Below are 54,961 nucleotides of genomic sequence, written 5' to 3' on the forward strand. Positions count from 1 at the left end.
ATGGTACTGCACTCGACAGGGTGTGGGAGAGTAGGACACCGCCGGAACATCATTGCGAAAGGCCCTCCAGCATTGCTGGAGGGCCTTTTTGCGTTCCCGGACCCGTCACCTACAGTGCTGTGGTGCGCCTTGTCATTGCTCGTTGCCAGGTCGACTACGTCGGCCGACTGACCGCCCACCTTCCGATGGCTCGCCGGTTGCTGCTGATCAAGGCCGACGGCTCGGTGCTCGTGCACTCCGATGGCGGCTCGTACAAGCCGCTGAACTGGATGAGCCCGCCGTGCTGGCTGGAGGAACGCGATATCGCGACCCTGGTCCCCGCGGAGGTGCCCGACGGCGTGACGCCGCTGCGGGAGGGCAAGACGGCGGTGCCGGACAACATCAAGGCGCTGTGGGTGGTGACCAACAAGGCCGGCGAGGAACTGCGCATCTCCATCGAGGACATCGAGCACGATTCCTCGCACGAGCTCGGCGTCGACCCCGGTCTGGTCAAGGACGGCGTGGAAGCGCATCTGCAGGAGCTGCTGGCGGAACACGTGACGAAGCTCGGCGAGGGGTACACCCTCATCCGGCGCGAGTACATGACCGCCATCGGCCCGGTGGACCTGCTGTGCCGCGACGCCGACGGCGCGACGGTGGCCGTGGAGATCAAGCGGCGCGGCGAGATCGACGGCGTCGAACAGCTCACCCGGTACCTGGAACTGCTCAATCGCGACCCGCTGCTGGCGCCGGTCGCCGGCGTGTTCGCGGCGCAGCAGATCAAGCCGCAGGCGCGGACGTTGGCCGAGGACCGGGGAATCCGCTGCCTCACGCTCGATTACGACGAGCTGCGTGGCACGGAGAGCAACGTTTTCCGCCTCTTCTAGGCTGGGAGCCATGCCGCGACGTAAACCACGCTCAGGGCGACGTAGCGAGCCGGCGCCGATCGGTGACGTCTACGGGCGCACCGAGGACGGGCCGGGCGAGGAGACCTACATCGTCCGCACCGTTCCCGGTGCCAGGGCGGTCAAGACGTACCGGTGTCCCGGCTGCGACCACGAGATCGCGCCAGGGGTCGCCCATATCGTCGCCTGGGCCGCCGACGGCGGTGAGGACGACCGCAGGCACTGGCATCAGGGCTGCTGGAACGGCAGGCGCACCCGCGGCATCACCCGTCGCTGGTCCTGAGTCCCGAGACCACGAAAACCGAAGGCCGCCTCGAACATTCGAGGCGGCCTTCGGTTCTTCGGTTATGAGGGTGGAGCAATGTCGTCGTTGGTCCGACGTCAGTTGCTGATGTCGGCGCTCTCGCGGTCCTCGTCGACGATGTCCTCGTCGGCGTCGGCGACCTCGGGGATGGCCTTGGTCTGGCGGGAGCCCGAGACGGACTTGTTGTTGCCGTTGTTGCCGATCGACTTGCGCTCGGGGGCGCCGTCGAGCAGCTCGCTCTCGCGGTTGACCGCGGCGAGCATGGCGGGCACCGAGTCGAGCTGACCACGGATGCCGAGCAGCTGGGCCAGGACCCGACCGCGCAGCACGCGCATCTCCTCGGCCAGTTCCTTCGCGTGCGCGATCTTGCGCTCGGAGGTCTGGGTGGCGGAGCTGATGAGACGGTTCGACTCGTCGGTCGCGTCCTTGATCCGCTGGGCGGCCTCGGCGCGGCTGGTGGCCTCGAGCTCCTCCATGGCACGAGTCAGCTTGGTGCGCCGATCGTTCATGGTGGCCTCGAAGTCCTGCTGGGTGGCCTTGCGCTTGGCCTCGGCCTCCTTGCCGAGACGTTCCACATCGGCCTGCGCGGCCTCGATGATCTTGGCGGACTCGGTGCGCGCGTTCGCGAGGGTCTGCTCGAACTCGATCTCGAGCGCCTCGCGCTTCTCCTTGGTCTCCGCGAGCAGCGACTCGTACTTGCCACGCATCTCGGTGGCCTGCTGCTCGGCGATCGACACCATCTCGGCGGCTTCGGCCTGCGCCAGCGCACGGACCTCGGACGCTTCGTCCGAGGCCAGGCGCAGCATGCGCGAGATACGGTCGGACATTCCTTCGGCGGTGGTCGGCGGCACGGACAGCCGGTCGACCTCCTTGCGGAGCTCGTCGATCTCGTCCCGCGCGTCTTCCAGCTGGCTGGCGAGATTCCGGGCCTGCGCGGCGGCAGCATCCCGGTCGGTGGCGGTGACGCGGAGCTCGGCGTCGAAGCGGTCGAAGTAGTTGCGCACCTCGTCTTGCGCATAACCCTTGCGCACAACGGTGAAGGGCAGTGCAACGAAGCGATTGCGATCGGACTCAGGTGACGACATGGCACACAAAATACAGCCTCGAGCGAGCCTATGGAGACTCGACCGTGATTGTGATCTCGCCGAGATTTACCGACCGTATCCGCCTACTAGTGCGTAACATTCGGGTTCGGCTCGACGAGCTCCACCAGCACACCGCCAGCATCCTTCGGATGGATGAAATTGATGCGGGAATCGGCGGTGCCGTGACGAGGCGCTTCGTACAGCAAACGCAGGCCACGGTCACGCAGGAAGGCCGAAACCGCCTCGATGTCGGTGACCCGGTAGGCCAGCTGCTGCAGGCCCGGCCCGCTGCGGTCGATGAACTTGGCGATCGTGGACTCCGGGGTCAGCGGGGCCAGCAACTGCAGGGCGGTCGCCCGGTCGGCCGCGGCGGGGCACGACAGCATCGCCTCGACGACGCCCTGGGCCTCGTTGACCTCGCGGTGGGTCTCGACCATGCCGAGATTGTCGGTGTACCAGGCGACGGCCGCGTCGAGGTCGGGCACGGCGATGCCCACGTGGTCGACGGCGATGACGTAGTCGGCGGGGATGATGTTCTCGTTGCTCACCCCTCGAAGCTAGCGCGTACCTGGGTGCCAGGTGTCGTCCGATACCGGTTACCGTTGAGTGCAACCCTTGACGTGCGCGGCTGACCGCCGTGTGCGTCGCGGCGAGGTTCGACTCAATGAATGCGAGGCTTTCGTGACGACTTCTGTCATCGTGTCCGGTGCGCGTACCCCGGTCGGCAGGCTCCTGGGCGGTCTGAAGGACTTCAAGGCCTCGGATCTGGCCGGTGTGGCGATCAAGGCGGCGCTGGAGAAGGGTGGTGTGGCGCCCGAGCAGGTCGACTACGTCATCCTCGGTCAGGTGCTGTCGGCCGGTGCCGGGCAGCTGCCCGCCCGCCAGGCGGCGATCGCCGCGGGCATCCCGATGGATGTGCCCTCGCTGCTGATCAACAAGGTCTGCCTGTCGGGCATCAACGCGATCGCGCTGGCCGATCAGCTGATCCGCGCCGGTGAGCACGAGATCGTCGTGGCCGGTGGCATGGAGTCGATGAGCCAGACCCCGCACCTGCTGCCCAAGAGCCGTGAGGGCCACAAGTACGGCGACACCACCCTGGTCGACCACATGGCCTACGACGGCCTGCACGACGTGATCACCGACCAAGCGATGGGTCTGCTGACCGAGGAGCGCAACGACCTGGACAAGGTCAGCCGCGAGGAGCAGGACGCGCTGGCCGCGGCCTCGCACCAGCGTGCCGCCGCCGCGTGGAAGAACGGCCTGTTCACCGACGAGGTCGTGCCGGTGGCCGTGCCGCAGCGCAAGGGTGATCCGGTCTATGTCAGCGAGGATGAGGGCATCCGCGCCGACACGACCGTCGAGTCGCTGGGCAAGCTGCGTCCGGCGTTCCGTAAGGACGGCACCGTGACCGCGGGCACCGCCTCGCAGATCTCCGATGGCGCGGCCGCGGTGATCGTGATGAGCAAGGCCAAGGCGCAGGAGCTGGGGCTGGAGTGGATCGCCGAGATCGGTGCCGCCGGTCAGGTCGCCGGTCCGGACTCGACCCTGCAGGACCAGCCGGCCAACGCCATCCTCGCCGCGTGCGCGAAGGAGGGCATCACCCCGGCCGAGCTGGATCTGATCGAGATCAACGAGGCCTTCGCGGCGGTCGGGGTGTCCTCGACCAAGAAGCTGGGTTTCGACCCGGAGAAGGTCAACGTCAACGGTGGCGCCATCTCGATCGGCCACCCGCTGGGTATGTCGGGTGCGCGTATCCTGCTGCACTTGGCGCTGGAGCTGAAGCGTCGCGGTGGCGGCGTGGGCGCGGCCGCGCTGTGTGGTGGTGGCGGTCAGGGCGACGCGCTCATCATCCGCGTCCCCGCCTGATTCGTTCCGACACGACGGGCCCTCGCGCTACCGAGCGTGGGGGCCCGTTTGTGTGAGCGGTCCAACTACGTGGTGTCGTAGATCATGCTGCACAATGGCTGGTATGGGTTTCTTCGATCTGCGGTCCACCGCCAGTCGTTTCCGGTTCTTCGCGGTGCTCGAGGCGCTGTCGTGGATCGGTCTGCTGACCGGCATGGCGTTCAAGTACCTGCCCGCCGAGGGCAACGAGATCGGCGTGAAGATCTTCGGGCCGGTGCACGGCGCGATCTTCATCCTGTTCGTGATCACCGCGCTGCTGGCCGCGCGCGAACTGAACTGGGGCTGGAAGACCACCGTGCTGGCGCTGGCGTCGAGCATTCCGCCGCTGTTCACCGTGGCCTTCGAGATCTGGGCCGTGCGCACCGGTCAGCTGGGCGAACTGAGCGCGGGCGCGACCAAGGGCTCCCCGGCAGCCGCGCCGACGGCTTCGTGACAAACTGGAAAGCGTGACTCGACCCGCTGCCCGTCGTCCTTCGCCCGCCGTCGCCGCCGCCATGTCCGGCGCGGTGGATCTGTCCGCGCTGAAGCAGCCGCCCGCCGCTCCCGGCGGCGCGCCTGCGGCCCCGGGGAACCATACGGTCACCGAGGCGGATTTCGAAGCCAAGGTCATCCGCCGCTCGATGCAGGTGCCCGTCGTGGTCGCGCTGTACTCACAGCGCAGCCCGGGCAGCGTCGAGCTGGTCCGCACGCTGGAGCGGCTCAACGCCGACGATCGCGGCGGCTGGGACCTGGCCGCGATCGAGGCCGAAGCGAACATGAACATCGTGCAGGCGCTGCGCGTGCAGGGCATCCCCACGGTGATCGCGGTCGCGGGCGGGCAGCCGCTGGCCGATTTCGAGGGCGCCCAGCCCGAGGCGCAGGTACGCCAGTGGCTCGACGCGGTGATGGACGCGACCGCGGGCAAGCTCGAGGGTGACCCGAACGCCGCGGGCGCGGCGCCCGAGGTCGAGGACCCGCGCTTCACCGCCGCCGAGGACGCACTCGCCGAGGGCGACATCGCCGGCGCCGAGGCGGCCTACGAGGCGATCCTGGTCGAGGAGCCCGGCAACGAGGAGGCCAAGGCCGCGCTGCGTCAGCTGCGCTTCCTGACCAGGGCCCAGCAGCTCGACCCGGCCGTGCTCGCCACCGCCGACGCCGATCCGGCGAACCTGGACGCCGCCCTCGACGCCGCCGACGTGGAACTGCTCGAGCAGCGCCCCGAGGCCGCCTTCGAGCGCATCATCGCGGCCATCAAGCGCACCGCGGGCGACGACCGCACCAGGGCGCGCACCCGGCTGCTCGAACTCTTCGAGCTGTTCGACCCGGCCGAGCCCTTCGTCGTCGCGGCCCGCCGCAAGCTCGCGACCGCGCTGTACTGACCTTCGTCCACGGGGCCGTCCCGGCTGAACTGCCGGGGCGGCCCCGTCGTATCTCCTGGTAGACCCGCGGCACCGGGCCGCGAGCTGACTCGAGGAGATACACCATGACCTCACTCGACCACTCGGGCGCGGTAGATCAGGCCGAGGTGGAAGCCTTCGCGGGAAAGATGGTCGAGGTGCTCGATCACGCGAGCACCGCGCTGATGATCAGCATGGGCCACCAGGTCGGCCTGTTCGACACGATGGCCGCCAACCCGGCCGCGACCAGCCCGGACCTCGCCGCGGCCGCGGGCCTGGACGAACGCTACGTGCGCGAATGGCTCGGCGCCGTCACCACCGCCGGGATCGTGCGCTACGACCCGCCGACGGCCACCTACACGCTCCCGCCCGCGCACGCGGCCAGTCTGACCAGGGCCGCGGGACCGGACAATCTCGCCAGGGTCATGCAGTTCATCGGGCAGCTCGGTGAGGTGGAACCCAAGATCGTCGAGCGGTTCCGGATCGGTGGCGGCCTGTCCTACGACGACTACGCCCGCTTCCACGCGCTGATGGCCGAGGAGAGCGCCGAGGTGTTCGACGCCGCGCTGCTCGACGTCATCCTGCCGATGGCGCCCGGGCTGACCGATCGGCTGCTGATGGGGATCGACGTCGCCGACATCGCCTGCGGCAGCGGACACGCGGTGAACCTGATGGCGCGGGCCTTCCCGGCCAGCCGGTTCCGCGGCTACGACTTCTCCGCCGACGCGATCGCGGCGGGGCGGGCCGAGGCGGCGGCGATGGGCCTGACCAACGTCGAGTTCGTCGAGCAGGACGTGGCGGCACTGCACGCGCCCGAGTCCTGCGATCTGATCACCGTGTTCGACGCCATCCACGATCAGGCGCACCCGGCGCTGGTGCTGGCCAATATCGCGACGGCGTTGCGCGCCGACGGTGTGTTCCTGATGGTCGACGTGCACGCGTCGAGCGTGCTCGAGGAGAACCTGGACCTGCCGCTGGGCCCGTTCCTCTACGCGGTGTCGACGATGCACTGCATGTCGGTGTCGCTGGGGCAGGGCGGCGACGGGCTCGGCACGGTGTGGGGCGAACAGCGCGCGCTGGCGATGCTCGCCGACGCCGGTTTCACCGAGGTCAGCACCAGCCACGTCGACGGTGATCCGCTCAATACCTACTACCTCGCGAGCAAGGGCTGAGCCGCCGCCGCTGCTACGGTCGGAACATGGGCTCCAAGAACGACATTCAGCACCGGATCGTCACCACGTTCCAGCGGCCGCTCAATGTGGTCGCGCGGCGGCTGCCCGGCCAGCAGCTGCTCGAGACCACCGGCCGGGTGAGCGGGCAGCCGCGGACGACGCCGATCGGCGGGCGCCGGGTCGGTGACCAGTTCTGGCTGGTCTCCGAATTCGGCGAGCGCTCGCAGTATGTCCGCAACATCCTCGCCGACAACCGGGTCCGGGTGCGGCTGCGCGGGCACTGGCACAACGGCGTCGCCCACCTGGTGCCCGACGACGACCCGCACGCCCGGCTGCGCGAGCTGCCGCGCTACAACAGCGCCGCTGTGCGCACGGTCGGGACCGACCTGCTCACGATCCGGATCGAGCTGACCGACTAGCGTTCGGCGGCCAGCCAGACCGCGCTGTTGGCGGCCATGGTGACGGTGGCCGAGGCGGGCCTGCCGTGCCAGGGGGTGTCCTCGGCGCGGACTCCGCCGAGGTTGCCGACGCCGGACCCGCCGTACTCCTGGGCGTCGGTATTGAGGACTTCGCGCCAGAACCCGGTGTGCGGCAGGCCGATCCGGTAGTTCTCCCTGGTCGACCCGGAGAAGTTGAAGACGCAGGCGACGGCGCTGCCGTCGGCACCCCAGCGCAGGAACGCGAAGACGTTGGCGGCGCTGTCGTCGGCCTCGATCCAGGAGTGCCCGCCGGGTGTGGTGTCCTGACTCCACAGCGCCGGGTGCGCGGTGTAGGTGCGGTTGAGATCGCCGACCATCGTCGAGATGCCCTGGTGCAGTGGGTTGTCCAGTTCCTGCCAGTCCAGGCCGCGATCGTTGTCCCACTCGCGGAACTGGCCGAACTCCTGGCCCATGAACAGCAGTTGCTTGCCGGGGTGTGCCCACATGTAGGCCAGCAGGGCGCGCACGCCGCTCGCCTTGGCGAAGTCGTCGCCGGGCATCCTGGTCCACAGGGTGCCCTTGCCGTGCACGACCTCGTCGTGGCTGATCGGCAGCACGTAGTTCTCGCTCCACGCGTAGACCAGGGAGAACGTCATCTCGTTGTGGTGCCAGGACCGGTGGATCGGGTCGCGGCCCAGGTAGCCGAGGGTGTCGTGCATCCAGCCCATGTTCCACTTCATGGTGAAACCGAGACCGCCGACATCGGTGCCGCGGGTGACGCCGGGCCAGGTGGTCGACTCCTCGGCGACGGTGACGACGCCGGGATACGCGCGATGCACGGTGTCGTTGAGCTCCTGGAGGAAGTCGACGGCTTCCAGATTCTCCCTGCCGCCGTAGACATTCGGCTCCCAGCCGCCGTCGGGCCGCGAGTAGTCCAGGTAGAGCATGGAGGCCACCGCGTCCACGCGCAGGCCGTCGATGTGGAACTCCTCGATCCAGAAGGCAGCGTTGGCGACCAGGAAGTTGCGCACCTCGTTGCGACCGAAGTCGAAAACGTAGGTGCCCCAGTCGAGTTGCTCGCCGCGGCGCGGGTCGGGGTGCTCGTAGAGCGGGGTGCCGTCGAAGCGGGCCAGCGCCCATTCGTCGCGCGGGAAGTGCGCGGGCACCCAGTCGAGCAGCACGCCGATGCCCGCGTTGTGCAGGTGGTCGACGAAGTAGCGGAAGTCGTCGGGGCCGCCGAAGCGGGAGGTGGGGGCGTAGTAGGAGGTGACCTGGTAGCCCCAGGACCCGCCGAACGGGTGCTCGGCGACCGGCAGCAGTTCGACGTGGGTGAACCCGGTCGCGCGCGCGTACTCGGCCAGCTGTTCGGCCAGGGCGCGATAGCCGAGGCCGGGCCGCCACGAGCCGAGGTGCACCTCGTAGACGCTCATGGGGGAGCGGACGGCGTCGGCGGCGGCCCGGCGGTCCAGCCACGCGCTGTCGGTCCACACGTGGTCGGCCCGGCTGACCACCGAGGCGGTCGCGGGCGGGACCTCGGTCGCGAAGGCCAGCGGGTCGGCGTGATCGACGACGCGGCCGTCGGCGCCGTGCACCCGGTACTTGTAGCGCGTGCCCGGCCCGACACCGGGCACGAACACCTCCCACACCCCGGACGACCCGAGCGCGCGCATCGGCGCGGAGTTGCCGCTCCAGTGGTCGAAATCGCCGAAGACGGTGACGCCGCGCGCATTCGGCGCCCACACCGCGAACGAGGTGCCGTCGACATCGCCGTCGAGGGTGGTGTAGTGCCGTGGGTGCGCGCCGAGCACCTCCCACAGCCGGGTGTGCCGACCCTCGCCGATGAGGTGCAGGTCGAACTCGCCGACGGTGGGCAGGAAGCGGTAGCCGTCGGCGGTGATCACCGTCTGGCCGCCGGGATAGGCGGTGCGCACGCGGTAGTCGTCGACCTGTGGATACGGCAGGACGGCGGCGAACACGCCATGCCCCAGCGACTTCAGCGGATGCTCGGTGGTGCCGACCAGCACGGTCACCGACTCGGCGTGCGGGCGCAGCACCCGGATCGCGGTGCCGTCCGGTTGCGGGTGCGCGCCGAGGACGGTGTGCGGGTCGGGGTGGGTGCCCGCCGCCAGCAGCATCAGGTCGCGGCGTTTCATCAGAACGTCCGGCGGTAGGCCAGGGGGGCGCGCGCGGCGGCGGGCACGGCGGGCAGCGCGAGGATGTGGGCGGGGGCCCGCGCCGGGTCCAGGCGCACGAAATTGCGCTGGCCCCAGTGGTATTCCTCGCCGGTGACCTCGTCGAACACCACCGGGTGGTCGTGCCACTCGCGGCCGATCGCGGGCAGGTCGAGCGAGATGTGGCCCTGCTCGGCGCCGTAGGGGTTGAGGTTGACGATCACCAGCACCGCGTCGCCGGAGGCCGGATCGATCTTGGAGTAGGCCAGCAGCGCGTCGTTGTCGATCTCGTGGAAGTGGATGCAGCGCAGCTGCTGCAACGCGGGATGGGCGCGGCGGATCTCGTTGAGCCTGGTCAACCACGGTTCCAGGGACTCGCCGCGGGCCAGCGCGCCGGTGAAGTCGCGCGGGCGCAGCTCGTACTTCTCCGAGTCCAGGTACTCCTCGCTGCCCGCGCGCACGGCCTCGTGCTCGAACAGCTCGTAGCCGGAGTACACGCCCCAGGTGGGTGCGAGGGTCGCGGCGAGGACCGCGCGCAGGGCGAACATGCCGGGACCGCCGTGCTGCAGGCTCTCGTGCAGGATGTCGGGGGTGTTCACGAACAGGTTCGGCCTGGCCTCGTCGGCCTTGGCCGCGAGCTCGGTGCCGAATTCGGCCAGCTCCCACTTGAAGACGCGCCAGGTGAAATAGGTGTAGGACTGGCTGAATCCGCGCCGCGCCAGACCGTAGAGCCGGGCCGGGCGGGTGAACGCCTCGGACAGGAAGATCACGTCGGGGTCGGTGCGGCGCACCTGCGCGATCAGCCACTCCCAGAAGTCGGCGGGCTTGGTGTGCGGGTTGTCCACGCGGAAGATGATGACGCCGAGGGCGATCCAGTGCCGGACCACCCGCAGCACCTCGGCGTAGAGGCCGTCGGGGTCGTTGTCGAAGTTGACCGGATAGATGTCCTGGTACTTCTTCGGCGGGTTCTCCGCGAAGGCGATGGTGCCGTCGGGCAGGGTGGTGAACCACTCCGGATGCGCCTGGACCCACGGGTGGTCGGGGGCGCACTGCAGGGCCAGGTCGATCGCGACCTCGAGGCCGAGACCTGTTGCGGTGGCGACGAAGTCGACGAAATCGGCCTCGGTGCCGAGCAGTGGGTTGGTGGCGTCGTGGCCGCCGTCGGCCGAACCGATCGCCCACGGTGATCCGACGTCACCCGGCTCGGTGGTGAGCGCGTTGTTGCGGCCCTTGCGGTTGATCTCGCCGACCGGGTGGATCGGCGGCAGGTAGACGACGTCGAAGCCCATGCCCGCGATGCGGGGGAGTTCGCGCGCTGCGGTCGCGAAGGTGCCGTGCACGGGATGGCCGTCGGCGTCGCGGCCGCCGGTCGAGCGCGGGAAGAACTCGTACCAGGACCCGACCAGCGCGCGCCTGCGTTCGACCAGCACCGAATGCTGGGCGCCGCGGGTGACCATCTCGCGCAGCGGGGTCGCGCGCAGGATCTCGGCGACCTCCTCGCTGAACGCCGGGGCGACCCTGGCCGGCAGTTGCTCGTCGCCGCGCAGCGCGGTGGCGGCGGCGCGCAACCGTTCGAACTGCTTCTTGGGCACCGCCTGGGCGGCCCGCTCGAACAGGGTGGCGCCGATCTCGAGATCGTTGGCCAGGTCGAGGGCGGTCTGGCCGACCGCGAGTTTGGCCTCCACGGCCGAGCGCCAGGTCGCGATCGGATCGCTCCAGCCCTCGACCCGGAAGGTCCACACGCCGGGGGTGTGCGGGGTGAACAGGCCGTTGAAGACGTCGGGCTCGTAGTCGGGGGTCATCCGCAGGCGGGTGATCCGGGACGAGCCGGGCGCGCGCACCGCCAGCGTCGCCGCCACGGCGTCGTGCCCCTCGCGCCACACCACGGCGCGGACGGGAAACACCTCGCCGACGGCGGCCTTGGCCGGGCGGCCGCCGGGGATGGACGGGGCGATGTCATCTATGGCAATCCGGCCGGTCACCGCACAAACCTACTGCATTTCCGCCGACCGGGCGCTGAGCGCCGCAACCCGCGGACCAGCCGAGAACGCGGGCCGCCTCCGCTCAGCGGGCGTCCGCGGCCAGGCCGAGGCCGAGGGCGACCAAGATCGCGGCCAGGGTCCGTTCCACGCGTTGGCGGATGGCGGCGCGGCGCAGCCAGGCACCCGCCCGATCGGCGGCCAGGACGACCGCGACGCACCAGGCCCCGTCCAGGATCACCTGGATGGTGGCCAGGATCAGCAGGGTGGGCAGCACCGGTCCTTCGGTCGGCAGGAACTGCGGCAGGATCGTGATGCCGAAGACCGCGGCCTTGGGGTTGGCGGCGATCGAGAGGAGCGACGCGCGGAAGGCGGCGGCGGGGGTGTTGCCGCCGGGGAGTTTCGCCGTCAGGGCGGCGCCGAAATCGTCGTCGGCGCCGCGGGCGTGGCGCCAGGCCTGGACGCCGAGCCAGATCAGCACCGCCGCGCCGACGACGTGCATCGCCGTGTTCAGCCACCGGTTCGCCGCCAGCAGGATCGACAGCCCCGTGCCGCCGGCGAGCGTCCAGCCGAGTACGCCGATCTCGTTGCCCGCGACCGCGGCCAGCCCCGCGCGTCGGCCGTCGCGCACCGAGCGCTGCAGGAACAGCGCGGTCGCCGGGCCCGGCAGGGCGGCCAGGATCAGCGAGGCGAGCAGGAATTCGGGCAGGACATCGACCCAGTGCGGCATCGCTGCATGGTGACATGGGTTCGGCGGTGGCTGCCAGCGGTTTGTGGCGGTCAGGTGGTGCGCAGTCCCGCGAGGAGCTTGTCCAGGGCGGTGATGGTGTCGGGGAGCGCGCCGGGGTCGGCGGTGGTGGCGAGCCAGAGGGCGGCCTCGTTCATCGCGCCGGAGAGCAGCTGGGTGAGGGGAGCGATCGGCTGTGGCGCCAGGATGCCCGCGTCGACCAGGGCTGCCAGGGCCTCGTGCAGGTGCCGGGCCGAGTTGGCCTCGTCCAGGGCGCGCCATTCGTGCCAGCCGAGCACGGCGGGTCCGTCGATCAGCATGATCCGCTGGACCAGGGGATCGGCGCTGGCCCGGAGGAACGCGGCGCATCCGGTGGTCAGCTGGGCCCACGGATCGCGCTCGGCGTCGGCGGCCGCGGCGACCTGCTCGCCGACCTCCTGCTGCACCTGGGTGAGGACCGCGCGGAACAGCTCGGCCTTGCTGTCGAAGTGGTGGTAGAGCGCGCCCTTGGTGACACCCGACGCCGACACGATCTCCGACAGGCCAACGGCGGCATAGCCTTTCGCGGCGAACAGCCGCCTGCTCTGCGTCACCAGCACCCGCCGCGTCTCCTCGCGCTGTCGTGCCCGCGCCGTGGCTGTCATCCGCCGTCCTCCCATTGACCTACCAGTGGTATGTGAACTAGCCTACGACACATACCATCGGTATGTGAAAGGAAAAGTCATGGCACTGAGCAGCTTCTACCCGGTTCTGGCCACCTCCCGGATCGCGGAGTCCCGCGACTTCTACACGCGCTGGTTCGGCTTCGAGATCACCTTCGAGGCCGACTGGTACGTCAGCCTCCGCCGCCCCGCCCGCGACGCCGAGCCCGCCTACGAACTGGCCCTGCTCGATCCCACCCACCCCACCATCCCCGAGGGCTACGGCAAGCCGGTCCAGGGTCTGGTCCTGAACTTCGAGGTCGACGACGTCGACGCCGAATGGCACCGTCTGGTCGAAACCGGCGGCCTGCACCCCGAACTCGCGCTCCGCACCGAGGACTTCGGCCAGCGCCACTTCATCGTCAGCGACCCCTCGGGCGTCCTGATCGACGTCATCACGGAGGTCCCGCCCACTCCCGAGTTCGCCGCCCAGTTCACCGGGTAGAACCGGCTGGATCGACGACGCTCGGGCTCCCGAACAGCATCCGGGCGCGACACTCGGTACTCTTTGGCGGGTGAAGGCACTTCGTCGGTTCACTGTCCGTGCCCATCTGCCGGAGCGGCTCACCGCGCTGGGCGAGTTGTCGACGAACCTGCGGTGGTCGTGGCACGGCCCGACGCAGGATCTGTTCGCCGACCTCGACCCGGAGCTGTGGCGCGCGGTCGGCCAGGATCCGGTTCGGATGCTGGGTGAGGTGCCCGCCGAGCGGCTCGACGCGCTCGCCGCCGATGCCGGGTATGTCGCCCGGGTGGACGCGGCCGCCGACGGGCTGCGCGACTATCTGGCGCGGCCGCGCTGGTTCCAGCAGCAGACCGGGACGAATGTCGCCGGGATCGCCTACTTCTCGATGGAGTTCGGTGTCACCGAGGTGCTGCCGAACTACTCGGGTGGGCTGGGCATCCTGGCCGGTGACCATCTCAAGGCCGCCTCCGATCTGGGTCTGCCGCTGATCGGCGTCGGGCTGCTGTACCGCTCCGGGTATTTCCGGCAGTCGCTGTCGGCCGACGGCTGGCAGATGGAGCACTACCCGGCGCTGGACCCGCAGGGTCTGCCGCTGCGGCTGCTCACCAGCGACGGCTCGCCGGTGCTGATCCATGTCGGCATGCCGGAGGGCCGGGTGCTGCGGGCGCGGGTGTGGATCGCCCAGGTGGGCCGGATCCCGCTGCTGCTGCTCGATTCCGATATCGCCGAGAACGATCCGGAGCTGCGCGCGGTCACCGACCGGCTCTACGGCGGCGATCAGGACCACCGGATCAAGCAGGAGATCCTGGCCGGGATCGGTGGGGTCCGCGCGGTGCGCGCCTACACCCGCGCCAACGGGCTGCCCGATCCCGACGTGTTCCATATGAACGAGGGCCACGCCGGCTTCCTCGGGGTGGAGCGGATCCGGGAATTCATCGCGGGCGGACTGGATTTCGACACCGCTTTGGCTGCGGTCCGGGCAGGCACCGTGTTCACCACGCACACCCCGGTGCCCGCGGGCATCGACCGGTTCCCGATGCCGCTCGTGCGCCGCTACTTCGGTGGCGCGCACGGTGAGTCCGAATCCGCGCTGCTGCCGGGGCTGTCGGTCGACCGGATCCTGGCGTTCGGCCGGGAATCCGATCCCTCCGTGTTCAACATGGCGCACATGGGTCTGCGCATGGCCCAGCGCGCCAACGGTGTCTCGAAGCTGCACGGCGAGGTCAGCCGGGACATGTTCGCCGGGCTGTGGCCGGGCTTCGACGCGGCCGAGGTGCCGATCGGTTCGGTCACCAACGGCGTGCACGCGCCGACCTGGGCGGCCAGGGAATGGATCGACAAGGCGCGCGAGCTGGTCGGCCCGGAGCTGGTCGAGGAGGCGCGCGGCTGGGAGAAGCTCAGCGATGTCGATCTCGGGCAGCTGTGGTCGACGCGCAACACCCTGCGCGGCGTCCTGATCGAGGAGGTGCGCCGCAGGCTGCGCGAGTCGTGGCATCAGCGCGGCGCGGCCGACGCGGAACTGGGCTGGATCGACGAGGTCTTCGACCCCTCGGTGCTCACCGTCGGGTTCGCCCGGCGCGTGCCCACCTACAAGCGGCTGACCCTGATGCTGCGCGACCCCGAGCGGCTGCGCGCGCTGCTGCTCGATCCCGAGCGGCCGGTGCAGCTGGTGGTCGCGGGCAAGAGCCATCCCGCCGACGACGGCGGCAAGGCGCTGATCCAGCAGGTCGTGCGCTTCGCCGACGATCCGGCGGTGCGGCACCGCATCGTCTTCCTGCCCGACTACGACATGTCGATGGCCCGTTACCTCTACTGGGGTTGCGATGTGTGGCTGAACAATCCGCTGCGCCCGCTCGAGGCGTGCGGCACCTCCGGCATGAAGTCCGCGCTCAACGGCGGCCTCAACCTGTCCATCCGGGACGGCTGGTGGGACGAGATGTTCGACGGCGAGAACGGCTGGGCGATCCCCACCGCCGACGGCGTACGCGACGAGCACCGCCGCGACGATCTCGAGGCCGCGGCGCTCTACGAGCTCGTCGAGCGCACGGTCGCCCCGCGCTTCTACGACCGCGACGCGGCAGGCGTGCCAGTGCGCTGGACCGAGATGGTGCGCCACACCCTGCAGACCACCAGCCCGAAGGTGCTGGCCTCGCGGATGGTCCGCGATTACGCCGAGCAGTACTACGGCCCGGCGGCCGCCGCGTTCGGCCGGGCCGCCGCCGACGGATTCGCCGGCGCGGCGCAGGTCGCCGAGTACCGCAAGCGGGTCGACGCGGCCTGGTCGTCGGTGCGGGTGGCGCAGGTCGACAGTTCCGGCCTGCCCGACACCCCGGTGATCGGGGCGAAGCTGTCGCTGGAGGCGCGCGTCGAACTCGGCGGGCTGGCGCCCTCGGATGTCGTGGTGCAGGCGGTGCTCGGCCGGGTCTCGCCGGCCGACGACCTGTCCGACACCACCACCATCGAGATGACGCACACCGGGACCGACGAGGGCGTGGAGCTGTATGCCGTGCAGTCGCCGGTGCCGCTGTCGGGCGCCGTCGGCTACACCGTGCGTGTGCTGCCCCACAACGCGCTGCTCGCGTCGGATGCCGAACTGGGGCTGGTGGCCGTCGCGGGGGCGTGACCTGCGTCGTGACACGGATGCCGGGTTCTTCGATTCAGTGAACTTTCCGCTACCGTTCCTGGGCATCCTTCTTCTTTGAAATTCGGACTGGAGTGTCATGGCCAGCGATGTCGTTACCCGCGCCCGAGGGCGCATCGACGGATACTTCGGTGTCACGTCGAGCGGGTCCACCTTCCGGCGCGAGGCGATGGCGGGCACGATCACGTTCCTGGCGATGTCCTATGTGCTGGCGGTGAATCCGTCGATCCTCGGTGACGAGGGCGCCCTGGGCGACAAGGGCATTCCGATGCAGGCCGTGTTCACCGCGACGGCGGTGGCCGCGATCTTCGGCACCCTGGTCATGGGCATCTGGGCGCGGTACCCGATCGCGCTCGCGCCCGGCATGGGTCTCAACGCGTTCTTCGCGTACACGGTCGTGCTGAGCATGGGCATTCCGTGGCAGGTCGCCCTGTCGGGCACCCTGCTGTCGGGCATCATCTTCTTCATCCTGGCGATCACCAAGATCCGGGAACGAATCCTCAATGCCATTCCGCTGCAGATGAAGTTCGCGGTGGGCGCCGGCATCGGTCTGTTCGTCGCGTTCCTCGGGCTGAAGAACGCGGGCATCGTGGTCAACAGCGACGCGACCTTGGTCACGCTCGGTGACTTCACCAAGGGCACCACGCTGCTCGCCCTGTTCGGGCTGGTCGTCACGGTGGTCTTCCTGGTGATCGGCTGGCACGGCGCGGTGCTCTACGGCATCGTCGCGACCACGGTCCTGGGTATGGTCACCGGCCTGGTCGGCATCCCGGACGGGATCGCCGAGCTGCCCAAGGGCCTGGATCAGACCTTCGGCCAGGCGATCATCCATCTGCCCGACGCGTTCACCGGGCAGATGATCGTGGTGGTGCTCACCATGCTGTTCGTCGACTTCTTCGACGCCTCGGGCACCCTGATCGGTGTCGCCAACCAGGCGGGCCTGCTCAACAAGGACGGCACGCTGGCACGGGCGCGCAGCGCGATGGCCGCCGACTCGGTCGGCACGACGGCGGGCGCGATCATCGGTACCTCCACCACCACCGCCTATGTGGAATCGACCGCCGGTGTGTCGGCGGGCGGCCGAACCGGTGTCACCGCGATCACCACGGCGGGCTGGTTCGTGATCGCGATGTTCTGCTACCCGATCTTCTCGGTGATCGCCGGGTCGGCCGAGGTGACAGCGCCCGCGTTGATCGTGGTCGGCGTCTTGATGGCGCGCTCACTGGGCGAGATCGACTGGCAGCACCTCGAATACTCCGTACCCGCGTTCCTGACCGTGATCATGATGCCGCTGACCTATTCGATCGCCAACGGACTGGCGATGGGCATGATCTTCTACCCGGTGGTGATGGTCGCCCGGGGCCGGGTCAAGGAAGTCCATCCGGCCATGTGGGTTTTGATGGTGTTGTTCCTGGGGTACTTCTTCTTCCTCGTCGAGTAGGTGAACTCACCATAGCTGTGCCTATACTTAGGCTAGCCTAGCCAAGCTTGAAGGAGAGTTACCTATGAAGCGCTCGCTCGTTGCCGCGTCGATGGCGGTTGCCACCATCTTCGCGCCGGTCACCGCGGCCGTCGTCGCCACCGCTCCCGCCGCGATCGCCGCCCCGGCGACCCCGTCGGCCGGTGAGCTCCAGGGCAAGCTCCAGGCGGCCATGAACGGCTCCTCGGCCGAACTCGAGTCGGGCAACGCCGGTAGCCTCACCGTCGTTCGCGACACCGTCAACCGGATCCCGGGCTACAGCTGGGACGTCTCGGGCCCGGTCACCGTCGACGGTGACACCCTCTCGGCGACCCTGAACAGCCGCCTCGGCGACTACGCCTTCCCGATCCCGGTGACCTGGAAGAACATCGGCGGCACCTGGAAGCTGTCGCAGGAGTCGGAGAGCACCCTGGTCAGCTACGCGACCATGGCGTGGTGAACTGAGTCTTCGCGCAGAGGCCGCCCTTCGGGGCGGCCTTTCTGTTGTGTGTGAGCAGGGTCACGGAAGTGCCGGGGGTGGCGGGAAATAGTCGCGCCGGACCCGGGGTTGTGACCGGACGAGGCAATCGGACCGTGGTCCGGTTGCGGGCATGTATCGAATCGCAGATGAGGAAACGATGACCGACACCGCTACCCGCACCACTCCCGCTACTTCCCCCGCCACCGCCGACGAGGTCACCGCCGCCGGCATCGGCCTGCTGGTGCTGCGCGTGGGCTTCGGTGGCCTGATGGCCGCCTACGGCGCGCAGAAACTGTTCGGCTGGTTCAACGGCATGGGGTGGCAGACCACCACCGACAGCTTCGAGGCGATGGGCTACAACCCCGGCGTGCTCTTCGGCACGCTCGCCGGGCTCAGCGAGCTGGTCGGCGGCCTGCTGCTGGTATTCGGTCTGTTCACGCCGCTGGCCGCCGCCATCGTGCTCGGCACGATGATCAACGCGATCAATGTGCTGTGGGCCGGTGGCCTGTTCCCGGCCGACCCGTCGGTGACCGGCTACTCGACGCCGCTGGTCTACGCCATCGCCGCCGCCGGCCTGGCCTTCACCGGCCCGGGCCGCTTCTCGCTCGACGCGGGCCGTCCGTGGGCGCGCCAGGGTGTCGCCTGGGGCGGCGCGGCCGTGGCCGTCGCCGTGGTCGCCGCGGTGCTCACGCTGATCCTGAAGGCCGCGCTCTGAGCTGAGCGGCGTCGTTCGCGGCGGCGCGGTGACCGGTATCCGGTTGCCGCGCCGCCGCTTTCGTTCCCGGTGTGCGACGTTTCGTCATCGGCCGTATGCCCGCGGTTCCACGCAGTGCCCGCGCCTGTCGCCGGTAGCGGTTACCCTCGGCGACGGCGCTTGTCGAAGCGGCGCCACGCACCGTCCGCGCATCGAAGAGGAGAGCTGCGATGAAGGCTTACGACCTGGGTTTCGGGGATTCGGCGGACAAACTGGCGGAGACGCCCGGCGGTGAGCCGCTGACGCTCGACACGCCGGTGCGCTCCGGGTGGATCGGCAGCGACGGGCCCGCGATCGATCCGGCGAGCTGGCCGCGCGGGCCGGTCACCGGACTGCCGATGATGCACGCGCTCACCCTGCGACTGCCCGTCGACTATCAGCGCCGCGGGCCGAAATACCCGGCCATCGCCTTCTTCCAGGGCGAGGGGCAGTTCGCCGACGCGACCGACCCGATCGTGGCCGACGCGGCCGCCGACGATCCGGTCGCTCGCGAGCTGGTCTCGACCCGGCTGCACTCGCAGCTGCAGCTCCTGCACGACGAGATCGGCGGCGTCTTCGCGCTGGTCTGGCTGACCGAAGCGGAATTCGCCGCGGGCCCGGTCGCGCCGCCCGCCGACGTGCGCCTGCCCGGCTCGCCGGTCGCGAGCGACGAGGGCTGCAATGCCTGGGACGACGTGCATCCCACCATCGGCGTCTGGCTGGCCGAGCGCGTCGCCGACCCCAATATCGGTATCCCGCCGGTCGAATACGTCCCGAACTCGCGCTACCAGGACCCGCTCACCGAGGACTCCGGCTGGAACCCCTGGGCCGAGCCGCTGTTCGGCCGCTCCCACCTGGGCGGCACCGCGTTCCCCGTCCAGGCGCTCCCGGAGGGCCTGACCCCGTTCTACCTGGAGATCGAGGAGGTCTCCGGGATGAACTTCGGCGGCGGCAACGCCCAGCTCGACCTGGAGTCGGGCGTTTTCGACTGGGCCTGCGGGTAGCGCTCAGTCCACCATGGCCGGGCGGTCGTCGTCGGGGTGCGCCCCGCCGGCGACGCGCGGCGGCCGGATCGCGCGGGAGAGTTCTTGCGCGGCAGGGGGATCGATGACGGTCGGTTCGATCGGCTCGGGGCGTCGGCGCGGCGGCGTCGAGCGGACCAGGTGGACGACGCCGATCAGCACGATCAGGTAGACCACCACGTAGATGTTCATCATCACCTGCGCGCCCGGCCACCACGGCGGCAGCAGGAAGGTGCCGACACTGACCCAGGTGGGGGTGTAGGTGTAGGTCCACGCCGCGATGGCGAGGTACAGCGCGCCCGCCGCGACCCACCAGCGGCCGCGGGTCTGGGCGCGATGGATCAGATAGACCGTCAGCGGGACGAACCAGACCCAGTGGTGCCCCCACGAATACGGCGAGACCGCGCAGGCGGTGAGCCCACCGAGGGTCACCGACAGCAGCGGTTCGTCGCGGCGCACCAGCTCGGCCGCGAGCCACAGGGCGAGCAGCGCGATCGGGACGGCGATCAGCAGCCACAACCAGACCGGGGCGGGCCCGTGCACGAGGTGGGCGACGGCGCCGCGCAGCGACTGATTGGCGGGGTGGACATCGGGGGCGATGCGACCGGACTGGAAGAACGTCGAGGTCCAGTACTGGTACGAATCGCTCGGCAGGACCAGGGCGGTCAGGCCGATCGTCGCGGCGAAGGTGAGTGCGGCGGTGGCCGCGGCGCGCCACTGCCGTTGCGCCAGATACTGGGCAACGAAGAACAGCGGGGTCAGCTTGATGCCCGCCGCGATGCCGACGCCGAGACCGCGCAGCCTGCTGTGCTCGGCGCGGGAGAAGTCCCACAGCACCAGCAGCATGAGCCACAGATTGATCTGCCCGTAGTAGAGCGTGGTGCGCACCGGCTCGGCGAAGACGAACGCCAGCATGATCAGCGCGCTGACCACGGCCAGGCGCGGCGTCACCCGGTAGCCGAGCATCCGCCAGCTCTGCAGCACACAGGCGAACAGCACGGCGAGGTTGAGGACCAGCCAGGTCGTGGTGACGGCCGACCACGGCACCAGCACCAGCGGAAGGAAGGCCAGCGCCGAGAACGGCGTGTAGGTGTAGAGGAGTCCGTAGTGCGTCGGCTCGATGTAGAGCGCCCGATCGTGCAGCACCCGCCAGCCGCCGTCGCGGTAGATGTGGACGTCGAGGCCGCCGACGAGGATGCCGCCGCTGTCCATCCACGGATCCATGGTGGTGAACAGCAGAGTCACGCCGAGGACGGCGGTACCGAGTAGCAGGAGGAGCGTCGAGACCGTGCGCGGGAACTCCGCGCGTCGAGATTTCTCCACCACTGCCGTACTACCGGCCGGCTCGCATCGTATGCACGACTAAGAACCTACCGCCCGCCCGTCGGAGTGGCGCGGTGTGGCCCGCCGTTGGTAGGCGATCCCTATGAAACTGGTTCGGCCTGGCGGCGAACCGAACTCGGAAAGGCCCGGTCACGCGGCCGGTTGCAGGACCAGCATGGTGTCGGCGCCGTGATGGAATTCGTAACGGGTCTTGCGCAGCGCGGTGGGGACGCCCTTGTCGTGGAGTTCGGTGCGCAGCCCGGCGATGAGGTCGTCCAGTGGTGCGCCGGTGTAGTCGAGCAGGGGATAGAGCCGGGCCTCGCCCTCGGTGACGCGGGACAGTTCGAGCAGGGCGGACAGGTGGAATTCGGCGTCGAGGCGGTCGGCATAGCTGAACAGCAGGTGTGAGCTCAGCGACAGATCGAAGGATTTGTCGGGGAACGGGAGTTCGGGCAGGCTCGCGGCGATGTAGCGGTCGGGCGCGGCGCGCAGATCGGCGGCGAAGCGCCGGGCCGCGCCGCGCCGGATCGCGGCATGGCCGTCGGGGGAGCCGTACCAGTCCCAGCGGTAGCGGTGGGCATTGGCGGCGGCCCAGGCCACGGCGCGGTCGTTCTCGGTGACGGCGTCGACGGCCAGGTCGGTGGTCGGACGGGCATAGATCGGATCGATCGCGGTGACCGTGGCCCCCAGGGCGGTGGCCTCGGCCGCGAAACTCGCTGCGCCACCGGGGCAATCGAGCACCCTGCGGCCGGTGAGATCGTCGTCGGACAGGTGAAACATCGCGCGGTACTCGGCCAAAGATCTTGCACTGACCAGAAATTCGCCGAGTACCTCGCCATCGGCGTGGTGCTTCATCACCCAACGTTCTCACGAGTTGCGTTCGCCCGGCGGTGAATTCACGGGTGTGGTCATGCCGATTGCAAGACCGGGTGTAAAAGTCCCTCAGCTCACGCGGACGCGGTGAGCCTGCGCAGCGCCTTCGCGACCACCTCGGGGTCGGTGGTCTCCCAGTACGGCGGCAGCGAAGCGCGCAGGTAGCCGCCGTAGCGGGCGGTGGCCAGCCGCGAATCGAGGATCGCGACGACGCCGCGATCGTCGACGCTGCGCAACAGCCTGCCGGTGCCCTGGGCCAGCAGCAGCGCCGCGTGATTGGCCGCCACCGTCATGAAGCCGTTGCCGCCGCGCGATTCCACCGCCCGCTGGCGGGCGGTGAGCAGCGGGTCGTCGGGGCGGGGGAACGGAATGCGGTCCAGGATCACCAGACTCAGCGACGGGCCGGGCACGTCGACGCCCTGCCACAGGGTGAGCGTGCCGAACAGCGACGTGGCCGGGTCGTCGGCGAACTTGCGCACCAGCGCGCCCATCGAGTCGTCGCCCTGGCACAGCACCGGGGTGTCGAGCCGCTCGCGCAGTGCCTCGGTGGCGGCCTTGGCGGCGCGCATCGAGGAGAACAGGCCGAGCGTGCGCCCGCCCGCGGAGGTGATGAGCTGCTCGATCTCGTCGAGGTAGGCGGGGGCCAGACCGTCGCGGCCCGGCGCGGGCAGGTGCTTGGCGACGTAGAGGATGCCGGACTTCGCGTGATCGAACGGCGAACCGACATCGAGGGAACTCCAGCGCACCGACTCCAGGTCGGCGGGCGCGGTGGCGCCGTTGGCCAGTGCCGGGTCGACCTTGCCGCCGGACTGCGAGGGCAGGCCCCAGGTGATCGCGAGCCCGTCGAACGAGCCGCCGATCTGCAGGGTGGCCGAGGTGAGCACGACGGTCGCGGTGCCGAACAGCCTGCTGCGCAGCAGGCCGCCCACCGACAGCGGCGCCATCCGCAGGGTGCGGCGGGCGACGCCGCGGATCTCGTCGGCCGAGAGCCAGATGACATCGCGGCGCGCGGCCGGATCGGCCTCCTCGAACGCGGTCAGGGTGCGCACCGCCGCGTCGTGCACGTCGTCGATGGCGGCCACGGCCATTGTGCGGGCGGCGGCGTTGTCGGGATCGTCGGTGGCCTTCACGCTGCCCGTCGGGGCCAGGGCGGTGCGCGCGTTCCAGGCGGCGTCGCGGACCAGCGCGAGGACGGGCGCGATGCCGTCGGGCAGCTGGTCCCAGCGGCCGGGCGGCATGTCCTCGAGCGCTTCGTGGAACGCCTCGGCGGCGCCCTCGAGCCGGTCGACCTCGCGTTCGTCGATGAGCTTGGTGCAGCGGCGGGCCGCGGCGCTGATCGCGGTCGCGGCGAGTTCGGCGGTGGCGACGCCGGTGACCCGGTCGACCAGTTCGTGCGCCTCGTCGATCACCACGACATCGTGTTCGGGCAGCACCTGGATGCCGCTGATCGCGTCGATGGCCAGCAGCGCGTGGTTGGTCACCACGACATCGGCCTGGGCCGATTCGGCGCGCGCCTTCTCGGCGAAGCAGTCCTGGCCGAACTGGCAGCGGGTCTTGCCGAGGCATTCGCGCGAGGACACGCTGACCTGACGCCAGGCCCGGTCGCTCACGCCGGGAGCGATCTCGTCGCGGTCGCCGGTCTCGGTGTCCGACGCCCACTCGTTGAGCCGCTGCACCTCGCGGCCCAGCTTGGAGATGGCGAAGGCGTCGAACAGTTCCGCCTCGCCGCCGGTGTCTTCGGGGATCACGCTGTTGATCTTGTTCAGGCACAGATAGTTGTTGCGGCCCTTGAGGATCGCGAACTGCGGCACCCGGCCCAACGGCTTGCTCAGCGCGTCGGCCAGGCGCGGCAGATCGCGGTCGACGAGCTGACGCTGCAGGGCGATCGTCGCGGTGGAGACCACCACGGTGCGCCCGGTCCGCACCGCGTGCCGCAGGCTCGGCACCAGATAGGCCAGCGATTTACCGGTGCCGGTGCCCGCCTGCACCGCCAGGTGCTCCTTGGTGTCGATCGCGTGGTCGACCGCCGTCGCCATGGTGGTCTGGCCGGTGCGTTCCTTGCCTCCCAGGGCATGCACGGCGGTGGCGAGCAGGTCGGCGACGGGAGGAAGTTCGGGCACGCTGGCAGCTTATCCGCCCCCTCGGACAAGTCCGATCGGCCGACGGCGAGCCCCGGTCAGGACTCGCGGACGAAGTCGTCGAGGTTGGCGCGGATGTAGTCGAGGACGCGCTGTTCGAAGTCGGCCGGTTCGTTGATGTCGTAGATCTCGTCGGGGTCGTCGGCGCGGGCGCCGTCGGGGCGGCGGATCTGGCCGGGGTTGGCCAGGGTCTGGTGTTCGTCGTCGAAGAAGCGGTCGAGGGCGTCGTCGGGGGAGCTGGGGGAGGCGTCGCGGGCGGCCAGGATCGCGGCGGCGGCCAGGCGCGGCATGCCCGCGGCGCGCAAACCACGGGTGGCCCAGGGGAGTTCGCCGCGCCGGGTGCGCAGGTAGCCGCTGAAGCCGGTGTCCAGGACGCTGGTGTGCAGGCTCGACAGGGCCAGCAGGTGGGCGAAGGCGGGCGGGAGTTCGGCGAAGGCGCCGACGCCGCGACGCTGGAGGTCGTCGGTGACGGGGTTGGACCAGAAGACGATGTCGGCGGCGTCGTGGATGGAGTCGATCTCGGCCAGCGCCGTCGTCAATCGGGCGCGCGCCTGCGCCGGGAATCGGTAGTCCATGGGGGCAGGCTAGCCGTGTCCCACCCGCTCGCCGCGAGCGGTCACGCGGCTGCCCGCGCCGGGAGCCGGTCGCGCCGAGGACCGGGTCAGGCGGGGATTTCGCCCGACAACTCGACGCCTGCTTCGCGCAGCGTGGTGAGCGCGGTGGCGACCGTCGCCGGGGCGACGCCCGCGGTGAGGTCCAGCAGGATGCGGGTGCCGAACCCGGCGGCGCGGGCATCGAGCGCGGTGGCTCGGACGCAGTGGTCGGTGGCGATGCCGACGACGTCGACGGTGTCGATCGAGCGGGCGCGCAGCCAGTCGGCCAGGGTGGTGCCGTCGGCGGCCGCGCCTTCGAAGCCGGAGTAGGCGGCCGAGTACTCGCCCTTGGAGAAGATCTCCTCGATCGAGCCGGTATCCAGGGCGGGATGGAAGTCCGCGCCCGGCGTGCCGACCCGGCAGTGCGGCGGCCAGGTGTCGACATAATCGGGCTCGGTGGAGAAATGTGGACCGGGGTCGACGTGATAGTCCCTGGTCGCGACCACCGCGTCGTAGCCGGCGCCCGCGACGAACTCGCTGATCGCCGCTGCCACGGCGGCACCACCCGCGACGGCGAGCGAGCCGCCCTCGCAGAAGTCGTTCTGCACATCCACGATCACCAGACCGCGTGCCATGCCGTCCTCCACTTCTCCGCCGGTCCGAACTCGCGCGACGGTCGCGTCACGCCGGGCCTCGACGACATCATTCTCCGCTGCCTATGCCGGTGCGGCCACTCAGCCGCGCGTGGGCCTCAGCCCAGGAAGGTCGTCGGTACCGCGGGCTCGCCCGCCGACAGCTTGAGCCCCTCCCACGGCAGGCTGACCAGCCCGCGCGCGACCAGCTCCCGGCTCTGCGCCAGCGTCGCGACACCGTCGACCACGGCGCCCTTGCGGACCAGCGGCACCAGCAGCTCCCTGGCCTGGAAACCGTTGGTGGCCGGTGCTTCTCCGTCGGCGGGGTAGATGATCTCCTCGACGATCGTGCCGGTCGCGCGGGCCAGCCGGACCGCCTTCTTGGTGCCACCGCGCGACTGCTTGTGACTGCTGCGCTTGGCCACCGGGATGCCGTCGACCTCGACCAGCTTGTAGACCATGCCCGCGGTCGGCGCGCCGGAGCCGGTGACCAGCGAGGTGCCGACGCCGTAGACGTCGACCGGTTCGGCGCGCAGGGCCGCGATCGCGTACTCGTCGAGATCGCCGGAGACCACGATGCGGGTGCCGGTGGCGCCGAGCCCGTCGAGCTGGTCGCGCACCTGCCTGGCCAGCACGCCGAGATCACCGGAGTCGATCCGCACGCCGCCCAGCTCGGGACCGGCCACCTCGATCGCCGTCGCCACGCCCCTGGTGATGTCGAAGGTGTCGACGAGCAGGGTGGTGCCGACGCCGAGCGCGTCGATCTGGCTGCGGAACGCGGCCGCCTCGTGCTCGCCGTCGGCGCCGCTGTGCAGCAGCGTGAACGCGTGCGCGCTGGTGCCCGCGCCCGGCACGCCGAAGCCGCGCACGGCTTCCAGGTTGGAGGTGGCGTCGAAACCGGCCAGGTAGGCGGCGCGCGAACTCGACGGCGCGGCCAGTTCGTGGGTGCGCCGCGAGCCCATCTCGATCATCCGCCTGCCCGCCGCCGCGCTCACCATGCGCGCGGCCGCCGAGGCGATCGCGCTGTCGTGATTGAGGATCGACAGGGCCAGCGTCTCCAGCAGCACACATTCGGCGAAACTGCCGCGCACGGACAGGATCGGTGAGCCGGGGAAGTACAGCTCACCCTCGGCGTAGCCGTCGATATCGCCGGTGAAGCGATATTCCCGCAACCAGTCGACGGTGGCCGGGTCGAGGAACCGGGCGACCACGTCGAGCTCGGCGGGACCGAACCGGAAGTGGGTCAGCGCGTCGAGCAGCCGCCCGGTACCGGCCACCACGCCATAGCGGCGACCGTGCGGCAAGCGCCTGGCGAACACCTCGAAGGTGCACTGCCGATGCGCCGAGCCGTCGGCCAGGGCGGCGGCGAGCATGGTCAGCTCGTACTGATCGGTCAGCAGCGCGGTGCTGGCGAACTCGTCACGGATCTGCACACCGGAAACTGTAGTCACCGCGGGTGTTGTTTCTGTGTGGCCGCGTCGTACCCTGGGATTTATGGCCGTGTGCAATTCCGTTCGAGCCGGCGCCGTCACCGACGCCGTGAACGCCGCACTGTCAGCGGCACAGGCGACGCCGGAAGCGGTCGAGCAGACCGAGATCCTCGAGGCCGAGGACCGGCCCTGGGTCACCGTGGTCTGGGACGACCCGGTGAACCTCATGCACTACGTCACCTACATCTTCCAGAAGCTCTTCGGCTACAGCAAAGCCAAGGCGACCGAGTTGATGTTGCAGGTGCACAACGAGGGCAAAGCGGTCGTGTCCTCCGGATCACGCGACAAGATGGAGCAGGACGTCCGCCGATTGCACGCGGCGGGACTCTGGGCAACCATGCAGCGAGACGACTGAGTACCGTAACCCTGTGCGCAAGTGGAGCAGGAAGAACTCACTGAGTGGCCTGAAGCTTCGATCCGAGATGGACGAGCACGAGGCCACCGTTCTGCGCTCCCTGGTCGGCGCCGTGTCCGGCTTGCTCAGCGACCGCGCGGCCGAGGCCCCCGAGGACGAACTCGCCGCGCTGACCGGCCTGCGCACCGGCAACTCCACCCCGCCCGACGATCCGCAGCTGCTGCGCCTGCTGCCCGATTTCCACCGCGCCGAACCCGGGTCGCCCGACGCCAAGCGCGCCGACCTCAACTCCGCCCTGCGCAGCCTGCACGAGCCCGAGATCATCGACGCGAAACTGGCCGCGGGCCGGGTCGTGCTGGACAGCTGTCCCGAGGTGGGCGGCAAGATCGTGCTCACCCCCGAGCAGGCCGACGCCTGGCTGGCCGCGCTCACCGATGTCCGCCTGGCGCTGGGCACCCTGCTCGACATCGACGACGACACGCCCGAACACTTCGATCCGAGTGATCCGCGCGCGCCGCACCTGGACGTCTACCACTGGCTGACCTGGATGCAGGACTCGCTGTTGCAGGCGCTCGCGCCCTGATTTCCGCGCGTTAGGGTCGGGGGCATGAGCGGCGTTCCCGGTCCACGCAACGCGATCACCGATGTGTCCGGCGTGCTGGTCGGCCATCATCAGGTCCTCGACGACGACGTCACCCTCGGCACCGGCGCGGCGACCGGCTGCACTGTGGTGCGCGTCCCCGGCGGCGCGACCGCCGCGGTGGACGTGCGCGGCGGCGGGCCCGGCACCAGGGAGACCGACCTGCTCGATCCGGGCAATACCGTCCGGCAGCTGAACGCGGTCCTGCTCGCGGGCGGCAGCGCGTACGGGCTGGCCGCCGCCGACGGCGTGATGCGCTGGTCGGAGGAACACGGCGAGGGCATCCCGATGGATCCCACCGATCCGAGCCGGGTGGTGCCGATCGTGCCCGGCGCGGTGATCTTCGACCTGCCGGTGGGGGCGTGGCACATCCGGCCCGACGCCGACTTCGGTTTCCTGGCGGCCGAGGCGGCCGCGGGGGAGTTCGCGCGCGGTACCGCCGGTGCCGGGGTCGGGGCGCGGGCCGGGGCGCTCAAGGGCGGAATCGGTTCGGCGAGTGTGGTTCTCGCCGACGGGCCGGGCGCCGGGGTCACGGTGGGCGCGGTGATCGTCGCCAATCCGGTCGGCTCGGTGGTCGATCCGCGCACCGGTCTGCCGTGGGGCGTCGGCACCGACGGGCCCGACTTCTTCGGGTTGCGGCCCGGCACCGCGGCCGAGATCGCCGCGCTCGCCGCCCTGCCGGTGAAGGGCACCGTGCTCAACACGACCATCGGCGTCGTCGCCACCGACGCCGCGCTCGATCCGATCGCCTGCCGCAGACTGGCCACCACCGCGCACGACGGCCTCGCCCGCGCGATCCGCCCGGTGCATTCCCCGCTCGACGGCGACACCCTGTTCGCGCTGTCCACCGGCACGATCGAGGTGCCACCGATCCCGCTGCCCGGCGCGTTCCCCGGCGATCTGCTGCTGCTGGACCAGCTGTGCACCGCGGCGGCCGTGGTCGTGGAGCGGGCCGTCGTCGACGCCGTGCTCAGCGCGACCTCGATCGCCGGGATCCCGGCCTATCGAGATCTGTTTCCGCGCTGACTCCCCGCAGGTGGGGACCGGGATGCGCGCCGCGCGGAATAGCCGAATAGGGTGGGTCGTTGTCGAGGTGGTGCTCGACAGCACGCAGGCAGGTTTGTGGAAAGGGTCGAGGAAGTGCTGGTGATCAGGGCCGATCTCGTGGACGCGATGGTGGCGCATGCGCGCGCCGACCACCCCGACGAGGCCTGCGGCATCATCGCCGGACCCGAGGGCGGCGACCGGCCGGAACGCTTCGTCGCCATGGTCAACGCCGAGCGCTCGCCCACGTTCTACCGTTTCGACTCCGGTGAGCAGCTGAAGGTCTGGCGCGCGATGGACGACGCCGACGAGACCCCCGTGGTGATCTACCACTCGCACACCGCCACCGAGGCCTACCCCAGTCGCACCGACATCTCGTACGCCTCCGAGCCGTTCGCGCACTACGTGCTGATCTCCACCCGCGATCCGGAGCAGCACGAACTGCGCAGCTACCGCATCGTCGACGGCGAGGTCACCGAAGAGCCCGTGCGGATCGTCGCCTCCTACGACGCCTGAACCCACCGAAACGAAGTCACACCCGAGGAGTCCCCATGCCGGTAACCGTGTCCATTCCGACCATCATGCGAGGTCTCACCGGAGGCGAGAAGCGCGTCCAGGGTGAGGGCGCGACCCTGTCGGCCCTGATCGACAACCTCGAGGCCAACCACCCCGGCCTGGCCGAGCGGCTGCTCAAGGACGGCAAGCTCAACCGCTACGTCAACATCTACGTCGACGACGAGGACGTGCGGTTCGCCGGCGGGCTCGACGCCGAGGTGCCCGCGGACGCGTCGGTCACCATCCTGCCGGCCGTCGCCGGCGGCGCGCGCTGACGTGGCCCGCTACGAATCGCTCATCGCGACCCTCGGCAACACCCCGCTCGTCGGACTGAAGACGCTGTCCCCGCAGTGGGACGGCGACGATCACGTCCGCCTCTGGGCCAAGCTCGAGGACCGCAATCCCACCGGGTCGATCAAGGACCGGCCCGCGCTGCGGATGATCGAGCAGGCCGAGGCCGACGGCAAGCTCACCCCCGGCTGCACGATCCTGGAGCCGACCAGCGGCAACACCGGGATCTCGCTGGCCATGGCGGCCAAGCTCAAGGGCTACCGGATCGTCTGCGTGATGCCGGAGAACACCTCGGTCGAGCGGCGTCAGCTGCTCACCATGTTCGGCGCCGAGATCATCGATTCGCCTGCCGCCGGTGGGTCGAACCAGGCCGTGGCCATGGCCAAGGAGATCGCCGCGCAGAATCCGGACTGGGTGATGCTCTACCAGTACGGCAACCCGGCCAACGCGCTCGCGCACTACGAGACGACCGGCCCGGAACTGCTCGCCGACCTGCCCGAGATCACGCACTTCGTCGCCGGGCTCGGCACCACCGGCACCCTGATGGGCACCGGGCGATTCCTGCGCGAGAAGGTGCCCGGCATCGAGATCGTCGCCGCCGAGCCGCGCTACGGCGAGCTGGTCTACGGCCTGCGCAACATCGACGAGGGGTTCATCCCCGAGCTGTACGACGAGACGGTGCTGACCACCCGGTTCTCCGTCGGCCCGTACGACGCGGTGAAGCGCACCCGCGAGCTCGTCGGCGAGGAGGGCATCTTCGCAGGCATCTCCACCGGCGCGATCCTGCACGCCGCGCTCGGCGTGGCGAAGAAGGCGCAGAAGGCGGGCAAGCGCGCCGACATCGCGTTCGTCGTCGCCGACGGCGGCTGGAAGTACCTGTCCACCGGCGCCTACGACGGCACCCTGGACGAGGCCGAGGAACGCCTCGACGGCCAGCTCTGGGCCTGACGGCTCGGTACCCTGTGGGGAGTGGGCCCGGTGGCGGCCCGGCCTGAGCGGAGGCGATGTCGGTGAGCGGTGGCGGAGGAATCGGAGCCTCGTTCGATCCGGATCGGATCGCCGGGTTGCAGGGGCGGCCCGGCGCGACCCCGCCCGCCCGGCGCGAAGGCGTCCGGGCGTGGACGCGCGCGGCGGTCGTGATCGTCGCGTTCGTCGGGTCGCTGTACGTGATCGAGGGCGTCGACGCGGTGCTCTCGGCCGACCGGCCGAGCGGCGCGCCCGGTCAGCTCGACGCGGGCGGGATCGAGCCGCGCGAGCTCGACGGCCTCGACGGCATCCTGTGGGCGCCGTTGCTGCACGGTGGCTGGGATCACCTGATGGCCAACACCCTGCCGCTGCTGATCCTCGGCTTCCTGGTGCTGCTGTCCGGGATCGGGCGTGGCATCGCGGCCACCGCGATCATCTGGGTGGTCGCCGGGGTCGGCACCTGGCTGACCGGCTCGGCGGGCAGCGTGCACGTCGGCGCGTCGTCGCTGGTGTTCGGCTGGCTGACCTACCTGATCTGCCGCGGGTGGTTCGCCCGCAATGTGGGGCAGATCGTGCTCGGCGTGGTGATCTTCGCGCTGTACGGCTCGATGCTGTGGGGCGTGCTGCCCAGCGACCCCCTAATTTCTTGGCAGGGACATCTTTTCGGGGCGGTGGGTGGAGTCCTCGCGGGCTGGGTACTCTCTGGTGATGAACGTCGACGCCGCCGTGGAGCATCGGTCGGCCGCGCAGTACCTACGCGGTAGCCGGGGATCCGGTCTGGAAAATGGGGGGATCCTGCATTGAGCACCAGCACGTCGTGGCAGCATGGGGGCATGCGCCTTACCGTCCTCGGGTGCTCGGGCAGCGTGTCCGGCCCGGACTCCCCAGCGTCGGGTTACCTGCTGACGGGTCCCGACATGAGGCCGACCGTCATCGACTTCGGTCCCGGCATCTTCGGTGCGCTGCAGAAGTACCTGAACCCGGGTGATGTGGACATCTTCCTGACCCACCTGCACGCGGATCACTGCCTCGATCTGCCCGCGCTGCTGGTGTGGCGTCGCTACCACCCGAATCCGCCGCAGGGCCTGGCGCTGGTGCGCGGCCCCTCCGACGCCGCGCTGCGCATCGGCAACGCCTCCGCCGAGATCGGCGGCGAGACCGACGACTGGTCCGACGTGATCGACTCGCAGGCCTGGGTCGAGAACGTGCCGGTGCCGTTCGGTCCCGGCCACACCGTCGAGGCCCGCCGGATGTACCACCCGCCGGAGTCCTACGGCCTGCGGATCACCGCCGCCGACGGCCGCGTCTTCGTCTACACCGGCGACACCGCCATGTGCGACGCCGTCGTCGAGCTGGCGCAGGGCGCCGACGTGCTGATGGCGGAAGCCTCGTGGACCCACGATCCGGCCAATCGCCCGCCCGGCATTCACCTTTCGGGCACCGAGGCGGGCGAGATCGCCACCCGCGCCGGCGCCAAGGAACTGCTGCTCACCCACATTCCGCCGTGGACCTCGCGGGAGGACGTCATCGCGGAGGCGAAGGCGGCGTTCTCCGGCCCCGTCCACGCCGTCTCACCGGGCGAAACTTTCGACCTGTAGGGGTCTCGCACGCAGGCCCGCGCAGGCGGGCATAATCCAACACTGTGTCGAGACGAGCCGATGGCAGGGCGGATGACGAACTCCGCGAGGTAAGGATCACCCGTGGCTTCACCACGCACCCGGCGGGATCGGTGCTGGTCGAGTTCGGGCAGACCCGGGTGATGTGCACGGCCAGCGTCACCGAGGGCGTGCCGCCCTGGCGGCGCGACTCCGGGCTGGGCTGGCTCACCGCGGAGTACGCGATGCTGCCCGCCGCCACCCACACCCGCAGCGGCCGGGAATCAGTGAAGGGCAAGGTCGGTGGCCGGACCCAGGAGATCAGCCGCCTGATCGGGCGTTCGCTGCGGGCCTGCATCGACCTGGCCGCGCTGGGCGAGAACACCATCGCGCTGGACTGCGACGTGCTGCAGGCCGACGGCGGTACCCGCACCGCCGCCATCACCGGCGCGTACGTCGCGCTCTCGGACGCGGTGACCTACCTGGCCGCCGCGGGCAAACTGGCCGACCCGCAACCGATCTCGTGCATGATCGCCGCGGTCAGCGTCGGCGTCGTCGACGGCCGGGTGCGGCTGGATCTGCCCTACGAGGAGGATTCGCGCGCCGAGGTCGACATGAACGTGGTCGCCACCGACACCGGCACCCTGGTCGAGATCCAGGGCACCGGCGAGGGCGCGACGTTCCCGCGCTCGACCCTGGACAAGCTGCTCGACTCGGCGCTGGCCGGCTGTGAGCAGCTGTTCGCGGTGCAGAAGGAAGTACTGGCGCAGCCCTACCCGGGCGCGCTGCCCGAGCCGGCCGGTAAGAAGTAGCCGTGGCCGTGCGTGTGCTGGTCGCCAGCCGGAATGCCAAGAAGCTGAAGGAACTGCGCCGGATCCTCGACGAGGCGGGCGTGGCCGGGATCGAACTGGTGAGCCTGAACGAGGTGCCGCCCTACGAGGAGGCGCCCGAGATCGGCGCCACCTTCGAGGAGAACGCCGTCGCCAAGGCGCGCGACGGGGCCGTGGCCACCGGATTGCCGTGTGTGGCCGATGATTCCGGGATCGAGGTGGACGCGCTCAACGGCATGCCCGGCGTGCTCTCGGCGCGCTGGTCGGGTCGCCACGGCGACGACACCGCCAACAACACCCTGCTGCTCGGTCAGCTCGGCGACGTGCCCGACGAGCGCCGCGGCGCACGGTTCGTCTCCACCTGCGCGCTCGTGCTGCCCGACGGCACCGAGACCGTGGTGCGCGGCGAATGGCCGGGCACCATCGCCCGGAAGCCGGTGGGCGAGGGCGGTTTCGGCTACGACCCGCTGTTCCTGCCCGAGGGCGGCACCGGCAGCGCCGCGGAACTGACCCCGGCCGAGAAGGACGCGGTCTCGCACCGTGGCCGGGCCCTCACCCAGCTCCTGCCCGCACTGGCCGCCCTGGCCTGAGCCGAAACGACAGCGCCGCCGCCCCGGATACCGGGTGCGGCGGCGCTGTCGTCGTTTCCGGGACTCAGAGTCCGTATTGCTGCTGGACGTCCTTGGCGTTGCGGTGCTCGACGAAGAACGACAGCAGCGGGATGGTGCCGGCGATCAGGGTGCCGACGGTGCGGCCGATCGGCCAGCGCACCTTCACCGCGAGGTCGGCGGTGACGAGCAGGTAGGCGAAGTACACCCAGCCGTGCACGACGGCGATCCAGCTAGGGGTGTCGACGTCGAAGCCGTACTTGGCGATCATCTCGCCGGTGAGCAGCAGCAGCCACAGACCGGTGACCCAGGCCAGCACCCGGTAGCGCTGCAGCGCCGAGCGGATCTTGGCGGTGTCACCCGCCGGGGCGGCCTTGTCGAGCGACGGTGCGGTCGTGTTCTCGTCGGTGGTCACCCGGCGTTCCTCTCAGGGGCGTGCAGACCGGCCGAGCGGACCTGCGCATCGATGTCGCTGGCGTGCAGTCCCGCCAGGTACTGGTTGTAGGCGACCGTCTCCGGGTCGTCGGCGGGGGCGGCCTTCGGTCGTTCGGGCAGGATCCCGGCGGGGATCTCGCGCGGTGCCTCGGCCTTCGCCGCGCGCGGTGCCGTGTCCGGTTCCTCGGCCTCGCGCTCGAGGCGGACGAACCGGACGTAGGCGAACACCGCGAACGCGGCGAACAGCGGCCACTGCAGGGCGTAGCCGAGGTTCTGGCCGGTTCCGGAGGCCGATTCGAACCGCTCCCACTGCCACCAGGCCAGCGCGAGGCAGCCCAGCGCGACGACGATGACCAGCGCGATCAGGGCCGGTCGATTGTGCGCCGGGCGGGGAGATGAAGCGGACACGCGCTCCACGGTACCCGCCTACTACAGGCGGCGTAGGAGCAGGTCACCGGCTCAGAACTTGTAGGTGATCCCGGTCATCCGCTCGGATTCCTCCCACAGCCTGCGCAGCAGTTCCGGATTGCGCGAGATGGCGCTGGACGGGCACGCCTCGACCGGTCCCTGGGACTGCATCCACCTGTTGGGGCCCCAGTAGACCGTGGGGTCGGCGTCGGGTTCGGTGGCCGCGAACAGGCTGGAGTGGGCGGCCTTGGCCGGCGGGTGGCCGATGAGCTTGATGAACGGCTTGCTGACCCGGTCGAGCGGGGTCTCGGTGCGGGCGAACAGGTCGGTCGCGGAGACGCCGGGGTGCACGGCGTAGGACTTCTTGGCCGAGCCCGCCTCGGTGAGCCTGCGCTGCAGTTCGCGGCCGAACATCAGGTTGGCCAGCTTGGCTTGGGCGTAAGCGAGGTTGCGCTGGTAGCGGCGGTGGTCGTAGTTGAGGTCGTCGATCCAGAGTTTCGGGGTCTGCTTGTGGGCGATGCTGGCCAGGGTGACGACGCGGTCGGTGATGCGGTCCAGCAGCAGGCCGGTGAGGGCGAAGTGGCCGAGGTGGTTGACGCCGAACTGGGTCTCGAAGCCGTCGGCGGTGCGCGAGAACGGGATGTTCATCAGGCCCGCGTTGTTGATCAGGACGTCGAACTCGCCCTGCTGTTCGGCGAAGGCGCGCACGGAGGCCAGGTCGGCGAGGTCGAGCGCGGCGACGCGGACGTCACCGGGGATGGCGTCGGCGATCGGCTGGGCCTTGGCGGCGTTGCGGCAGGCCATGATCACCGTGGCGCCCTTGCCGGCCAGTACTTTGGTGGTTTCGGCACCGAGGCCGCCGTTGGCCCCGGTGATCACGAAGGTGCGGCCGGTCTGGTCCGCGATGTCAGTGGGTTTCCATGCCATGGGCCGACCTTACTCCGGAGTAAGATCGGAGGGAAGTGGTCAGCCGAGCAGCCCGGCCAGCGTACCGGCGCAGGCGGGCCTGCGGAGCTTGGTCAGCGCCTTCGCCTCGATCTGCCTGGCCCGTTCCCGGGAGACGCCGAGCGCCGATCCCACCTCCTCCAGCGAGCGTGCCTCGCCGCGATCGAGGCCGAAGCGCAGCCGGATGACGGCCGACTCGCGCTCGGTGAGGACCGCGAGGACTGCCTCGACGTACCCGGGCAGCAGCCGCTCGGCCACCACATCCGCGGGTGCGGGCGCGGTGTCGGGCAGCAGGGTGCCCAGTTCGGTGCCCTCGCCGACCGGCGCGTGCAGCGACACCGGCTCCGGCTCGTGCCGCAGCACCGCCTCGACCTGGGCGACGGTGAGTTCGGCGGCCGCGGCCAGTTCCTCGACGGTGGCCGCGCGGCTGAGCCGCTGGGTCAGCTCGCGGCGCACCCGGATCACCCGGTGCAGAACGTCGGCGACGTTGGACGGCAGCCGGATCGTGCGGCCCTGATCGGTGAGCGCGCGCCCGATCGACTGGCGGATCCAGTACGTCGCGTAGGTCGAGAGCTTGAGGCCGCGCGTGTGGTCGAACTTCTCCACCGCGCGGATCAGGCCGAGGGTGCCCTCCTGGATCAGGTCGAGCAGTGCCATCCCGGTGTTGGTCGGGAACCGGCGCGCGATGGAGACGACCAGGCGCAGGTTCGCCCGCACCATCCGGTCCTTCGCGCGCAGGCCGTCGAGTTCGGTCCGGCGCAGCTGTTCGCGCCGCGCGGCGGTGAGCTCGATGCCCGCCGCGGCGTTCTCATCGAGCTCGGTGCGCGCCGCCACGCCCGCGGCGATGCGGGCGCCGAGCGCGTACTCCTCCTCGGCGGTGAGCAGGGGAGTGCGGGCGATGGCGGTCAGGTAGTCGCGGACGGAATCGGTGGTGACGGTCAAGGAGAGCTCCGTTCGATGCGGCGAAAGCGTGACTGGCCGGGTGTTCGGTGGGGCGACGAACACAAACTTAGAACGGACCTAAAAATATGTCAAGCACAATTTTGGGTTGACTTCAGTTATGCTTCGACCATGACGACGCAGCAGGGGCTCCGGGCCAGGAAGAAGCAGCAGACCAGGGAGCAGATCTCGGACCGGGCGACCGAGCTGTTCCTCGCGCGCGGCTTCGACAAGGTGACGATCGCCGATGTCGCCGCGGCCGCCGATGTCGCCAAGATGACGGTCACCAACTACTTCCCGCGCAAGGAGGACCTCGCGCTGGACCTGGGCGAGGTGTTCGTCGGGCAGCTGGCCGCCGTCGTCCGTGACCGCGCGTCGGGGCAATCGGCGCTGGCCGCGTTGCGCGGTGACTACCTGGCCGCGGTGGCCGCGCAGTCCCAGATGATCGGGTTCAGTGGCGAACCGTTCGCGCGGATGATCACCGACAGCCCGGCGCTGGTGGCACGCCTGCGCGAGTTCCACGACGAGCGGCAGCTCGCGCTGGCGCGGGTCCTGGGCGAGGTCACCGGCGCGGCGGCCGACGACATCACCCCGCGCGTCGCCGCGGCCCAGCTCGTCGGCGTCCAGCGGGTGCTGTTCGAGGAGATCCTGCGCCGCACGCTCGACGGCCAGTCCGGCGACGAGATCGCCTCCGCCATGGCCGAATACGCGCGGATCGCGTTCGACGCGCTCGAGCCGGGCCTGGGCGGGTACGCCGTCCGCTGACGTATCGGTCCGATTGCTGCCGTGTCACTGAGACACCGTGCGCGGTCGGAAAGCCCATACTGAGGCCATGTCGGATGGTGTTGCTGTAGACGAGCCCGTCGAGCCGATGAGCAAGACCAAGATCAATCTCATTTTCACGACGGTCGTGCTCGGCATGCTCATGGCCGCGCTCGATCAGACCATCGTGTCGGCGGCGCTGCCCTCGATCGTCGCCGATCTCGGCAGCGCGGGGCACATGGCCTGGGTGGTGACGGCGTATCTGCTCGCCGAGGCCGTCGCGACCGTGCTCGCGGGCAAACTCGGCGACCTGTTCGGCCGCAAACTGCTGTTCCAGATCAGCGGCGTCATCTTCATCGCGGGCTCGGCGCTGGCGGGCATGGCGCCCGGCATGGGCGTGCTCATCCTGGCCCGTGGTATCCAGGGCGTCGGTGCCGGCGGGCTGATGGTGACCTCGATGGCGCTGATCGCCGACACCATCCCGTTGCGCGAACGCGGCAAGTATCAGGGCGCGCTCGGCGCGGTGTTCGGCATCACCACGGTGATCGGCCCGACGCTGGGCGGGCTGTTCACCGATCACGCGAGCTGGCGCTGGTGCTTCTACGTCAATGTGCCGCTGGCGATCATCATGGTGGCGATGGCGGCGCGCACGCTGCCGCATCTGCGCGCGGTCGCGCGGCCGGTGATCGACTACCTCGGCATCGGGCTGGTCGCGCTCGGCGTCTCGGCGCTGATCCTCGGTCTGGAGTTCGGCGGCAACGAATATCCGTGGGCCTCGTGGCAGATCATCGGGCTGTTCGTGCTGGCGGCCGTGCTGCTGACCGCGTTCGTGATGGTGGAGAAGCGGGCGGTGGCGCCGATGCTGCCGATGCGGTTGTTCAACAGCCGGGTGTTCACGGTGTCGTCGGTGCTCAGCTTCATCGTCGGGTTCGCGATGCTCGGCTCGATGACGTATCTGCCCGCCTACCTGCAATACGTCGACGGCGCGACGGCGACGATCTCGGGGGTGCGGACGCTGCCGCTGGTCGTCGGCCTGTTCGTCGCCTCGGTCTTCTCCGGCCAGGTGGTCGGGCGCACCGGGCAGTACCGGTACTTCCCGATCGTCGGCATGGCGGTGATGGTCCTCGGCCTGTGGTTTATGTCGACGATGGGCCGCCAGACCAGCGTCTGGCTGGAATCGCTGTACATGCTGATCCTCGGCGCCGGGCTCGGCCTGTCCATGCAGGTGCTCACCATCGTCGTGCAGAACACCGTGCCCTACGCCGACCTCGGTACCGCCACCTCGGGCGTGACCTTCTTCCGCACGCTGGGCAGCGCGTTCGGTACCGCGGTCTTCGGCACGCTCTACAACAACCACAGCAAGACCGCGCTGGCCGAGGCGATCCAGCAGACCCCCGGCCTCACCCCGGAGGTGATCGCGAATCCGAAACTGCTGCGGGAGCTGCCGCTCGAGCAGACCGCGCCGATCATCGACGCCTACGCCGATTCGATCGACTACGTCTTCCGCTGGGTGGTCCCGGTCGCGGTGCTCGGATTCGTCGTAGCCTGGTTCCTGCCGCAGGTCCGGCTGCGCGACAGCGCCAGGCACGGCGCGGGCGATATCGGCGAGGGCTTCTCGGTGCCGGACTCCGACGACCGGGTGGTGCAGCTGGAACGCGCGGTCGCGGCGACCGTGCGCAAGGCCAGGGCGCAGAAGCCGATCATCCCCGAGCTCATCGCGGCGGCGGGCAGCTCGCTGGAACCGGATACCGCCTGGGCGCTCGGGCAGGTGTACCTGTACGACAAGCAGGGCCTGTCGCCCAGGGTGCACGGCATCGCCTTCCGGCACCGGCTGCCGGTGGAGGTGCTCTCGCCGGTGTTCCGGCAGGCCGTCGACGACGGTCTGCTGCTCGACGACGGCGGCACGCTGGCCCTGACCGAGCAGGGCACCCGCGAGGTCGACCGATTGCGGGCGGGGTGGCGGCGCTGGCTCGGCGACCGGCTCGACGACTGGAACTACCAGGACCCGGCCGATCGCGCGCTGCTCGACGAGGCGCTGTCGAACATCGCGGGCAAGCTGCTCGACCAGGGCGCCGACAGCGCCGAGGTAGCCAAGGTCTGAGCCGATTCGTCCAGTCGGCTGGACAGTCCTTGCCCGCCGAATACTCGTCGACGTATATTCGTAGACGAGTAAGGAGGTGCGCATGGCCACGAAGCGCAAGGTGAACAACCTGCTGGCGCTCGCCGTGCTGTCGGTGATCGTGCAACGGCCGATGCACCGCTACGAGATCGCCGCCACCCTGCGAGCCCATGGCAAAGACAAGGACATGGACATCAAGTGGGGTTCGCTCTACACGGTCGTCCAGAACATGGCCAAGGCCGGATTCCTGGAAGTCGTCGGCAGCGAACGCGACGGCGCCCGCCCCGAGCGCGTGATCTACCGGATCACCGACGCGGGCCGCGCCGAGATGGCCGACTGGACCAGGGAACTGCTCGCCTCGCCCGAGCCCGAACACCACCGGTTCACCGCCGGGCTGTCGATCCTGGCCGTGCTCCCGCCCGACGAGGTGGTCGAGCTGCTCGGCCTGCGGATCGACGCGCTCGAGCGGTCCGTCGACCGCGCGAAGGCCGAACTCGCCGACCTGGCGGGCACCCTGCCCCGGTTGTTCCTCGTGGAGACCGAATTCGGGGTGGCGATGCTGGAAGCCGAGGCGCGCTGGGCGCGTTCGCTGCGCGACGAACTGCGCGACGGCACCTTCGACGGCCTCGAGATGTGGCGGCAGTGGCATGCCGAGGGCATGCCCGCCGACCGGATTCCGGAATTCGGCGAAGGGGGGACCGGCTAGCTCTCGCCCAGAAAAGACCCCGGACCCGGTGGTGTGCGGCAACACCCCACCGAGTCCGAGAAACCGTCCCGACACCGTGTTCACACATACGCGCACCCGGCTACGAGGCTGGCTACCACAGGATAGCCCGGGTGACGCGGACTCAGATCTGGAGATCACTCATGTCCAACACCCGTTCCGCCTTGGTCATCGGCGGTGGCATCGCCGGACCCGTCGCCGCCACCGCCCTGCTCCGGGCAGGCATCGACGCCCACGTCTACGAGGCCTATTCCGGGCCGTCCGAGGGCATCGGCTCCGGGCTCGCCCTCGCTCCCAACGGGGTCGCGGCCCTCGACCTCATCGGCGCGGACGATGCCGTCCGCGCGATCGCGCTGCCCGTGCGCGGCATGCGGCTGGCCGTCGGCGGCCGCGAACACGTCCTGCCGGTGCTGGCCGATCAGCCGCCGTTGCAGGTCGTGGACCGCGGTGAACTGCACCGCGCGCTGCACGATCACGCGGTCGCCGCGGGCGTGCCGTTCAGCTACGACAAGCGGCTGGTGCGCGTCGACGAGCACGCCGACGGCGTGACCGCGCACTTCACCGACGGCTCCACCGCGTCGGCCGACATCCTGGTCGGCGCCGACGGTATCCGGTCCACCGTCCGCACCCTGATCGATCCGGCCGCGCCCGGACCCGACTACACGGGCATGCTCGGCTTCGGCGCGCTGGTCGACTGCGACCAGGACCTGCCCGCCGACACCATGGTGTTCGCCTTCGGCGCCAAGGCCTACTACCTGTACTGGCAGCACGCCGACGGCCGCGTCGTGTGGGGCGCGAATCTGCCCAGCGAGCGGTACTACTCGCTGACCGAGGCCCGCGCGGTCCCGGCCGAGCACTGGCTGCGCGTGCTGCGCGAGACCTACGCGCCCGACACCCCGGGTGGGGAGTTCGCGCGCCGCACGACCGCCGAGAACCTGGAGATCACCGGGGCGCTGCACATCATGCCGCCGGTGCCGCACTGGTATCGCGACCGGATGGTGCTGGTTGGTGACTCCGTGCACGCGCCGTCCAACAGCTCGGGGCAGGGCGCGTCGCTGGCCATCGAGAGCGCCGTGCAGCTGGCCCGCTGCCTGCGCGACATCGAGGCGCCCACCGCGGCCTTCGCGGCCTACGAGCGGTTGCGCCGGTCCAGGGTGGAGGGCATCGCGGCGCGCGCGGCGAAGGTCAACCACAGCAAGACGCCGGGCCCGTTCGCCCGCAGGATCATGAACGCGATGATGCCGCTGATGGTCAAGACGGTGATGAACCCGGAGAAGACGATGGGCGCCGAACGCCGCTACCGCATCGACTGGGACGCCCCGGTCCAGCGGGAACTCGCCACGATCGGGTCCTGATCCGCGCACGCCCCCGGCCGGTATTCGCCGACCGGGGGCGTTCGCGCGCGCATACTGGGACGACAGACTCTGGTTGCCAGGAGACGCTCGTGTCGACGATCAACGGACTGCCCGCCCACATCCTGCTGGTGCACCTGCTCGTGGTGCTCGTCCCGCTGACCGCGCTGCTGCTGATCCTGGCGGCGCTCTGGCCCGCGGCCCGCCGCGTCCTGGTATGGCCGACCGCGGCACTGGCGGTGCTCACCGTGGCCCTCACCCCGGTGACGGTGAGCGCGGGGCGCTGGCTGGCACAGCGGGTCGGCAGCACGCCCGCCATCCAGACCCACATCGATCTGGGCGGCACGCTGCTGTATTTCGTGATCCCGCTGCTGGTGGTCGCGGCCCTGCTCGTCGGGGTGCACCTGGCCGAGCGCGCGGGCAGACGGCTCACGCGCGGGGTGGTCGCGGTGGTGGCCGTGCTCGCGGTGGCGGCGGGGGTGGCCGCGACCGTGCAGGTCGTCCGGGTCGGTGACTCGGGCGCCCGGGCCACCTGGGGGCCGCTGGTGTCCGCGACGGGCTGACCCGGCACCCGGAAATAGCCGATTCCTATCGACCGGCGGGTCGGCGCCGCGCCGCGCGCAGGGTCAGGATGCGCGCGGACTCCGCGTCGGCGGGCAGGAACGCCTCGAGGTGGAGTTCGGCGATGGTGACGTCGGTCGCGGTGGCGAACGAGGTGAGGGTGGTGATCAGGCGCAGGTCGCCGTCGTCGGTACGCAGGTGCAGGGGCACGGCGAAGCCGACATGGTCGGGACCAGGGGCCACCGGGGGCAGATAGCCGGACAGTTCCGTGATCAGCGCGTCGACGGCGGGATCGGGCGTGTGGGCGGCCCGGCTGCGCAGCGAGTCGATGATGTGCCTGCCCCATTCGGGCAGGTTGCGCACGCGCGGCGCGACGCCGTCCGGGTGCAGAGCCAGGCGCAGCACATTCATCGGCGCGCGCAGCAGGTGATCGGCCACGCCGTCGGTGAACAGGTCGAACGCGGCATTGGCGGTGACCAGCTCCCCGCGCGGCCGGGCGACCAGCGCCGGATACGGCAGATGCCCGTCGAGGACGGCGGTGAGCGCTTCCCGCACCGGCGCCAATTCCGGTGCGGCCAGATCGCTTTCGGGAAACACCGGCGCGAATCCCGCCGCCAGCAGGAGATTGTTGCGATCGCGCAGGGGCAGGTCCAGCGATTCGGCCAGCCGTACCACCATCGTGCGGCCGGGCTGGGACCGGCCCTGTTCGAGGAAGCTCAGGTAGCGCTGACTCGTCTCGGCGCGAATCGCCAGGTCGAGCTGACTGACCCGGCGCAGGGTGCGCCAGTGCCGCAACTGCGGGCCGAAGGCGGTGGTGGTCAGCGCGGTCGTCATGGGTGCGAGTCAACCGCGTGTGCGCGCCCCGCGCCATTCCCGGCAGGGAATGAGGCGCGGTGCGCGACCGTGCGCCGCCGTCATTCCCCGCGGGGAATCGCGCGGCGGCGGAGGTCTCGCCAGAGTTGTCGCCATGAGCAGCAACGACATCGCCACCCGCTACGTGGCCCTCTGGAACGAAGCCGACCCCACCGTCCGCCGCACCCTGATCGAGGACCTCTTCGCCGTCGACGGCGCGCAGTACCTGGTCGATCCGCCCGCCGAGGCCCGCGCGGCCGCGGCCGACCTCGCGATCGCGGCGCCGCCGCTCGCGGTGCACGGCCACGACGCGCTCGACCGCCGGGTCACCCGCGCCTACGAGATGTTCCTGGCCGACGGCGAATTCGTCTTCGCGGCGGCGGGCCCCGCCGTCGAACTCCCAGCGGGCACCGTCGGCGTCGCCTGGACGATGAACCGCCGCGACGACGGCACACCCCAGGGCGGCGGCTTCGACCTGCTCGCCCTCGACAGCGACGGCCGCGTGGTCACCGACCACCAGTTCATCGAGGGGTCGCGATGAACGCCCCTCGCTACCTGCGTTCGGGCGCGGCGTCGGGCACCGCGGTGGTGACGGTGGGCTGATCGGTGGGGGAGCGGTGCAGCAGACAGAACACGGTGACGCACAGGACCAGCCAGGCCAGCCCGAACAGCCAGCCGGCCAGCACATCGGTGCACCAGTGCACGCCCAGATAGATCCGCGACAGCCCGACCGCGATCGGGAACAGCACCGCGACCACCGTCGCCACCCAGCGGACCCAGCGCCTGCGCACCGTCGGGATCACGGTGATCGCGACGATGCCGACCACGACCGTCGTGCCGAGCGTGTGCCCGGACGGATACGACAGGCTCGGTTCGGCGACCAGGCGGGTGACCTCCGGCGGCCGGTGCCTGCCGACCAGCTGTTTGATCACCACCACCAGGACCCCGGCGCCCACCGAGGTGACGGCGACCAGCACGGCGGTCGCCCACTCGCGCCGCCAGGCGAACCAGGCGACCGTGACGGCCGCCAGGATGGTCATCGACTGGGTGTCGCCCAGGTCGGTGATCACCCGGGCGATCGAGGTCAGTGGTTCGCCGCGGTGCGCGATCATCCACTCCAGCACGCGTGGATCGATCCGAATGATCCCCGCGTCGTTGTTGACCTGCCAGGTGAGCACGGCCAGCAGCACGGCGGCGGTCACGAGCAGTGCCGCGGCCAGCGGTGGCCGTCGGCCCAGGACCGACCAGGCGAGGTCGTCGGGCGGGGGTCGGCGGGAGGCGATCGGCATAGCTACCAGATTGCCAGCTCCGGCCTCATGCTTCGAAGACGACCGTGTTCCCCGTCACGTCGCGGGTGCCCGCGACCTTCTTGATCGCCTTCACCAGGTCGGCGACGGTGTCCCACACGCGTGGGGGTTCGCAGTCGATGTTGCCGATGGTGTACCAGGTATCGGTACCGCGGTAGCGGACGAGGCCCTTGCCCGCGTCGTCGAGCATGACGTCGAGCTCGCCGGACACCGTCCCTTCCTCTTCGGTCATGACGGCGCTCTCGGCGGTGATCTCGATCGTCTCGCTTATTTGAACTCTCCTCGGCGGAGGCAGTCGTCGACTGCGGTGCGCAACGCGGTGTGCTCGGCGGTATCAACGGTCAGGGCGTACTTTATCTTGACCTTGACGTAATGCTCGATATAGACGCACCGGAAATTGCCGGGCGGCAGGTAGTTCGCCGGGTCCTGATCACCCTTGGAGCGGTTGGCCGAGGGATCGGCGGCGACCAGGTTCATCGAGTCGTTGGCGATGCGGCGGCGGGTGTCCTCGTCGCGGTCGGCGGCGCCGGACCGCCACGCCTCGGCCAGCGCCACGATGTGCTCGGCGTCGACCTTGGCCGGGTCGGTGATGAACTTGTACGGCCCGAGCTCGCCGGTCTTCTTGTCCACGAAGCCGTAGTGGTCCTGCCAGCCGGCGCCCGCGGGGATCGTCAGCTCACAGGTCTTCGGGTCGAGGGTGACCTTGCCGGTCGCGTCGCGCAGCATCATCACGTCGCGGCTGGTGCACTTGGTGTACTGCGCCAGGTCGCCGCCGAAGCCGTGTTCGGGCTTGTTGGTGTCCCAGTGCGGGAACTTCTCCCTGGTGTAGCCCGTCATCGGGCCTTCCTTGGCGACAACGAGTTTGCCGACCAGATCGCCGATCTCCTTGCCCGACACCGTCGCCGCGCTCGCCGGACCGGGCCCCGGCGCGGTGGGACTCACCTTGTCCAGCATCGAGTTGGCCACGGTGAGCACGACGCCGACGATCACCGCCGCGGCCAGCGCCAGCAGCGCCTTGCCCAGCGGAGAGCTGCTGATCGATGACCATTTCATGCCCGTACCACCCACATGCCTTCGTCGAAAATGAACCGGCACAACCTAACGGCCGCACCGGGTGTCGTATCCGATTGTCGGCTATGACGTTCGGCACAGGGCACCGCAAAGGAATTGCGGCTCAATAGCGTTCGCCTATCGAGGGTGGTGACCTGCGGTGGAGTGCCGTAAACCCGGAGTGACGCACGTCACGGTGAATCCGTGTCGGCGGCGGCCGGTTCCGCGCGTCCAACCGGGGGAAGGATCATTCAGCGAAAGGAACCGGCCATGCCGACCGTCGACGTCATCGACTCGTTCATCTCCTACAGCGACGCGGGTGCCGACACCCGACCCGTCGTCTTCCTGCACGGCAACCCCACCAGCTCCTACCTGTGGCGCGACGTGCTGCCGGTGGTCCGCGAACACGCCCGCTGCCTGGCCCCCGACCTGATCGGGATGGGCGCCTCCGGCAAACCCGAGATCGCCTACCGCCTCGACGATCACGCCCGCTACCTCGACGCCTGGTTCGACGCGCTCGACCTGACCGATCCGATCCTGGTCGGCCACGACTGGGGCGGCACCCTGGCCATGGACTTCGCCGCTCGGCATCCCGGCCGGGTCGCCGGGATCGCGGTGATCGAGACCTTCCTGCGCCCGCTGCGCTGGTCGGACCTGCCCGCCCGCTCGGCCGAGATGTTCCGGCTGTTCCGGTCGCCCGCGGGCGAACAGGCGGTGCTCGCGGAGAACAAGTTCATCGAATACAACCTGCCGACCCTGGTCCCCGCGCTCACCGAGGCCGACCTCGACGCCTATCGCGCGCCCTATCCCACTCCGGCCTCGCGGGCGCCGATGCTGGCCTGGGCCAGGGAGTTCCCGCTCGACGGCGAGCCCGCCGACGTCGTGGCCAGGGTGGACGCCTACGGCGCGTGGATGGCGGCGAGCGCGGGCGTGCCCAAGCTGCTGATGACGGTCGAACCCGCCGTCGGACTCGGCGGTGCCGAGGTGATCGCCTGGGCGGCGGCCACCTTCGCCGACCTCGAGGTGGAATCGGTGGGGCGGGGCTCGCACCACGCGCCGGAGGACCAGCCGGTGGCGATCGCGAAATCCGTTGCGGGCTGGCTGGATCGGCACGGGCTACTGGCGTGACCGGCGACAATGTCGGCATGGAGACCGACGAGGCCGCACTGGTCGCCCGCGCCGTCGCGGGCGACCGGGCGGCGTTGGGCGAGGTGATCGCGCACCTGCAGGATCCCCTGTACCGCCTGGCACTGCGGATGACCGGCCGTCCCGCCGACGCCGAGGACGCGGTGCAGGAGATCTTGATCCGGGTGGTCACGCGGTTGTCGACCTGGCGCGGCGAGGCCGCCCTGCGCACCTGGGCCTATCGGGTCGGGGCGAACTATCTGATCTCCCAGCACCGGCGTTCGGCACTCGAGCGCGACCGGGTCGGCCTCGACGAGTTCGGCGCGAGTCTGCTCGACGGGCTGGCCACCGAGGACTATCGCGGACCCGAGGCCACCCTGCTCGCCGAGGAGGTCCGGCTCAGCTGCACCCAGGCGGTCCTGCAATGCCTGAGCCGGGACGAGCGGATCGCCTTCGTCCTCGGTGAGGTGTTCGGCCTCTCGGTGGCCGAGGCGGCCTGGGTGCTCGACATCACCCCGGCCGCGTACCAGAAGCGCTGGGAGCGGGCCAAACAGCGGCTCGGCGCCTTCCTGCGCAGCGCGTGCGGGCTGGCGAATCCGGCGGCGCCGTGCCGGTGCGCGCGGCGGGTGACCCGCGCGGGGGAGCTCGGGCGGATCGATCCCGCGCGCCCGGTCTACACGAAACACGCGGTGCGGCCGGGTGGCCGGACGGTCGCGGAGGCGGCGGCGCAGCTGCGTGACCTGCGGGACGCGGCGGCGGTGCTGACCGCGCACCCGGATTACGCGGCACCGAGGGAGAAGATCGCGGCGATCACCGGATTGCTCGGCTCTGGCCGGTTTCCGCTGCTCGACTGAGCGGATCAGTCGGGCAGGGTGCCGGTCTCCGGCGGAATCCCGGTGTCCAGGAAGCGGATCAGGCGGGCGATGCGGGCGGCGTGGTCGACGCAGCGCTGGAACTGGCTGCCCAGCAACGCCAGATCGATCGCCGGGCCGGTGCCGACACCGATCTCCGCCGTGGTCAGCACCGTGCGCAGCTGCCCGCAGCGGGTCTCCATGGTGGCGGCCGCGGTGCCGTCGTCCTCGGTGAAGCGGCCGGTCGCGACCGACGCGCTCACCCGCGCAACGCTTTCCGCGGCGAGCATGCCCATCGCCACCAGCTCGGCGACGACCGGCTCCGGCGCGACGGCGCGCGGATGCGCGCGGTACACGTACTGGCCGGCGGTCTCGGTGCGCCTGCCGATCCGCGAGAGTTCCCCGGCGATCTGGATCGCGGTCACCACGTGTCGTAGGTCGCGGGCGACCGGCGCCTGCAACGCGAGCAGGGCCATGGTGCGGCTCTCGCAGGCGGCGAACATCTGCTGGAGCTGCTCGTCGAGCGCGAAGACCTCGTAGGCGGCGGTCAGGTCGGCGCCTGCCAGCGCCTCGGTGACTCGCTCGGTCGCATCATGGGCCAAGCGCGACATCAGGGTGAGATCGTTGGACAGGGCAACGAGCTCGAGGGTGAACTGGGTCCGCACGGGCTGAATTGTTCCCCATCGAGGCGGTCCCGGGGAATCCATCGGCGGATCTTTCGCGGCCGCGTATCCCGGCGCACTCCGGCGCGGCTGGAACGATGGAGGCCATGATTGCCGCGTTGACGACCAGATGGACCCTCTTAGTCCCGATACTCGCCGCGCTCGTACTCGCCGTCACCTGGGGGCGCGACGTGCCTGGACTCGTGGTGGCGCTGGTCAGCGCCGCGCTGGTCGGCGCGGTACTGGCCGCGGTCTATCACGCGGAGGTGGTCGCCCATCGGGTCGGCGAACCGTTCGGCTCGCTCGTGCTGGCCGTGGCCGTCACCGTGATCGAGGTGGCGCTGATCGTGACGATGATGATCTCCGGTGGCGACAAGGCGGCCTCGCTGGCCCGCGATACCGTCTTCGCCGCGGTGATGATCACCTGTAACGGCATCTTCGGCCTGGTCCTGCTCGTCGGCGCGCTGCGCAGGCGGGTCGCGGTGTTCAACTCCGAGGGCACCGGTGCCGCGCTGGCCACCGTCGCCACCCTGGCGACGCTGAGCCTGGTGCTGCCGACCTTCACCACCAGCAAGCCGGGCCCGGAGTTCTCGCCCGCGCAGCTGGCCTTCGCCGCGGTCGCCTCGCTGGCGCTGTATCTGCTGTTCGTGATGGTGCAGACGGTGCGCCACCCCGACGACTTCCTCCCGGTGGAGGACGGCGGCGCGGTCGACGACGCCGATATCCACGACCACTCGCCGTCCAACCGGGCGGCGCTGATCAGTCTGGGCATGCTGGTGCTCGCGCTGGTCTGTGTGGTCGGCCTGGCCAAGGTGGTCTCGCCCGCGCTGGAGGCGGGCGTCGCCTCGGCCGGGTTGCCGCAGTCGGCGGTCGGCGTGGTGATCGCGATGCTGGTGCTGCTGCCGGAGACGCTGGCCGCGGTCAACTCCGCGCGCCGCAACCAGGTGCAGATCGGCCTGAACCTGGCGCTCGGCTCGGCCATGGCCAGCATCGGCCTCACCATTCCGGTGATCGCCCTGGCGACGATCTGGCTGAGCGGGCCGCTGGTGCTCGGCCTCGGCGCCACCCAGATGGTGTTGCTCGCGCTGACCGTCGTGGTGAGCACGCTGACCATCGTTCCCGGCCGCGCGACCCTCCTGCACAGTGGCGTTCACCTGGCGTTGTTCGCCGCTTTTGTGTTCCTGGCCGCAAGTCCGTAGCTGAAGTGTTGCGGATCACAGGGGGTGGTGATCTGTCATTGAAACCGCGAAAAAGCGACGAGGGTCACCACCCCGAAATTTTGTTGTGACGCAGAGTACCGGCTAGCTTGCTGGAGTTGGCACCACGCCGAAGCCAGAGAGTGCGGTATGAAAATCACCATGCTCCGCGCTTCGCGAGCGGGCCGGGGGCATCGCTGATGTCCACCGATCTGCATTCCGCGAAGCCGGATTCCGCCACCCAGATCGTCCGCAAGAACTTCACCGACACGGTCGTGTCGTCGTTGCGGACCTTCGGGCGCGCGGTCGACCTCGCGCAGGAGTCGGTCACCGGCACCGTCGCCGATATCGCCCGCGGACATTTCCAGTGGCGCGAGACCCTCGTCCAGGCCTGGCGGCTGATCACGGTCACCGCGATCCCCGCGATCCTGATGGCCATCCCGTTCGGCGTGATCGTCTCGATCCAGGTCGGCAACCTGATCCACAGCCTGGGCGCCGACTCCATGCTCGGCGCGACCGGCGGTCTCGGCGTCATCAAGCAGGGCGCGCCCATCGCCACCGGCTTCCTGCTCGGCGGCGCGGGCGCGGCCGCGATCGCCGCCGACCTCGGCGCGCGCACCATCCGCGAGGAGATCGACGCGCTCAACACCATGGGCATCAGCCCGGTGCACCGGCTCGTCATCCCGCGCATGATGGCGATGCTCATCGTCGCGCCGATGCTCAACGTGCTGATCATCTTCGTCGGCGTGCTCGCCGGGTACGCGGTCGCCGTCGGCGGCCAGGGCGTGACCCCGGGCAGCTACTGGTCGACCTTCGGTTCCTTCGCCACCGCCGGTGACGTGTGGGTGTCGCTGCTCAAGGCGCTGATCTTCGGCTTCCTGGTCGTCGTCATCTCCTGCCAGCGCGGGCTGGAGGCCAAGGGCGGTCCGCGCGGTGTCGCCGACGCGGTGAACGCGGCCGTGGTGCTCTCGGTGGTCTCGATCGCGATCGTGAACCTGCTGGCCACCCAGATCAGCGCCATGTTCCTGCCGACGAAGCTGGCGTGATGGCTGCCTCCTCCTATATCCCCACCTCCCTGCACTGGCTGCGCAAGCCGGCCCGGCTCGGCAAGCGGATCGGCTCGGCGGGCGAATCGCTCGGCTTCGTCGCGGTGTTCGTCTGGCAGGTGCTGTCCTCGGTGCCGCTGACGCTGCGCCGCTACCGGGACGAGACGCTGCGCGCGGTCACCGACATGACCTGGGGTCGCGGGTCGATCATCGTCGGCGGCGGCACCGTCCCGATGATGATCGTGCTCGGCCTGGTGATGGGCGCCTCGGTCGGCGTCGAATCCTTCGCCTCGCTCGACATGCTCGGCATGGGCCCGGTGACCGGCGTGATCTCGGCCTACGCCACCACCCGCGAGCTGGCCCCGATCGCGGCGGCCATCGGCTTCGCCGCCCAGGCGGGCTGCCGGATCACCGCCGAGATCGGCTCGATGCGCATCTCCGAGGAGATCGACGCGATCGAGGCGCTGGGCCTGCGCTCGGTGCCGTTCGTGGTGACCACCCGCGTCATCGCGGGCGCGATCGCCATCGTGCCGACCTTCCTGATCGCGCTGATCCTGTCCTACGGCGCCTGCCGCGGGCTGCTCACGATGGTCTACGGCCAGTCGGCCGGCGTCTACGACCACTACTTCTTCCAGTTCATCTCCGGGTTCGACATGATCGCCGCCGTCATCAAGGTGGCCGTGTTCGGCACGGTGGTGATCCTGGTGCACAGCTACTTCGGGTTCTTCGCCACCGGCGGCCCCGAGGGCGTCGGCATCGCCTCCGGTCGCGCGGTGCGCGCCAGCTCGGTGGCCATCGTCGCCATCGACATGGTGCTGTCGATCGTGCTCTGGGGCTTCAACTCGGCGATCAGTTTTACGGGGTGAGCTAGTGCCTAACTACGGAATGCCCGGCGTCGCCGCCGATCGGCGCACCGCGCGGCTGACCGGCGCGATCATCCTCGGCCTCATCGCCGCGGTCGTGCTCGCCACGGTCTGCTACCGCACGCTGAGGACCGAAGACGGCCTGCGGATCGCGCTGCACACCGAACACCTCGGTGACGGCATCAGCGCGGGCAGCCAGGTCCGCATCGACGGCGTCACCGTCGGCGAGGTCGCCGAGGTGACCCCCGGCGAGCGCGGCACCCAGCGGATCTCGCTGCTGCTCGACGCCGACCGCCTGCACGGCATCGACGACAGTCTCGCCGTCGACTACGCCCCGACCAACCTGTTCGGCATCGCCGAGCTGGAGCTGCGCCGCGGCACCGGCGGCGCGCCGCTGCGCGCGGGCACGGTGCTCGACCTGACCGGGGCCAACTCCGGCCGGGTCTACGACGCGACGATGAGCGCGATCCTGCGCAGCCTCTCGCAGGTCGGCATGACGGTGACCAGCCCGCAGATGGCCACGGTCATCTCCCAGCTGGCCGCCGACTTCAAGGCCTTCACCCCGCTGGTCCAGGCGCTGATCACGATGGCGAAGACCATCGCCGACAACCAGGACGTGTCGCCCTCGGAGCTGTTCGGCAAGCTCGGCCCCGCCTTCGACGGCGGCGGCCAGTTCGCCGGCGCCACCATGCAGGTGATCGACAAGCTCAGCGACATCAAGGTGACCCAGGTCGACAAGGACCGCTACGACATCGGCGTCGGCGTGATCGGCGGCAGCATCCTGCCCGCCCTGACCACCACGCTCACCACCGCGGGCGGCCACTTCGCCGAGACCACCGACATGCTCGCGCCGATGCTGTTCGCGCTGGCCCAGATGTCGCCGAACGCGCGGCAGACCGGCGCCGACCTGCAGGCCCTGCTGACCAACCTGCGCGGCGCCATGCCGGACGGCCCGAACGGCCCGGTGCTCAACCTCGACGTCGAGCTCAGCGGCGTGCCCGCCATCGCGGTGCCGCTGTTCGGAAAGGCCGGTGCGTGATGAAGATTCGCGGTGTCGCACTGCGACTCGGCGTGTTCTCGCTGGTCATGCTGGCCGTGCTCGGACTCGTCTTCACCCTGATCAAGCGCCCGGTCTCCGGTGACACCGAGGCCCACGACGCGCTGTTCACCGACGCCAACGGCCTCAAGGTCGGCAACGACGTGCGGATGTTCGGCGTGCAGGTCGGCAAGATCGAGAAGATCAGCCTCGAGGGCGACAAGGCCAAAGTCCACCTGACGGTCAAGACCGACACCCCGATCTACGACAACAGCAAGCTGGCCATCCGCTACCAGAACCTGACCGGCCAGCGCTACATCGACCTGCAGCAGGCGCCCAACCCGGGCACGCGGATCGCCGCCGACGCCCGGATCGGCGCGCACATGACCGTCCCGTCGTTCGACGTGACCAGCCTCTTCAGCGGCCTGAAGCCGGTGCTGGCGACGCTGTCGCCGGAGGCGATCAACCAGTTCACCGCGAGCATGCTCGCCGTCATCGAGGGTGACGGCAGCGGCCTCGGCCCCGCGCTGACCGCGATCGACCAGCTCGCGAGCTACGCCGAGGACCGCCAGCAGGTCATCGACACCCTGATCCGCAACCTGTCGACGCTGGGCGACCGGCACGGCGGCCGCGTCGGCTACCTGCTGCCGCTGCTGGCCCGGCTCACCGACATCTTCGAGGCGATGCAGCGCAATATCGGCGGTGTCGCGCAGTTCGCGGCCACCGCGCCGTCGGTGCTGGCCCCGGTCGACCGGCTGCTGGCCTCGCTCGGCCTGGTCGAGGGCGGCAGCGCCGAGGTCGACGCGATGATCCGCGGCCTGTTCCCCGACCCGCAGGAGGCGGTCGCGGTCTTCGGGCGGCTGCCCGGGCTGCTCGCCACGGTCGACGCGTCGCTGTCCCGCGATTTCGCCGACTTCACGCCGCACTGCAGCAACGGCGCCGCCCAGGTGCCCGCGCCGCTGCAGGTGCTGATCGCCGGACAGAAGGTGACGGTATGCAACGCCTGAAGTTCTTCGCCGGTGATCGCCCGATCCTGGACGAGGCGGGCAAGCGCGCCCGCGAACTGCGAATGGGCATCATCGGCCTGAGCCTGGTGGTGCTGTTCATGATCGGCGCCGCGGTGATCTACGTGGTGCCGCTGGGCAAGCACACCTACACCGCCGAGCTGAGCGAGGCGCAGTCCGTGCGCGAGGGCGACGACGTGCGCCTGGCCGGTATCTCGGTCGGCAGCGTCGTCTCGCTCGAGCTGAAACCGGACAAGGTGCTGATGGAGTTCACCGTCGACTCCGACGTCTTCGTCGGCGACCAGACCTCCCTCGACGTGCGCATGCTCACCGTCGTCGGCGGTCACTACGTCGCGCTCTACCCGGCCGGTTCACGACCGCTGGGTGAGCAGCCGATCCCCGCCGATCGAATCCGCCTGCCCTACAGCCTGATCGAGACCTTCCAGGACGCCACCACGCCGCTGGCCGCCGTCGACGGCGACACGGTGCGCAAGAACCTGGCCGCCGCCAACACCGCGATCGCGGCCTCCCCGGAGGCGCTGCGCTCGACCCTCGACACCGTCGGCAAGTACGTCGACATGCTCGACCGGCAGCGCTCGCAGGTGTCGAAGTCGATCGCCATCCTCGACGAATACATCTCCATGTACGACGGCGCCAAGTCCGACCTGGGCAGGCTGATGGACAACGTGAACCTGCTCGAGGACGTGCTGCTGAGCAAGAAGGCCGAACTGGCCGAGGCGGTCCGGCTGCTGGTCTCGGTGGTGAATCGGCTCGCCGGGCTCGCGCCCAGCTGGGATTCCACGCTGAAACCGCAGGCCCAGGCACTGGCCGACGCGCTGCCGCGCCTGCAGCAGCTCGAAGGCGGGTTCGAGCCGGTCCTGGGGACCGTGCACGACCTGCAGACCAAGCTGTCGCAGCTGGTGACCCCGGACGCGGGCGTCGTGGTCGACCAGTCCGGCGCGCGCGTCTGCGTGCCGCTGCCGGGGAAGGCGTGCTGATGCTGAAACGACTGCTCGGATCCCAGGCGTTCATGTCGATCGCCGGGGTCGGCGTGCTGGCGGTGCTGGTGATCGCCGGCTACTTCGTCACCTTCGATCCGCTGAAGAAGACCGAATCCTATTGCGCGCTCATGCCCGACGCGATCGGGCTGTACCCGGGCAACCACGTCACGATGCGCGGCATCGACGTCGGCGAGGTGACCGCGGTGCGCAACGAGGGCGCCAAGGTGCGCGTCGAGTTCGAGGTCGACGCCGACCATCCGGTCTACGCCGACGCCTCCGCGACCACCGTCGCGTATTCCGTTGCCGCCGACCGCAATCTGGCCGTGCTGACCAGCGGCAAGGACACCACGAAGTTCACCGGCGGCTGCATCACCAAGACGCTGACGCCCAAGTCCATCACCGAGACGCTGACCGCGCTGGCGAGCCTGTCCGAAGAGCTCTCCGGCGTCGAGGCCGGGCAGCCGAGCGCGCTCGTGGACGGGCTGTCCTCGCTGGACCGCGCGACCGAGGGCGTCGGCCCGACGGTCAACGAACTGGTGCACAAGCTCGGCTCGGCGATGAACAAGCCCGACGCCGACATCGGCCACCTGGCCGGTCTGTTCGACGCGTTCGCCTCGGTCTCGAACCGGGTCGCCGCCAACTGGGGTGACCTGCAATCGATGCTGGTCCGGCTGGCACCACTGCTCAACCAGGCCTCCGACGACCTGCTCGGCCCCGCGACCACGCTGTTCGACGGTCTGCGCGAGCTGCTGCCGATGCTCAACGACGTCACCACCATCCTCGGTGACCCGCTGATCGGCGCCCTCGACGGCGCCGTCCCGCTGGTGAAGTTGTTGCGCGCCAACGTCGGATCGCTGCGCGAGGTGGTGCTGAAGATGCCCGCGCTGACCTCGGCCTTCCAGAGCGCCGCGGGCGGCACCGCGATCACCTACGCCGCGCCGAAGGTGGCGCTGCCCGGCGGCGAGGCCGACCAGGTGTGCGCCGCGGTGAACGCGCTGCTCCCCGGGCAGTGCGCCGATCCGGCGCAGGGCCTGACCGATGTGAACCTCGTGCAGGTCGTGCTGGGAATGGCAGGTGCCCGATGAACTCGCGTAAGACACTGCGGCGCACCATGATCGCGCTGGTGGTCGCGGCCGGTCTCGCGGCCGGCGGCTGCGGTTTCGACCCGGCCGAGGTGCCGGTGCCCGGCTCCACCGTCGCGGGCCCGACCTACCGCGTGCAGATCGAGTTCAGCAGCGCGCTGAACCTGCCCGCCAAGTCGAAGGTGA

General features: G+C 70.1%; 60 protein-coding genes (1 of these 60 cut by a window edge). 39 read left to right on the forward strand and 21 right to left on the reverse strand.

Annotation, left to right across the window (positions count from 1 at the left end; translation table 11 throughout):
- Positions 1–122: 122 nt before the first annotated feature.
- On the forward strand, positions 123–866 hold the full coding sequence (gene nucS / locus ACZ3KJ_RS34130; protein WP_355284260.1) for an endonuclease NucS: 744 nt from the start codon (positions 123–125) through the stop codon (positions 864–866).
- Positions 867–876: 10 nt separating this feature from the next.
- A complete protein-coding gene (locus tag ACZ3KJ_RS34135; protein WP_355284258.1) occupies positions 877–1,167 on the forward strand; it encodes an ATP/GTP-binding protein in 291 nt (96 codons plus the stop codon).
- 98 nt (positions 1,168–1,265) lie between these two features.
- On the opposite strand, the gene ACZ3KJ_RS34140 is transcribed toward ACZ3KJ_RS34135, so the two are convergent.
- Positions 1,266–2,219 (reverse strand): hypothetical protein, encoded by a 954-nt coding sequence (locus tag ACZ3KJ_RS34140; protein ID WP_467532761.1) that lies wholly within the window; start codon positions 2,217–2,219, stop codon positions 1,266–1,268.
- A gap of 140 nt (positions 2,220–2,359) precedes the next feature.
- On the reverse strand, positions 2,360–2,821 hold the full coding sequence (gene mce, locus ACZ3KJ_RS34145) for a methylmalonyl-CoA epimerase (RefSeq protein ID WP_355284254.1): 462 nt from the start codon (positions 2,819–2,821) through the stop codon (positions 2,360–2,362).
- 133 nt (positions 2,822–2,954) lie between these two features.
- Here mce and ACZ3KJ_RS34150 point away from each other — a divergent pair, with 133 nt between their 5' ends.
- The 5 genes from ACZ3KJ_RS34150 to ACZ3KJ_RS34170 all read left to right on the forward strand — a co-directional run bounded on the left by ACZ3KJ_RS34150 (position 2,955) and on the right by ACZ3KJ_RS34170 (position 7,145).
- Entirely contained in the window at positions 2,955–4,139 is a 1,185-nt protein-coding gene (locus tag ACZ3KJ_RS34150; RefSeq protein ID WP_355284251.1) for an acetyl-CoA C-acetyltransferase, read from the forward strand.
- A 103-nt stretch (positions 4,140–4,242) separates the two neighbouring features.
- Positions 4,243–4,611: a DUF3817 domain-containing protein gene (locus tag ACZ3KJ_RS34155; protein ID WP_467532763.1), complete on the forward strand. Its 369-nt coding sequence runs from the start codon at positions 4,243–4,245 to the stop codon at positions 4,609–4,611.
- Positions 4,612–4,624: 13 nt separating this feature from the next.
- Complete coding sequence (locus tag ACZ3KJ_RS34160) at positions 4,625–5,536, forward strand: tetratricopeptide repeat protein (protein WP_467532765.1); 912 nt, start codon at positions 4,625–4,627, stop codon at positions 5,534–5,536.
- A 104-nt stretch (positions 5,537–5,640) separates the two neighbouring features.
- Entirely contained in the window at positions 5,641–6,726 is a 1,086-nt protein-coding gene (locus tag ACZ3KJ_RS34165; RefSeq protein WP_355284246.1) for a class I SAM-dependent methyltransferase, read from the forward strand.
- Between the two features lie 26 nt (positions 6,727–6,752).
- Positions 6,753–7,145, forward strand: a complete 393-nt coding sequence (locus ACZ3KJ_RS34170) for a nitroreductase/quinone reductase family protein (RefSeq protein ID WP_355284243.1) — start codon at positions 6,753–6,755, stop codon at positions 7,143–7,145.
- Here ACZ3KJ_RS34170 and glgB read toward each other — a convergent pair.
- The 4 genes from glgB to ACZ3KJ_RS34190 form a co-directional block, all read right to left on the reverse strand.
- Positions 7,142–9,298 carry a 1,4-alpha-glucan branching protein GlgB gene (gene glgB / locus ACZ3KJ_RS34175; protein ID WP_355284240.1) on the reverse strand — a complete coding sequence of 719 codons (2,157 nt, stop codon included), beginning with the start codon at positions 9,296–9,298 and terminating at the stop codon, positions 7,142–7,144. The genes ACZ3KJ_RS34170 and glgB overlap by 4 nt on opposite strands.
- Positions 9,298–11,298 carry an alpha-1,4-glucan--maltose-1-phosphate maltosyltransferase gene (locus tag ACZ3KJ_RS34180; RefSeq protein WP_355284237.1) on the reverse strand — a complete coding sequence of 667 codons (2,001 nt, stop codon included), beginning with the start codon at positions 11,296–11,298 and terminating at the stop codon, positions 9,298–9,300. The genes glgB and ACZ3KJ_RS34180 overlap by 1 nt, the downstream gene beginning before the upstream one ends.
- An 82-nt stretch (positions 11,299–11,380) precedes the next feature.
- Positions 11,381–12,025, reverse strand: a complete 645-nt coding sequence (locus ACZ3KJ_RS34185; RefSeq protein ID WP_355284235.1) for a LysE family translocator — start codon at positions 12,023–12,025, stop codon at positions 11,381–11,383.
- Between the two features lie 50 nt (positions 12,026–12,075).
- The gene (locus tag ACZ3KJ_RS34190; RefSeq protein ID WP_355284233.1) at positions 12,076–12,666 is read right to left on the reverse strand and encodes a TetR/AcrR family transcriptional regulator; all 591 of its coding nucleotides are present in this window, start codon (positions 12,664–12,666) and stop codon (positions 12,076–12,078) included.
- A gap of 79 nt (positions 12,667–12,745) precedes the next feature.
- Here ACZ3KJ_RS34190 and ACZ3KJ_RS34195 point away from each other — a divergent pair, with 79 nt between their 5' ends.
- From ACZ3KJ_RS34195 to ACZ3KJ_RS34220, 6 genes are all read left to right on the forward strand, one after another.
- On the forward strand, positions 12,746–13,168 hold the full coding sequence (locus ACZ3KJ_RS34195; protein ID WP_355284230.1) for a VOC family protein: 423 nt from the start codon (positions 12,746–12,748) through the stop codon (positions 13,166–13,168).
- Positions 13,169–13,238: 70 nt separating this feature from the next.
- Positions 13,239–15,809: an alpha-glucan family phosphorylase gene (gene glgP, locus ACZ3KJ_RS34200; RefSeq protein WP_355284227.1), complete on the forward strand. Its 2,571-nt coding sequence runs from the start codon at positions 13,239–13,241 to the stop codon at positions 15,807–15,809.
- Positions 15,810–15,906: 97 nt separating this feature from the next.
- Positions 15,907–17,268 (forward strand): NCS2 family permease, encoded by a 1,362-nt coding sequence (locus tag ACZ3KJ_RS34205; protein ID WP_355284224.1) that lies wholly within the window; start codon positions 15,907–15,909, stop codon positions 17,266–17,268.
- 64 nt (positions 17,269–17,332) lie between these two features.
- The gene (locus tag ACZ3KJ_RS34210; RefSeq protein WP_355284221.1) at positions 17,333–17,746 is read left to right on the forward strand and encodes an MTB12 C-terminal domain-containing protein; all 414 of its coding nucleotides are present in this window, start codon (positions 17,333–17,335) and stop codon (positions 17,744–17,746) included.
- A gap of 178 nt (positions 17,747–17,924) precedes the next feature.
- Entirely contained in the window at positions 17,925–18,482 is a 558-nt protein-coding gene (locus tag ACZ3KJ_RS34215; protein ID WP_355284218.1) for a DoxX family protein, read from the forward strand.
- 209 nt (positions 18,483–18,691) lie between these two features.
- A complete protein-coding gene (locus ACZ3KJ_RS34220) occupies positions 18,692–19,504 on the forward strand; it encodes a hypothetical protein (protein WP_355284215.1) in 813 nt (270 codons plus the stop codon).
- A 3-nt stretch (positions 19,505–19,507) separates the two neighbouring features.
- On the opposite strand, the gene ACZ3KJ_RS34225 is transcribed toward ACZ3KJ_RS34220, so the two are convergent.
- From ACZ3KJ_RS34225 to ACZ3KJ_RS34250, 6 genes are all read right to left on the reverse strand, one after another.
- Positions 19,508–20,845: a glycosyltransferase 87 family protein gene (locus tag ACZ3KJ_RS34225; protein ID WP_355284212.1), complete on the reverse strand. Its 1,338-nt coding sequence runs from the start codon at positions 20,843–20,845 to the stop codon at positions 19,508–19,510.
- 150 nt (positions 20,846–20,995) lie between these two features.
- A complete protein-coding gene (locus ACZ3KJ_RS34230; RefSeq protein WP_365017190.1) occupies positions 20,996–21,700 on the reverse strand; it encodes a hypothetical protein in 705 nt (234 codons plus the stop codon).
- A 92-nt stretch (positions 21,701–21,792) separates the two neighbouring features.
- A complete protein-coding gene (locus ACZ3KJ_RS34235) occupies positions 21,793–23,838 on the reverse strand; it encodes an ATP-dependent DNA helicase (RefSeq protein ID WP_355284207.1) in 2,046 nt (681 codons plus the stop codon).
- A 56-nt stretch (positions 23,839–23,894) separates the two neighbouring features.
- Entirely contained in the window at positions 23,895–24,431 is a 537-nt protein-coding gene (locus ACZ3KJ_RS34240) for a DMP19 family protein (protein WP_355284205.1), read from the reverse strand.
- A gap of 86 nt (positions 24,432–24,517) precedes the next feature.
- Positions 24,518–25,084 carry an isochorismatase family protein gene (locus ACZ3KJ_RS34245; RefSeq protein ID WP_355284202.1) on the reverse strand — a complete coding sequence of 189 codons (567 nt, stop codon included), beginning with the start codon at positions 25,082–25,084 and terminating at the stop codon, positions 24,518–24,520.
- A gap of 116 nt (positions 25,085–25,200) precedes the next feature.
- Complete coding sequence (locus ACZ3KJ_RS34250; RefSeq protein ID WP_467532793.1) at positions 25,201–26,454, reverse strand: nicotinate phosphoribosyltransferase; 1,254 nt, start codon at positions 26,452–26,454, stop codon at positions 25,201–25,203.
- A 121-nt stretch (positions 26,455–26,575) separates the two neighbouring features.
- Between ACZ3KJ_RS34250 and clpS the strand changes: the two genes are divergently transcribed.
- From clpS to rdgB, 10 genes are all read left to right on the forward strand, one after another.
- Positions 26,576–26,926: an ATP-dependent Clp protease adapter ClpS gene (gene clpS, locus ACZ3KJ_RS34255; RefSeq protein ID WP_355284197.1), complete on the forward strand. Its 351-nt coding sequence runs from the start codon at positions 26,576–26,578 to the stop codon at positions 26,924–26,926.
- A gap of 13 nt (positions 26,927–26,939) precedes the next feature.
- A complete protein-coding gene (aosR, locus tag ACZ3KJ_RS34260) occupies positions 26,940–27,509 on the forward strand; it encodes an oxidative stress transcriptional regulator AosR (RefSeq protein WP_355284194.1) in 570 nt (189 codons plus the stop codon).
- A gap of 24 nt (positions 27,510–27,533) precedes the next feature.
- The gene (locus tag ACZ3KJ_RS34265) at positions 27,534–28,592 is read left to right on the forward strand and encodes a P1 family peptidase (protein WP_355284192.1); all 1,059 of its coding nucleotides are present in this window, start codon (positions 27,534–27,536) and stop codon (positions 28,590–28,592) included.
- Positions 28,593–28,706: 114 nt separating this feature from the next.
- A complete protein-coding gene (locus ACZ3KJ_RS34270) occupies positions 28,707–29,126 on the forward strand; it encodes a M67 family metallopeptidase (RefSeq protein WP_355284262.1) in 420 nt (139 codons plus the stop codon).
- Positions 29,127–29,161: 35 nt separating this feature from the next.
- On the forward strand, positions 29,162–29,440 hold the full coding sequence (locus ACZ3KJ_RS34275; protein WP_355284190.1) for a MoaD/ThiS family protein: 279 nt from the start codon (positions 29,162–29,164) through the stop codon (positions 29,438–29,440).
- Position 29,441: 1 nt separating this feature from the next.
- Positions 29,442–30,404, forward strand: coding sequence for a PLP-dependent cysteine synthase family protein (locus tag ACZ3KJ_RS34280; protein ID WP_355284187.1), 963 nt, complete (start codon positions 29,442–29,444; stop codon positions 30,402–30,404).
- A 62-nt stretch (positions 30,405–30,466) separates the two neighbouring features.
- Complete coding sequence (locus tag ACZ3KJ_RS34285; RefSeq protein WP_467532775.1) at positions 30,467–31,186, forward strand: rhomboid family intramembrane serine protease; 720 nt, start codon at positions 30,467–30,469, stop codon at positions 31,184–31,186.
- 69 nt (positions 31,187–31,255) lie between these two features.
- Positions 31,256–32,020 (forward strand): cyclic nucleotide-degrading phosphodiesterase, encoded by a 765-nt coding sequence (locus ACZ3KJ_RS34290; RefSeq protein ID WP_355284182.1) that lies wholly within the window; start codon positions 31,256–31,258, stop codon positions 32,018–32,020.
- A gap of 44 nt (positions 32,021–32,064) precedes the next feature.
- A complete protein-coding gene (rph, locus tag ACZ3KJ_RS34295) occupies positions 32,065–32,829 on the forward strand; it encodes a ribonuclease PH (protein ID WP_218716805.1) in 765 nt (254 codons plus the stop codon).
- A 2-nt stretch (positions 32,830–32,831) separates the two neighbouring features.
- On the forward strand, positions 32,832–33,437 hold the full coding sequence (gene rdgB / locus ACZ3KJ_RS34300; RefSeq protein ID WP_355284179.1) for an RdgB/HAM1 family non-canonical purine NTP pyrophosphatase: 606 nt from the start codon (positions 32,832–32,834) through the stop codon (positions 33,435–33,437).
- A 64-nt stretch (positions 33,438–33,501) separates the two neighbouring features.
- Here the strand turns inward: rdgB and ACZ3KJ_RS34305 are convergent, their stop codons facing one another.
- From ACZ3KJ_RS34305 to ACZ3KJ_RS34320, 4 genes are read right to left on the reverse strand one after another with little or no spacing between them, the layout of a single operon-like run.
- Positions 33,502–33,870, reverse strand: coding sequence for a DUF3817 domain-containing protein (locus ACZ3KJ_RS34305; RefSeq protein WP_355284176.1), 369 nt, complete (start codon positions 33,868–33,870; stop codon positions 33,502–33,504).
- A complete protein-coding gene (locus ACZ3KJ_RS34310; protein WP_355284173.1) occupies positions 33,867–34,298 on the reverse strand; it encodes a transcriptional regulator in 432 nt (143 codons plus the stop codon). The genes ACZ3KJ_RS34305 and ACZ3KJ_RS34310 overlap by 4 nt, the downstream gene beginning before the upstream one ends.
- Positions 34,299–34,349: 51 nt before the next feature.
- Complete coding sequence (locus ACZ3KJ_RS34315) at positions 34,350–35,225, reverse strand: oxidoreductase (protein ID WP_355284170.1); 876 nt, start codon at positions 35,223–35,225, stop codon at positions 34,350–34,352.
- 39 nt (positions 35,226–35,264) lie between these two features.
- Positions 35,265–36,185 carry a sigma-70 family RNA polymerase sigma factor gene (locus ACZ3KJ_RS34320; protein WP_355284168.1) on the reverse strand — a complete coding sequence of 307 codons (921 nt, stop codon included), beginning with the start codon at positions 36,183–36,185 and terminating at the stop codon, positions 35,265–35,267.
- Between the two features lie 129 nt (positions 36,186–36,314).
- Here ACZ3KJ_RS34320 and ACZ3KJ_RS34325 point away from each other — a divergent pair, with 129 nt between their 5' ends.
- The 5 genes from ACZ3KJ_RS34325 to ACZ3KJ_RS34345 all read left to right on the forward strand — a co-directional run bounded on the left by ACZ3KJ_RS34325 (position 36,315) and on the right by ACZ3KJ_RS34345 (position 41,702).
- Complete coding sequence (locus ACZ3KJ_RS34325) at positions 36,315–36,947, forward strand: TetR/AcrR family transcriptional regulator (RefSeq protein ID WP_355284165.1); 633 nt, start codon at positions 36,315–36,317, stop codon at positions 36,945–36,947.
- A 106-nt stretch (positions 36,948–37,053) separates the two neighbouring features.
- Positions 37,054–39,045 carry an MDR family MFS transporter gene (locus ACZ3KJ_RS34330; protein ID WP_467532779.1) on the forward strand — a complete coding sequence of 664 codons (1,992 nt, stop codon included), beginning with the start codon at positions 37,054–37,056 and terminating at the stop codon, positions 39,043–39,045.
- A gap of 82 nt (positions 39,046–39,127) precedes the next feature.
- Positions 39,128–39,769 carry a PadR family transcriptional regulator gene (locus tag ACZ3KJ_RS34335; RefSeq protein WP_355284159.1) on the forward strand — a complete coding sequence of 214 codons (642 nt, stop codon included), beginning with the start codon at positions 39,128–39,130 and terminating at the stop codon, positions 39,767–39,769.
- A 161-nt stretch (positions 39,770–39,930) separates the two neighbouring features.
- Positions 39,931–41,142, forward strand: coding sequence for an FAD-dependent oxidoreductase (locus tag ACZ3KJ_RS34340; protein ID WP_355284156.1), 1,212 nt, complete (start codon positions 39,931–39,933; stop codon positions 41,140–41,142).
- Between the two features lie 89 nt (positions 41,143–41,231).
- Positions 41,232–41,702 (forward strand): DUF2231 domain-containing protein, encoded by a 471-nt coding sequence (locus ACZ3KJ_RS34345; protein WP_355284154.1) that lies wholly within the window; start codon positions 41,232–41,234, stop codon positions 41,700–41,702.
- Between the two features lie 25 nt (positions 41,703–41,727).
- On the opposite strand, the gene ACZ3KJ_RS34350 is transcribed toward ACZ3KJ_RS34345, so the two are convergent.
- The gene (locus tag ACZ3KJ_RS34350) at positions 41,728–42,534 is read right to left on the reverse strand and encodes a helix-turn-helix domain-containing protein (protein ID WP_355284152.1); all 807 of its coding nucleotides are present in this window, start codon (positions 42,532–42,534) and stop codon (positions 41,728–41,730) included.
- Between the two features lie 133 nt (positions 42,535–42,667).
- Between ACZ3KJ_RS34350 and ACZ3KJ_RS34355 the strand changes: the two genes are divergently transcribed.
- Positions 42,668–43,093, forward strand: coding sequence for a hypothetical protein (locus ACZ3KJ_RS34355; RefSeq protein ID WP_355284149.1), 426 nt, complete (start codon positions 42,668–42,670; stop codon positions 43,091–43,093).
- Positions 43,094–43,103: 10 nt separating this feature from the next.
- On the opposite strand, the gene ACZ3KJ_RS34360 is transcribed toward ACZ3KJ_RS34355, so the two are convergent.
- Genes ACZ3KJ_RS34360 through ACZ3KJ_RS34370 form a run of 3 tightly spaced genes read right to left on the reverse strand, consistent with a single transcriptional unit; the run spans position 43,104 to position 44,912 of the window.
- Positions 43,104–43,841 carry a phosphatase PAP2 family protein gene (locus tag ACZ3KJ_RS34360; RefSeq protein WP_355284147.1) on the reverse strand — a complete coding sequence of 246 codons (738 nt, stop codon included), beginning with the start codon at positions 43,839–43,841 and terminating at the stop codon, positions 43,104–43,106.
- Between the two features lie 25 nt (positions 43,842–43,866).
- Positions 43,867–44,091: a hypothetical protein gene (locus ACZ3KJ_RS34365; protein ID WP_355284144.1), complete on the reverse strand. Its 225-nt coding sequence runs from the start codon at positions 44,089–44,091 to the stop codon at positions 43,867–43,869.
- 35 nt (positions 44,092–44,126) lie between these two features.
- A complete protein-coding gene (locus tag ACZ3KJ_RS34370) occupies positions 44,127–44,912 on the reverse strand; it encodes an HNH endonuclease family protein (protein WP_355284142.1) in 786 nt (261 codons plus the stop codon).
- Between the two features lie 201 nt (positions 44,913–45,113).
- Here ACZ3KJ_RS34370 and ACZ3KJ_RS34375 point away from each other — a divergent pair, with 201 nt between their 5' ends.
- On the forward strand, positions 45,114–46,037 hold the full coding sequence (locus ACZ3KJ_RS34375) for a haloalkane dehalogenase (protein ID WP_355284139.1): 924 nt from the start codon (positions 45,114–45,116) through the stop codon (positions 46,035–46,037).
- 17 nt (positions 46,038–46,054) lie between these two features.
- The gene (locus ACZ3KJ_RS34380; protein WP_355284136.1) at positions 46,055–46,888 is read left to right on the forward strand and encodes an RNA polymerase sigma factor; all 834 of its coding nucleotides are present in this window, start codon (positions 46,055–46,057) and stop codon (positions 46,886–46,888) included.
- A gap of 5 nt (positions 46,889–46,893) precedes the next feature.
- Here ACZ3KJ_RS34380 and ACZ3KJ_RS34385 read toward each other — a convergent pair whose 3' ends face one another.
- Positions 46,894–47,550: a phosphate signaling complex PhoU family protein gene (locus ACZ3KJ_RS34385; RefSeq protein ID WP_355284133.1), complete on the reverse strand. Its 657-nt coding sequence runs from the start codon at positions 47,548–47,550 to the stop codon at positions 46,894–46,896.
- 95 nt (positions 47,551–47,645) lie between these two features.
- On the opposite strand from ACZ3KJ_RS34385, the gene ACZ3KJ_RS34390 reads away from it, so the two are divergent.
- The 8 genes from ACZ3KJ_RS34390 to ACZ3KJ_RS34425 form a co-directional block, all read left to right on the forward strand.
- A complete protein-coding gene (locus ACZ3KJ_RS34390) occupies positions 47,646–48,746 on the forward strand; it encodes a calcium:cation antiporter (RefSeq protein WP_387163766.1) in 1,101 nt (366 codons plus the stop codon).
- A 197-nt stretch (positions 48,747–48,943) separates the two neighbouring features.
- Positions 48,944–49,789 (forward strand): MlaE family ABC transporter permease, encoded by an 846-nt coding sequence (locus ACZ3KJ_RS34395; RefSeq protein ID WP_355284127.1) that lies wholly within the window; start codon positions 48,944–48,946, stop codon positions 49,787–49,789.
- Positions 49,789–50,655 (forward strand): MlaE family ABC transporter permease, encoded by an 867-nt coding sequence (locus ACZ3KJ_RS34400; RefSeq protein ID WP_355284124.1) that lies wholly within the window; start codon positions 49,789–49,791, stop codon positions 50,653–50,655. Before ACZ3KJ_RS34395 ends, ACZ3KJ_RS34400 begins: the two co-directional genes overlap by 1 nt.
- A gap of 4 nt (positions 50,656–50,659) precedes the next feature.
- A complete protein-coding gene (locus ACZ3KJ_RS34405; RefSeq protein ID WP_355284121.1) occupies positions 50,660–51,691 on the forward strand; it encodes an MlaD family protein in 1,032 nt (343 codons plus the stop codon).
- On the forward strand, positions 51,691–52,695 hold the full coding sequence (locus tag ACZ3KJ_RS34410) for an MlaD family protein (protein WP_355284119.1): 1,005 nt from the start codon (positions 51,691–51,693) through the stop codon (positions 52,693–52,695). The genes ACZ3KJ_RS34405 and ACZ3KJ_RS34410 overlap by 1 nt, the downstream gene beginning before the upstream one ends.
- Entirely contained in the window at positions 52,683–53,690 is a 1,008-nt protein-coding gene (locus ACZ3KJ_RS34415; protein WP_355284116.1) for an MlaD family protein, read from the forward strand. Before ACZ3KJ_RS34410 ends, ACZ3KJ_RS34415 begins: the two co-directional genes overlap by 13 nt.
- Positions 53,690–54,778 (forward strand): MlaD family protein, encoded by a 1,089-nt coding sequence (locus ACZ3KJ_RS34420; RefSeq protein ID WP_355284113.1) that lies wholly within the window; start codon positions 53,690–53,692, stop codon positions 54,776–54,778. The genes ACZ3KJ_RS34415 and ACZ3KJ_RS34420 overlap by 1 nt, the downstream gene beginning before the upstream one ends.
- Positions 54,779–54,804: 26 nt before the next feature.
- Positions 54,805–54,961, forward strand: the start of a protein-coding gene (locus tag ACZ3KJ_RS34425) for an MlaD family protein (RefSeq protein ID WP_467532786.1). 863 nt of this gene lie beyond the right edge of the window; the window shows 157 of its 1,020 coding nt (coding positions 1–157); the start codon lies at positions 54,805–54,807; its stop codon lies off the right edge, out of view.

The organism is Streptomyces sp. NPDC003248, assembly GCF_055563235.1.

Coding starts and splice junctions, on each gene's coding strand:
- ACZ3KJ_RS34340 (WP_355284156.1), top strand. CDS start 39,931: ATGTCCAACACCCGTTCCGCCTTGGTCATCGGCGGTGGCATCGCCGGA.
- ACZ3KJ_RS34135 (WP_355284258.1), top strand. CDS start 877: ATGCCGCGACGTAAACCACGCTCAGGGCGACGTAGCGAGCCGGCGCCG.
- ACZ3KJ_RS34365 (WP_355284144.1), bottom strand. CDS start 44,091: ATGACCGAAGAGGAAGGGACGGTGTCCGGCGAGCTCGACGTCATGCTC.
- ACZ3KJ_RS34360 (WP_355284147.1), bottom strand. CDS start 43,841: ATGCCGATCGCCTCCCGCCGACCCCCGCCCGACGACCTCGCCTGGTCG.
- ACZ3KJ_RS34400 (WP_355284124.1), top strand. CDS start 49,789: ATGGCTGCCTCCTCCTATATCCCCACCTCCCTGCACTGGCTGCGCAAG.
- ACZ3KJ_RS34205 (WP_355284224.1), top strand. CDS start 15,907: ATGGCCAGCGATGTCGTTACCCGCGCCCGAGGGCGCATCGACGGATAC.
- ACZ3KJ_RS34195 (WP_355284230.1), top strand. CDS start 12,746: ATGGCACTGAGCAGCTTCTACCCGGTTCTGGCCACCTCCCGGATCGCG.
- ACZ3KJ_RS34275 (WP_355284190.1), top strand. CDS start 29,162: ATGCCGGTAACCGTGTCCATTCCGACCATCATGCGAGGTCTCACCGGA.
- ACZ3KJ_RS34290 (WP_355284182.1), top strand. CDS start 31,256: ATGCGCCTTACCGTCCTCGGGTGCTCGGGCAGCGTGTCCGGCCCGGAC.
- ACZ3KJ_RS34335 (WP_355284159.1), top strand. CDS start 39,128: ATGGCCACGAAGCGCAAGGTGAACAACCTGCTGGCGCTCGCCGTGCTG.
- ACZ3KJ_RS34215 (WP_355284218.1), top strand. CDS start 17,925: ATGACCGACACCGCTACCCGCACCACTCCCGCTACTTCCCCCGCCACC.
- glgB (WP_355284240.1), bottom strand. CDS start 9,298: ATGAAACGCCGCGACCTGATGCTGCTGGCGGCGGGCACCCACCCCGAC.
- ACZ3KJ_RS34155 (WP_467532763.1), top strand. CDS start 4,243: ATGGGTTTCTTCGATCTGCGGTCCACCGCCAGTCGTTTCCGGTTCTTC.
- ACZ3KJ_RS34250 (WP_467532793.1), bottom strand. CDS start 26,454: ATGCTCGCCGCCGCCCTGGCCGACGGCTCGGCGCATCGGCAGTGCACC.
- ACZ3KJ_RS34220 (WP_355284215.1), top strand. CDS start 18,692: ATGAAGGCTTACGACCTGGGTTTCGGGGATTCGGCGGACAAACTGGCG.
- ACZ3KJ_RS34170 (WP_355284243.1), top strand. CDS start 6,753: ATGGGCTCCAAGAACGACATTCAGCACCGGATCGTCACCACGTTCCAG.
- ACZ3KJ_RS34380 (WP_355284136.1), top strand. CDS start 46,055: ATGGAGACCGACGAGGCCGCACTGGTCGCCCGCGCCGTCGCGGGCGAC.
- ACZ3KJ_RS34370 (WP_355284142.1), bottom strand. CDS start 44,912: ATGAAATGGTCATCGATCAGCAGCTCTCCGCTGGGCAAGGCGCTGCTG.
- ACZ3KJ_RS34315 (WP_355284170.1), bottom strand. CDS start 35,225: ATGGCATGGAAACCCACTGACATCGCGGACCAGACCGGCCGCACCTTC.
- ACZ3KJ_RS34240 (WP_355284205.1), bottom strand. CDS start 24,431: ATGGACTACCGATTCCCGGCGCAGGCGCGCGCCCGATTGACGACGGCG.
- ACZ3KJ_RS34210 (WP_355284221.1), top strand. CDS start 17,333: ATGAAGCGCTCGCTCGTTGCCGCGTCGATGGCGGTTGCCACCATCTTC.
- ACZ3KJ_RS34415 (WP_355284116.1), top strand. CDS start 52,683: ATGCAACGCCTGAAGTTCTTCGCCGGTGATCGCCCGATCCTGGACGAG.
- ACZ3KJ_RS34230 (WP_365017190.1), bottom strand. CDS start 21,700: ATGAAGCACCACGCCGATGGCGAGGTACTCGGCGAATTTCTGGTCAGT.
- ACZ3KJ_RS34330 (WP_467532779.1), top strand. CDS start 37,054: ATGAGCAAGACCAAGATCAATCTCATTTTCACGACGGTCGTGCTCGGC.
- ACZ3KJ_RS34350 (WP_355284152.1), bottom strand. CDS start 42,534: ATGACGACCGCGCTGACCACCACCGCCTTCGGCCCGCAGTTGCGGCAC.
- clpS (WP_355284197.1), top strand. CDS start 26,576: ATGGCCGTGTGCAATTCCGTTCGAGCCGGCGCCGTCACCGACGCCGTG.
- ACZ3KJ_RS34420 (WP_355284113.1), top strand. CDS start 53,690: ATGCTGAAACGACTGCTCGGATCCCAGGCGTTCATGTCGATCGCCGGG.
- ACZ3KJ_RS34410 (WP_355284119.1), top strand. CDS start 51,691: ATGAAGATTCGCGGTGTCGCACTGCGACTCGGCGTGTTCTCGCTGGTC.
- ACZ3KJ_RS34265 (WP_355284192.1), top strand. CDS start 27,534: ATGAGCGGCGTTCCCGGTCCACGCAACGCGATCACCGATGTGTCCGGC.
- ACZ3KJ_RS34325 (WP_355284165.1), top strand. CDS start 36,315: ATGACGACGCAGCAGGGGCTCCGGGCCAGGAAGAAGCAGCAGACCAGG.
- ACZ3KJ_RS34390 (WP_387163766.1), top strand. CDS start 47,646: ATGGAGGCCATGATTGCCGCGTTGACGACCAGATGGACCCTCTTAGTC.
- ACZ3KJ_RS34355 (WP_355284149.1), top strand. CDS start 42,668: ATGAGCAGCAACGACATCGCCACCCGCTACGTGGCCCTCTGGAACGAA.
- ACZ3KJ_RS34395 (WP_355284127.1), top strand. CDS start 48,944: ATGTCCACCGATCTGCATTCCGCGAAGCCGGATTCCGCCACCCAGATC.
- ACZ3KJ_RS34245 (WP_355284202.1), bottom strand. CDS start 25,084: ATGGCACGCGGTCTGGTGATCGTGGATGTGCAGAACGACTTCTGCGAG.
- ACZ3KJ_RS34165 (WP_355284246.1), top strand. CDS start 5,641: ATGACCTCACTCGACCACTCGGGCGCGGTAGATCAGGCCGAGGTGGAA.
- ACZ3KJ_RS34190 (WP_355284233.1), bottom strand. CDS start 12,666: ATGACAGCCACGGCGCGGGCACGACAGCGCGAGGAGACGCGGCGGGTG.
- ACZ3KJ_RS34185 (WP_355284235.1), bottom strand. CDS start 12,025: ATGCCGCACTGGGTCGATGTCCTGCCCGAATTCCTGCTCGCCTCGCTG.